42 protein-coding genes (1 of these 42 cut by a window edge) are annotated in these 46,946 nt (G+C 69.0%); 28 read left to right on the plus strand and 14 right to left on the minus strand.

All coding sequences use genetic code 11. The annotated features are described in order from the left end of the window. Both MOM01_RS15530 and MOM01_RS23355 read left to right on the plus strand, forming a co-directional pair. Positions 1–318, plus strand: the final stretch of a protein-coding gene (locus tag MOM01_RS15530) for a sensor histidine kinase (RefSeq protein ID WP_241386312.1). The gene continues 783 nt to the left of window position 1, outside the view; the window shows 318 of its 1,101 coding nt (coding positions 784–1,101); its start codon lies off the left edge, out of view; the stop codon is at positions 316–318. Then, positions 315–953 (plus strand): response regulator, encoded by a 639-nt coding sequence (locus MOM01_RS23355; RefSeq protein WP_241386313.1) that lies wholly within the window; start codon positions 315–317, stop codon positions 951–953. The genes MOM01_RS15530 and MOM01_RS23355 overlap by 4 nt, the downstream gene beginning before the upstream one ends. Positions 954–999: 46 nt before the next feature. Here MOM01_RS23355 and MOM01_RS15540 read toward each other — a convergent pair whose 3' ends face one another. Further along, positions 1,000–1,518, minus strand: coding sequence for a DUF402 domain-containing protein (locus MOM01_RS15540; RefSeq protein ID WP_241386314.1), 519 nt, complete (start codon positions 1,516–1,518; stop codon positions 1,000–1,002). Between the two features lie 45 nt (positions 1,519–1,563). Between MOM01_RS15540 and uvrB the strand changes: the two genes are divergently transcribed. The 3 genes from uvrB (at position 1,564) to MOM01_RS15555 (ending at position 5,236) form a co-directional block, all read left to right on the plus strand. Then, positions 1,564–3,723: an excinuclease ABC subunit UvrB gene (gene uvrB / locus MOM01_RS15545; RefSeq protein ID WP_241386315.1), complete on the plus strand. Its 2,160-nt coding sequence runs from the start codon at positions 1,564–1,566 to the stop codon at positions 3,721–3,723. A 34-nt stretch (positions 3,724–3,757) separates the two neighbouring features. Then, entirely contained in the window at positions 3,758–4,630 is an 873-nt protein-coding gene (locus tag MOM01_RS15550; RefSeq protein ID WP_241386316.1) for an SCO6745 family protein, read from the plus strand. 153 nt (positions 4,631–4,783) lie between these two features. Continuing rightward, the gene (locus MOM01_RS15555) at positions 4,784–5,236 is read left to right on the plus strand and encodes a universal stress protein (protein ID WP_241386317.1); all 453 of its coding nucleotides are present in this window, start codon (positions 4,784–4,786) and stop codon (positions 5,234–5,236) included. 3 nt (positions 5,237–5,239) lie between these two features. Here MOM01_RS15555 and MOM01_RS23360 read toward each other — a convergent pair whose 3' ends face one another. The 4 genes from MOM01_RS23360 to MOM01_RS15575 all read right to left on the minus strand — a co-directional run bounded on the left by MOM01_RS23360 (position 5,240) and on the right by MOM01_RS15575 (position 11,133). Then, positions 5,240–5,662, minus strand: a complete 423-nt coding sequence (locus MOM01_RS23360; RefSeq protein ID WP_241386318.1) for a DUF732 domain-containing protein — start codon at positions 5,660–5,662, stop codon at positions 5,240–5,242. A gap of 80 nt (positions 5,663–5,742) precedes the next feature. After that, the gene (locus MOM01_RS15565; RefSeq protein WP_241386373.1) at positions 5,743–8,007 is read right to left on the minus strand and encodes a HelD family protein; all 2,265 of its coding nucleotides are present in this window, start codon (positions 8,005–8,007) and stop codon (positions 5,743–5,745) included. 239 nt (positions 8,008–8,246) lie between these two features. Then, complete coding sequence (locus tag MOM01_RS15570) at positions 8,247–9,272, minus strand: DoxX family protein (RefSeq protein ID WP_241386319.1); 1,026 nt, start codon at positions 9,270–9,272, stop codon at positions 8,247–8,249. Between the two features lie 163 nt (positions 9,273–9,435). Then, positions 9,436–11,133, minus strand: coding sequence for an alkaline phosphatase D family protein (locus MOM01_RS15575; RefSeq protein ID WP_241386320.1), 1,698 nt, complete (start codon positions 11,131–11,133; stop codon positions 9,436–9,438). Positions 11,134–11,332: 199 nt separating this feature from the next. On the opposite strand from MOM01_RS15575, the gene MOM01_RS15580 reads away from it, so the two are divergent. Then, a complete protein-coding gene (locus MOM01_RS15580) occupies positions 11,333–11,581 on the plus strand; it encodes a hypothetical protein (protein ID WP_241386321.1) in 249 nt (82 codons plus the stop codon). A gap of 64 nt (positions 11,582–11,645) precedes the next feature. On the opposite strand, the gene MOM01_RS15585 is transcribed toward MOM01_RS15580, so the two are convergent. The 6 genes from MOM01_RS15585 to MOM01_RS15610 form a co-directional block, all read right to left on the minus strand. Further along, positions 11,646–13,010 (minus strand): cytochrome P450, encoded by a 1,365-nt coding sequence (locus MOM01_RS15585; RefSeq protein WP_241386322.1) that lies wholly within the window; start codon positions 13,008–13,010, stop codon positions 11,646–11,648. Positions 13,011–13,046: 36 nt separating this feature from the next. Continuing rightward, positions 13,047–13,238 (minus strand): ferredoxin, encoded by a 192-nt coding sequence (locus tag MOM01_RS15590; RefSeq protein ID WP_241386323.1) that lies wholly within the window; start codon positions 13,236–13,238, stop codon positions 13,047–13,049. Continuing rightward, entirely contained in the window at positions 13,235–13,816 is a 582-nt protein-coding gene (locus MOM01_RS15595; RefSeq protein WP_374112312.1) for a (2Fe-2S)-binding protein, read from the minus strand. Before MOM01_RS15595 ends, MOM01_RS15590 begins: the two co-directional genes overlap by 4 nt. Further along, positions 13,786–14,655, minus strand: coding sequence for an FAD binding domain-containing protein (locus MOM01_RS15600; protein WP_241386325.1), 870 nt, complete (start codon positions 14,653–14,655; stop codon positions 13,786–13,788). The genes MOM01_RS15595 and MOM01_RS15600 overlap by 31 nt, the downstream gene beginning before the upstream one ends. After that, the gene (locus MOM01_RS15605; protein ID WP_241386326.1) at positions 14,652–17,003 is read right to left on the minus strand and encodes a xanthine dehydrogenase family protein molybdopterin-binding subunit; all 2,352 of its coding nucleotides are present in this window, start codon (positions 17,001–17,003) and stop codon (positions 14,652–14,654) included. Before MOM01_RS15605 ends, MOM01_RS15600 begins: the two co-directional genes overlap by 4 nt. 220 nt (positions 17,004–17,223) lie before the next feature. After that, positions 17,224–17,913: an MBL fold metallo-hydrolase gene (locus tag MOM01_RS15610; RefSeq protein WP_241386327.1), complete on the minus strand. Its 690-nt coding sequence runs from the start codon at positions 17,911–17,913 to the stop codon at positions 17,224–17,226. Between the two features lie 143 nt (positions 17,914–18,056). Here MOM01_RS15610 and uvrA point away from each other — a divergent pair, with 143 nt between their 5' ends. Together uvrA and MOM01_RS15620 are read left to right on the plus strand one after the other, a co-directional pair. Continuing rightward, positions 18,057–21,059: an excinuclease ABC subunit UvrA gene (uvrA, locus tag MOM01_RS15615; RefSeq protein WP_241386328.1), complete on the plus strand. Its 3,003-nt coding sequence runs from the start codon at positions 18,057–18,059 to the stop codon at positions 21,057–21,059. A gap of 98 nt (positions 21,060–21,157) precedes the next feature. Next, positions 21,158–22,963, plus strand: coding sequence for a pyruvate kinase (locus tag MOM01_RS15620; protein ID WP_241386329.1), 1,806 nt, complete (start codon positions 21,158–21,160; stop codon positions 22,961–22,963). A 33-nt stretch (positions 22,964–22,996) separates the two neighbouring features. Here the strand turns inward: MOM01_RS15620 and MOM01_RS15625 are convergent, their stop codons facing one another. Beyond that, positions 22,997–23,383: a DUF1844 domain-containing protein gene (locus MOM01_RS15625; protein ID WP_241386330.1), complete on the minus strand. Its 387-nt coding sequence runs from the start codon at positions 23,381–23,383 to the stop codon at positions 22,997–22,999. A 320-nt stretch (positions 23,384–23,703) separates the two neighbouring features. Between MOM01_RS15625 and infC the strand changes: the two genes are divergently transcribed. The 6 genes from infC (at position 23,704) to pheT (ending at position 29,686) form a co-directional block, all read left to right on the plus strand. Further along, positions 23,704–24,417 (plus strand): translation initiation factor IF-3, encoded by a 714-nt coding sequence (gene infC / locus MOM01_RS15630; RefSeq protein ID WP_241386331.1) that lies wholly within the window; start codon positions 23,704–23,706, stop codon positions 24,415–24,417. Positions 24,418–24,488: 71 nt separating this feature from the next. Beyond that, positions 24,489–24,683: a 50S ribosomal protein L35 gene (gene rpmI / locus MOM01_RS15635; RefSeq protein WP_016935462.1), complete on the plus strand. Its 195-nt coding sequence runs from the start codon at positions 24,489–24,491 to the stop codon at positions 24,681–24,683. Positions 24,684–24,749: 66 nt separating this feature from the next. Then, positions 24,750–25,130 carry a 50S ribosomal protein L20 gene (gene rplT / locus MOM01_RS15640; protein ID WP_006553977.1) on the plus strand — a complete coding sequence of 127 codons (381 nt, stop codon included), beginning with the start codon at positions 24,750–24,752 and terminating at the stop codon, positions 25,128–25,130. A 38-nt stretch (positions 25,131–25,168) separates the two neighbouring features. Further along, a complete protein-coding gene (locus tag MOM01_RS15645) occupies positions 25,169–25,981 on the plus strand; it encodes a TrmH family RNA methyltransferase (protein ID WP_241386332.1) in 813 nt (270 codons plus the stop codon). Positions 25,982–26,066: 85 nt separating this feature from the next. After that, complete coding sequence (pheS, locus tag MOM01_RS15650; protein ID WP_241386333.1) at positions 26,067–27,137, plus strand: phenylalanine--tRNA ligase subunit alpha; 1,071 nt, start codon at positions 26,067–26,069, stop codon at positions 27,135–27,137. Positions 27,138–27,199: 62 nt separating this feature from the next. After that, complete coding sequence (pheT, locus tag MOM01_RS15655) at positions 27,200–29,686, plus strand: phenylalanine--tRNA ligase subunit beta (RefSeq protein WP_241386334.1); 2,487 nt, start codon at positions 27,200–27,202, stop codon at positions 29,684–29,686. A gap of 10 nt (positions 29,687–29,696) precedes the next feature. On the opposite strand, the gene MOM01_RS15660 is transcribed toward pheT, so the two are convergent. Together MOM01_RS15660 and MOM01_RS23365 are read right to left on the minus strand one after the other, a co-directional pair. After that, positions 29,697–30,377: a response regulator transcription factor gene (locus tag MOM01_RS15660; RefSeq protein ID WP_308196996.1), complete on the minus strand. Its 681-nt coding sequence runs from the start codon at positions 30,375–30,377 to the stop codon at positions 29,697–29,699. Beyond that, positions 30,374–31,537 carry a sensor histidine kinase gene (locus MOM01_RS23365; RefSeq protein WP_241386335.1) on the minus strand — a complete coding sequence of 388 codons (1,164 nt, stop codon included), beginning with the start codon at positions 31,535–31,537 and terminating at the stop codon, positions 30,374–30,376. The genes MOM01_RS15660 and MOM01_RS23365 overlap by 4 nt, the downstream gene beginning before the upstream one ends. A gap of 273 nt (positions 31,538–31,810) precedes the next feature. Here MOM01_RS23365 and MOM01_RS15670 point away from each other — a divergent pair, with 273 nt between their 5' ends. The 14 genes from MOM01_RS15670 (at position 31,811) to tyrS (ending at position 46,656) form a co-directional block, all read left to right on the plus strand. After that, positions 31,811–32,173 (plus strand): DUF6223 family protein, encoded by a 363-nt coding sequence (locus MOM01_RS15670; protein ID WP_241386336.1) that lies wholly within the window; start codon positions 31,811–31,813, stop codon positions 32,171–32,173. A gap of 85 nt (positions 32,174–32,258) precedes the next feature. Then, on the plus strand, positions 32,259–32,681 hold the full coding sequence (locus MOM01_RS15675) for a PspA/IM30 family protein (RefSeq protein ID WP_241386337.1): 423 nt from the start codon (positions 32,259–32,261) through the stop codon (positions 32,679–32,681). A gap of 58 nt (positions 32,682–32,739) precedes the next feature. Further along, entirely contained in the window at positions 32,740–33,813 is a 1,074-nt protein-coding gene (gene argC / locus MOM01_RS15680; RefSeq protein ID WP_241386338.1) for an N-acetyl-gamma-glutamyl-phosphate reductase, read from the plus strand. After that, positions 33,810–35,060 carry a bifunctional glutamate N-acetyltransferase/amino-acid acetyltransferase ArgJ gene (gene argJ, locus MOM01_RS15685; protein ID WP_241386339.1) on the plus strand — a complete coding sequence of 417 codons (1,251 nt, stop codon included), beginning with the start codon at positions 33,810–33,812 and terminating at the stop codon, positions 35,058–35,060. The genes argC and argJ overlap by 4 nt, the downstream gene beginning before the upstream one ends. A 41-nt stretch (positions 35,061–35,101) precedes the next feature. Continuing rightward, positions 35,102–36,013 carry an acetylglutamate kinase gene (argB, locus tag MOM01_RS15690; protein ID WP_241386340.1) on the plus strand — a complete coding sequence of 304 codons (912 nt, stop codon included), beginning with the start codon at positions 35,102–35,104 and terminating at the stop codon, positions 36,011–36,013. After that, positions 36,010–37,197: an acetylornithine transaminase gene (locus MOM01_RS15695; protein ID WP_241386341.1), complete on the plus strand. Its 1,188-nt coding sequence runs from the start codon at positions 36,010–36,012 to the stop codon at positions 37,195–37,197. The genes argB and MOM01_RS15695 overlap by 4 nt, the downstream gene beginning before the upstream one ends. Positions 37,198–37,203: 6 nt before the next feature. Further along, positions 37,204–38,133: an ornithine carbamoyltransferase gene (argF, locus tag MOM01_RS15700; RefSeq protein WP_241386342.1), complete on the plus strand. Its 930-nt coding sequence runs from the start codon at positions 37,204–37,206 to the stop codon at positions 38,131–38,133. A gap of 2 nt (positions 38,134–38,135) precedes the next feature. After that, positions 38,136–38,654, plus strand: coding sequence for an arginine repressor (locus MOM01_RS15705; protein ID WP_241386343.1), 519 nt, complete (start codon positions 38,136–38,138; stop codon positions 38,652–38,654). Positions 38,655–38,701: 47 nt separating this feature from the next. After that, positions 38,702–39,901, plus strand: a complete 1,200-nt coding sequence (locus tag MOM01_RS15710; protein WP_241386344.1) for an argininosuccinate synthase — start codon at positions 38,702–38,704, stop codon at positions 39,899–39,901. A 2-nt stretch (positions 39,902–39,903) separates the two neighbouring features. Continuing rightward, positions 39,904–41,334: an argininosuccinate lyase gene (gene argH, locus MOM01_RS15715; protein WP_241386345.1), complete on the plus strand. Its 1,431-nt coding sequence runs from the start codon at positions 39,904–39,906 to the stop codon at positions 41,332–41,334. A 151-nt stretch (positions 41,335–41,485) separates the two neighbouring features. Further along, positions 41,486–44,473 carry an AMP-binding protein gene (locus MOM01_RS15720; RefSeq protein WP_241386346.1) on the plus strand — a complete coding sequence of 996 codons (2,988 nt, stop codon included), beginning with the start codon at positions 41,486–41,488 and terminating at the stop codon, positions 44,471–44,473. 39 nt (positions 44,474–44,512) lie between these two features. Next, positions 44,513–44,734 carry a Trm112 family protein gene (locus MOM01_RS15725; RefSeq protein ID WP_241386347.1) on the plus strand — a complete coding sequence of 74 codons (222 nt, stop codon included), beginning with the start codon at positions 44,513–44,515 and terminating at the stop codon, positions 44,732–44,734. Continuing rightward, complete coding sequence (locus tag MOM01_RS15730; protein ID WP_241386348.1) at positions 44,719–45,363, plus strand: DNA-3-methyladenine glycosylase; 645 nt, start codon at positions 44,719–44,721, stop codon at positions 45,361–45,363. Before MOM01_RS15725 ends, MOM01_RS15730 begins: the two co-directional genes overlap by 16 nt. 15 nt (positions 45,364–45,378) lie before the next feature. After that, positions 45,379–46,656, plus strand: coding sequence for a tyrosine--tRNA ligase (gene tyrS / locus MOM01_RS15735; protein WP_241386349.1), 1,278 nt, complete (start codon positions 45,379–45,381; stop codon positions 46,654–46,656). Positions 46,657–46,946 lie beyond the last annotated feature (290 nt).

Consider the following 46,946-nt stretch of genomic DNA (forward strand, 5'->3'; position numbering starts at 1 on the left):
CCCGGCCTGGATGTGTCGATCGCCGTCGATCCCGATGTGCGGGTGGGGGACGAGGAAGTCGTCGCCTTCGTGCGGGCGTTGCAGGAGATCGTCACCAACACCCTCCGTCACGCCGGGGCCCGGGAACTCCGGGTCACCGTGACCGGCGACGGCACGGGGACCGTGATGTCGGCCGTCGACGACGGTTCCGGTGCCCGCACACCGGTGATCGGGAACGGCCTGCGGGGACTGTCCGAGCGATTCGAGGAGCTCGGCGGAGGGGTGACCGTCGACGGGAGCCGGGGCTTCCGCGTGACGGCCCGGGTGGCCGCGTCGTGACCCGTCTCGTGGTGGTCGATGATCAGACCCTCGTGCGGCAGGGCATCCGGACCCTGCTGGAGATGGCGGGCTTCGAGGTGGTCGGTGAGGCGGACGACGGGCGGATCGCACTCGAGGTCATCGTCGTGACGTCCCCGGATGTCGTGCTCCTCGACCTGCGCATGCCCGGTGCCGACGGCATCTGGACGCTCGACCGCCTTCGCGAGCAGGGCATCGAGGTTCCCGTGCTCGTGCTCACGACCTTCGACGACGACGCACTCGTGCTCGCGGCGCTGCGGGCCGGAGCTCGCGGATATCTGCTCAAGGACGTGACCTTGGACCAGCTCGCCTGTGCAGTGCGCACCCTCGACGGGGGAGGCACGCTCGTCGCGCCCTCGATCACCGACCGGCTGCTGCGCGCCATCCGGTCCGCTCCGCACACCGACGACACCGTCGGAGTCCAGGATCTGACCCCACGCGAAATCGAAGTGCTGCGATTGATGGCCGAAGGCTTCGGCAACCGCACGATCGCCGAGTCGCTGTTCCTCGCCGAGGGCACGGTGAAGAATCACGTGTCGTCGATCCTGCTCAAACTCGGCGCGCGGGACCGCACGAATGCGGTCCTGCGCGCATTGCGGGAGGGGATCCTGCGATGAGGATCGGATCTTCGGGGTCGCGGTGCCGGCACGGGCGGGCGAGCGCTCAGCGCCAGTGGACGGGCGCGCCCCGCTCGCGAAGCCAGGCGTCGAGGTCGTGACCGTGTGAGGCGATGCCGTCCACGGCCCGCAGCGCCGTGTGCACGGCCGTTTCGGCCGTCGCAGCGCCGATCAGCCCGGTGGTCACGGCGACGATCAGTTCGTCGACGTCCTCGACGGCCGTGCCCCGGCCGGTCCGGACGATCAGATCCAGATAGTGATCGCGGGAATACCAGACGTCGCCGTCGCGCCGGAACTCACCGACGTCGACGTAGCGGTCCTGGTCGCGTTCGTTGCCGGGGGTGAAGTGGAAGATCGACGCCCGCAACCGCAGCTCGGGCAGGAGCCACGATTCGAGATAGTGGAACTGCGGATGATCGGCGGGGCGCGCCATGTACAGGCCCCACTCCTCGACGCGATACTCGTCGACCGGCCGAACGAAGCCCTTCGGGTCGGTGTTGGTCTTCGCGGAGACGTCGAAGGTCTCCGTCTTCACAGGATGCGGGGTCGCGGACACGGGATGCACGCTAGCGGCCCGGGGCTGTCGGGGGGAGCGCCTACTCTGGTGGGCATGGCGTTCGCAAGTGAACATCCCGTCGTCGCCCACTCCGAGTTCCGGCCGGTGGGCGAGATCGAGCGCACCGAGACCCGCTTCGAGGTCGTCAGCGAGTACGAGCCGGCCGGCGACCAGCCCGCCGCGATCGACGAGCTCGAACGCCGGTTGAAGGCCGGCGAGAAGGACGTCGTCCTGCTCGGTGCCACCGGTACGGGCAAGTCCGCGACCACCGCGTGGCTCATCGAGCGTGTCCAGCGTCCCACCCTCGTGATGGCGCCCAACAAGACCCTCGCCGCGCAGCTCGCCAACGAGCTGCGGGACATGCTGCCCAACAACGCGGTCGAGTACTTCGTCTCGTACTACGACTACTACCAGCCGGAAGCGTACATCGCGCAGACCGACACCTACATCGAGAAGGACTCCTCGATCAACGACGACGTCGAGCGGCTGCGGCACTCGGCGACATCCGCCCTGCTGTCCCGCCGCGATGTCGTGGTGGTCGCCTCGGTGTCCTGCATCTACGGCCTCGGCACCCCGCAGTCCTATCTCGACCGATCCATCCAGCTCGAAGTCGGTGTCGAGGTGCCGCGCGACGCGCTGTTGCGACTGCTCGTCGACGTCCAGTACACCCGCAACGACACCGCGTTCACCCGCGGCTCGTTCCGCGTCAAGGGCGACACCGTCGACATCATCCCCGCCTACGAGGAACTCGCCGTGCGGATCGAGTTCTTCGGCGACGAGATCGACGCGCTCTACTACCTGCACCCGCTCACCGGCGATGTCGTACGCAAGGTCGATTCCCTGCGGATCTTCCCCGCCACGCACTACGTGGCCGGCCCCGACCGTATGGAACGCGCCGTCAAGGACATCGAGGCCGAACTCGAGGAGCGACTCGCCGATCTCGAGAACCGAGGCAAGCTGCTCGAGGCCCAGCGGCTGCGCATGCGCACCCAGTACGACATCGAGATGATCCGTCAGGTCGGCTTCTGTTCCGGCATCGAGAACTACTCCCGCCATATCGACGGCCGCCCGGCAGGATCCGCCCCGGCGACGCTCATCGACTACTTCCCGGAGGATTTCCTCCTGGTCATCGACGAGTCGCACGTGACGGTGCCGCAGATCGGCGCGATGTACGAGGGCGACATGTCGCGCAAGCGCAATCTCGTCGACTTCGGGTTCCGGCTTCCGTCGGCGGTCGACAACCGGCCTCTGACCTGGGAGGAGTTCGCCGCGCGCATCGGGCAGACGGTGTATCTGTCCGCCACCCCCGGGCCCTACGAACTCGGCCGTACCGGTGGCGAGTTCGTCGAACAGGTCATCCGCCCCACCGGTCTCGTCGACCCACAGGTCGTCGTCAAGCCCACCAAGGGCCAGATCGACGATCTCGTGCACGAGATCCGCGAACGGGCCGAACGCGACGAGCGCGTACTCGTGACCACCCTCACCAAGAAGATGGCCGAGGACCTCACCGATTATCTGCTCGAACTCGGTATCAGGGTGCGTTATCTCCACTCCGACATCGACACCCTGCGGCGCGTCGAACTGCTGCGGCAGTTGCGGCTCGGCGAATACGACGTGCTCGTCGGCATCAACCTGCTCCGTGAGGGCCTCGATCTTCCCGAAGTGTCGCTCGTCGCGATCCTCGACGCCGACAAGGAAGGCTTCCTGCGGTCGACGACCTCGCTGATCCAGACCATCGGCCGCGCGGCGCGCAACGTCTCGGGCGAGGTGCACATGTACGCCGACAAGATCACCGACTCGATGGCCCGAGCGATCGAGGAAACCGAACGGCGCCGCGAGAAGCAGATCGCCTACAACACCGAACACGGTCTCGATCCGAAGCCGCTGCGCAAGAAGATCGCCGACATCCTCGATCAGGTCTATCAGGAGGCCGACGACACCGAGATCGTCGAAGTGGGCGGTTCCGGACGCAACGCATCGCGCGGTCGCCGCGCTCAGGGGGAGTCCGGGCGCGCGGTCAGCTCCGGTGTAGTCGAAGGTCGCGACACCTCGACGATGCCACGGGCCGAACTGGCCGATCTCGTCCAGCAACTCACCGACCAGATGATGCAGGCGGCACGCGATCTGCAGTTCGAGCTCGCCGCGCGACTGCGCGACGAGATCTCCGACCTGAAGAAGGAACTGCGGGGCATGGACGCGGCAGGTCTGAAGTAGGGGCGCACGGGCGGGCTCGGTAGGGTCGCAACCCATGGAGCCCTCATCGGCCGGGCGTGCTGCCCGTGCACTCGAACTTCTGCACTCGGTCGCCTATTTCGCTCCCGAGATCGGCGGCGAACTCGCAGCGCTCGGCGTCGGTGAACCCGCGCCGCAATATGTGGGTGCGCGGTCCGCGCCGGTCGGCGCTGTCGGCGCCGGTGTGGTGACGGCGATGTTCTACAACTTCGCGCCCCGCCTGATCGAGTCGGCCGTTCCGGGCGTGTGGACGGTCGCTGCGCCGGACGCGGTCATCGGAGCGCGACTGCGCGGGATCGACGCCGTCTATCTGCGGGTACTCGGGCCGGATGTGCTCGGATCGGCGGAGATGGAGGAAGCGGCCGGACTCGTGTCCGCGGCCGCCCGTGCGATTCCCGGGCCGGAGGGGCGCCCGCTGTACGCCGCCTACGCGGATCTGCCCTGGCCCGAGCCCGCCCACCTGCAGTTGTGGCACGCATTGACCTTGTTGCGCGAGTACCGCGGGGACGGACACATCGCCGCTCTGCAGACGGCGGGGCTGTCGGGTCTCGACGCGCTCGTCACCCACACGGCGACCGGTATCGGGTTCGCTCCGGGACCCGCACGCACGTTGCGCGGGTGGACGAAGGGCGAGTGGGCGGACGCCGAAGCGGGCCTGCGTGCGCGGGGCCTGCTCGATCGTCGTGGTGACCTCACCGACGAGGGATTCGAGGTGCGCGAACTCGTCGAGGATCTGACCGACGACCTCGCCGCCGCTCCGTGGCGGGCGCTCGGAGAGGAGGGCGCCGAACGACTGCTCGATCTCGCCTTGCCGTGGCGCGACGCGTTCGTGGACGCGGGAATACTCCCCGGCGGGTTGTTCGGCCCCCGTTACGGTGACGCGCGGTAACGTCAAGCGTGAATGTGGGATGAGACCTAAACGTCCCACACCGACCGTCCGTCCCGCTACTGTCTACGCAGCGTAGGGCGGGGGAGCGTGGGTGTCCTCCGTCGGCAGCATCGACGGCACGCGTCGATGGACCACACACTCGATGGAGGATGAATGAGCGCCTACCGGACCATAGTCGTCGGAACCGATGGTTCCGAGTCGTCGTATCGGGCCGTGGAGAAGGCAGCCGCTCTGGCCGGGGACGCCGGCGCCCAACTGGTGATCGCCTGCGCCTACTATCCGGCCGATCCCAAGGACACCGCGCAGGCCGCCGACGCACTGCGGGACGAGGCCTACCAGGTCACCGGCTCTGCGCCGACCTACGAGATCCTGCGCACCGCACGGGAGAAGGCGACCGTTGCCGGCGCTCGGAAGATCTCCGAACGACCCATCGTGGGTGCCCCCGTCGAGTCGTTGCTCACACTGGTGGACGAGGTCGACGCCGACCTCATCGTCATCGGCAACCGCGGACTGAACACGCTCACCGGCCGGCTGCTCGGCTCCGTTCCCTCGGACGTGGCCCGGAAGGCCCTGTGCGACGTGCTGGTGGTGCACACCGTCCGCTGAGGATCAGCAGTAGGTATCGCGAGCGGTCTCGAGGTAGAGCACGGCGGCGTCGTCCGCCGACAGGCTCGTCCCCGAGGCCGCTGCCGCGTACGCGGCGATCGGCCGGAGCGTGGCGAGGACGTCGTGCTCCGGCACCCCCGCGGCCAGCTGGTCGCACACCCCGCGCACCACCGCCAGGACGGTGTCGTCGTTGACGTCGGCCACGAGGCCGGACGAATCCAGCGCGTCCCTGACGCGCAGGAACCGGGCGTCGGGTGGGTCCGCCGAGGGTGCCGTCGACACGGTGGAGGCCGCAGCACGTGCCTCCTCCTGCGCAGGCGCGATCGATCCGCACGCGGCGGTGACGAACGCCCCGATCACCGCCACGAACGCCGGACCCACCGTTCTGCCGGCCCGCTGGTTCCCGTCCCCTGCCCGACAGGCCACTGCTCGTCCCCTCCACCGATGGTCCGTCCCCGTAACGACCCGGATGGACGGTACCGTTCGGGCACCGTCCACGGGAGATCTCAGTCGTGTGTCGCCGCGGCGAGACCGGAGAGCACGTCCGGCAGTGGCGACGAGTGGACCACGCCGAGACGCTGGGTCGCACGGGTGAGCGCGACGTACAGATCGTTCGGACCGCGGGAGGAATCGGCGAGGATCTCCGTCGGCTCGACGAGCAGCACCGCATCGAATTCGAGACCCTTGACCTCCTTCACGGTCGCGACCGTGACCGAATCGGACGCCAGATGCTGCCAGCTCCCGGCCAGTCGTGCCGGGGCGAGCACAGTGGTCGTTCCCGGCCCGGTCTCGGCGTCGAGTGCTGTTCTCACGGCGTCGAGTAGCGCGTCCGCGTCGACGCGGTGTGCCCACGGCTCGAATCCGGATTCGCGGACCGACTGCGGCGGCATCTGATCGGGATCGATCTCCGCGAGCACCGCGTGCGCGATCCGCATGATCTCCGCCGGCGTCCGGTAGTTCACCGTCAGCTCGGTCTTCTTCCACCGGTTCGCGACATACGGCTCGAGAATCCGCTGCCACGACTCCGTTCCCGCCGGATCACCGGTCTGGGCGGTGTCGCCCACGAGCGTCATCCAGCGGTTCGGTATGCGCCGCATGATCGTTCGCCACGCCATCGCGGACAGCTCCTGCGCCTCGTCGACGATCACGTGACCGTAGGTCCAGGTGCGGTCCCCGGCGGCGCGTTCCGCCGTGGTCTCGTAGCGGCGATAGTTCTGGCGTTCCGCCAACTGACTCGCATCGATGAGGTCGTAGGCCATGAGCAGTTCCGGGTCCAGATCGTCCTCGAGATCCTGCGGCGCCGAACCCGTGAGGATGTCGAGTGCGCCCTGGGCGTCGGCGATCTGCTTGCGCCACCGGCGTTTCGCACGCTCGCGTTCCGCGGCATCGTCGACGCCGAGCAGTTCGGCGAGTTCGTCGAGCAGGGGAGCGTCGGCGGCACTGAAGTGCCCCGCGGTACCGGGTCGGTGCAATGCGTCGATCTGGTCGTCGGACAGTGCAGGAGCCGCCGACGCGATCCGCTCGCGTGACGCCAGCAGATCCGACAGCACTTCCTGCGGAGACAATTCCGGCCACAGAGCGTCGATCGCGGCGACGATATCGGGATCGGAACGCATCTCGGAGCGGATGTCGTGGATGTCCTCCCGGCTCAGCAGATTCGCCCCGCCGAGCGGGTTCGAGCCGATGATCCCTGCGAGCTGGTCGGCGAGGGCGTCGATCACTCCGCTGACGAAGATCGGCCGTGCCAGATTGTGCGGTCGGCGCGACGAGCGGGCACGCCCACGAGCGCGGGTGACGATCTTGCGGTCGAGTGTGAGCGCGTAGGTGTCGAAGCTCAGGCGGACGGGGGAGCGGGGAACCTCCTGCCGGTCGCGGACGGCCTTCTCGAGCACCTTCACCATGTCCAGGGAGCCTTTGAGTTCGCCCGCCTCGGGACCGTCCTCGACGGTCGGCGTGACACCGGGATACAGGTCGCCGACGGTGGACAACAGCACCCCGGTCTCCCCGAGCGAGGGCAGCACCTGGCCGATGTAGTCCAGGAAACGGGTGTTCGGGCCCACGATCAGCACGCCGCTCTTGGCGAGTTGTTTGCGGTAGGTGTAGAGCAGATAGGCCGCCCGATGCAGGGCCACAGCCGTCTTGCCGGTCCCCGGGCCGCCCTGGACGACGAGGACGCTGCGGTGCTCGGATCGGATGACCGCGTCCTGTTCCGCCTGGATGGTCGCGACGATGTCGTGCATCTGCCCGGTGCGTGCGGCGTTGAGGGCTGCGAGCAGCGCAGACTCGCCCGCCACACCACCGGCCGGACGGCTGTCCGCGTGTTCGAGAGCGGCATCGAGGTCGAGATACTCGTCGTGCAGGGCGGTGACCCTGCGGCCACGGCTGCGGATGTGCCGGCGCAGGACGACCCCGTCGGGGGCGGCAGGAGTGGCGAGGTAGAACGGCCGGGCCTGCGGGGCCCGCCAGTCGAGCAACAGCGACTCGTAGTCGTTCTCCTCGTCGAGGATGCCGAGCCTGCCGATGTACCGGGTCTCCTCGCCGGACACCTCCGGGTCGGTGCCGGTGGGCTCGGACTCCTCGGCCCGGACGTCGATACGGCCGAAGCACAGGCCGTGCTCCGCAGCGTCGTACTTCGCGATGTCCTCGGTGTACATCTGCGTGAACGATTCGCGTTCGCTGCGCGCCTGAGGGGTGCCTCCCGTTTCCTTCAGCACGCGGGTCAAGCGGGTGCGGGCATAATCGCGCAACCCGTCGAGATGCGTGTAGAGCATCGCCACATAGGCCTGCTCGCGATCGAGCTCCGGATGGGACGCGCCATCAACCGGCACAGGTACTCCTCGGGGATAGGCAGAACGAGAACGCTCCGTCGTGCGTGGGGCGACGCGTCGACGAAGTGCCCGAGAAGTCTAGTCGGCGGCGAGCGGAAACGAGCAGAAAGCCTGTTCACAGCACTGCGGGCGTGCGACGAGGTCGCACGCCCGCAGCGCCGCCGAAGGCTCGGCTCTGCCTTCTACTTCTCGAGCTTCTTCAGGTTCTTCGCGAGCTTCTTCTCCGCCTTCGCGGCCTGCTTGCGCGCTGCCTCGGCGCGCAGGCGGGCCTTCTCCGTCGCGGCGAGCGCCCGGGCGTTGAGGACGGCGGACTGCTCCTCCGCGAGCTTCGTCCACTCCGCGCTGCGATCGACTGTCGTGTCCCACAGCTTGGAGCCGCGCTTGCGGGCGGCGTCGGCCAGTTCGGGAGTGCGTTCGCGCGCCAGATCCAGCAGCTCGGTGCCGCGTTCGCGGGCGCCCTCGGCGAGTTCGGGGGCGCGGTCACGGGCGACACCGAGAATCTCGGCGCTGCGATCACGTGCCTTCTCGGTCAGCACCGGCGCTCGATCGCGTGCCACCTCGAGCAGGCCGGTTCCTCGTTCGCGCGCTGCTTCCGCCAGCTCGGGCGCGCGCTCCTTGGCGATACCGAGGAGATGACCCCCCTGTTCGCCGGCCTCGTCGGTCAGTGCCTTCACGCGTTCGGCGACCGTGTGCAGCGCTTCGCTGCCGGGGCTGTCCGAGGAATGGCTCGGCAGTGCGGCGGCAACCGACTCCTGCGCGCGCCGGGCAGCACGGCGGCCTCGCCAGCCGAGTGACGGCTTCCCTTCGGTGTCGACCGCCGCGATGAGCAACCCGCCGAACAAGCTCACGTTCTTGATGAGCTGGGTGCGCTGCTGGGCACGGACAGCAGGATCCTGTTCGTTCCAGAAGTCATGGGCCGCAAGCGTGGTCGGCACCAGGGTGCCGGCCAGGGCGAGGGCGGAGAGTCGAGGGGCCTTGCCGAGCGCGAACAGGGCGCCGGCGCCGATCTGGACGGCGGCGTTGATCTGTACGAGTGTCTCGGGATTACTGGGGAGCTTGTCGGTGACAGACCCGGGCAGGGCGTTCACCGCCTGATCGAGCCCGGGCTGCGCGGCGCCCGCCTTCGGCTCGGGCTTCCGTAGGGCATCGATACCCCCGGCAATGAAAACGGACGCGAGCATGGGCCGCGCGATTCTCCGGACGAGCATGTGTTCCTCCCGTGGTCGGGTGTTTCCAAACCCTGACTCAGGTACCCCGGCTGTCCCAGGAATATTCACGACAGTGGAGGACGGTCGAGTGATGCAAGTTTCGGACGAGACGGAAGACGGTGAATTACAGAATTCTACGGTGTCGTCCGCCTGCCCGAGGACCTCACCGAGCATGCCCGAGCGCTGCGCCGGTGGACGACTGTCCGCGGGCCGCGCTGCTGTCCGTCAGCGACAGATCGGTGACGGTCTCGAACCGGCCCGAGTCCGAGCCGACCAGCGTTCTTTCGACGGTGAGATGCGCGGCGCGGCCCGACGTCCGCAGCGTGGCGATCTGATTTCCGAAGGTCGGTCCGCCGATCCTCGACCACGAGAAGGAAGTCGGGGGCACCGTCGTCACGCGGCCCAGCATCAGGCGCACACCACGTTCCGCCGCGCGACTCCACGCGAGGCGGAACGCCGTGCGGATCACCGCGGGCACATGGTTGTGCAACGGGGAGCACGTCAACTGGTAGATCGCGGTCTCGGTCGGTGTGTCGAAACGGACGCGCGCCGTATAGGCATGATGCACGTCGCCCGAGAGCACGCATATCGTCGCCGGCGCGCGACCGGACGCCCCTGCCCGGCGTCCGCAGCCGACGTCGAGCAGCAAGCGGGCGAGCCGTTCGAACGAGTCGCGGAAGGCCGACCAGTGCTCGAGATCCGCGGCGCGGCGGAGTTTTTCGGCCCACCGTGCGAGTCGATCGCCACGCGCGCCGGAGGCGAGTTTCTCGTCCCATGCCTCGACGTCGTGCATCGCGCGCGGCAGAATCCACGGCAGCGACGTCCCGATCAGCAGGTGATCGTAGCCGCCCGCCATCTGCTCCTCGATCCAGTCGAACTCCGGATCCGACACCATGTCCCGCCGGTCGGGTGAGAGCACCCGCCCGCACCGCGAATCGATCACGAGCAATCGCACGGAGCCGAAATCGCGCCGGTAGGACCACCTCGTGCCCACGCTCCCGTCCGCTTCCTCGTCCGCGCCGGAGGCGAAGGCGCGCAGTATGGGTTCGGCGTCACCCGGACAGTTCCGTACCCGGTCGTAGAGCGTGTTCTCGGTCAGCTCGGCGGGGGAGAGGTTCCCGAGATGCTGGTAGATCCAGTACGACGCCAAGGCCCCGACGATGCGTTCCTCCCACCACGAGGATGCCTCCATCTCGCGTCGCCAGGAGTACGACGTGTTCCAGTCGTCGTGGACGTCGTGGTCGTCGAAGATCATCGATGTCGGGACGTTCGACAGCAACCACCGGACATTCCGTTCCGACCAGGACCGCTCGTACAGCCAGGTGTACTCCTCGAAATTCCGGACCTGCGCGCCCGGAGGTTCCGACAGGTCGTGCCGCTCACCGACCCGCCGCTTCATCTCGGGCGACAGTTCGTCGGCGTACACCTGGTCGCCCAGCAACAGCAGGGCGTCGGGCCACTCGTCGCTCGGCCGCTCGCGCATGCGCTGCGCGTAGGCGACGAGGGCGTCCTTGCCGAGGGGGCCGGCCGACTCCTCGTCCTCGGAGGTCGTCGCTACCCGGCAGGAGCCGAACGCGAGCGCGAAGTCGTCGCCGTCGCCGGCCGGGGTGCGGATCGACGGTGGGGCGTCGCCGGCCGCCGGCCACACGGTCCGCCCGTCCACGTCCACTTCGTAGGGCGTGACCGATCCTGGTTCCAGATCTCGGATCGCGATGAGGGCGTAGTGATGGCCTGCGACGGTCCATGTCCGTTCCGAGCTGCCGAGTACCTGCACCGTGCAGGCTTCGGAAGTTTCGACCCAGACTGTCGCGTCGGTGGGACCGATGTGCCGGAGCACCGGTCCCAGTACGAGTTCCGCCACGGTGTCACCGTCCTCGTGCTCGACCGAGCGAGCTCGTCATGGGCATCGAGCGTACCCGCGGCGAGCCCACCGAGGATCGTTCCCGCGAACTTCGGTGTCCGTTCGGGCCCTCCTGCACCCCGATCGGGAGCACCCTGGAACCGTCACACCCGAATCGGCCCGTGCGGGGCCGGTGCCGCGCGGGGGAAGGGGGCGGACCATGAACGACGCCGAAGGTCAGCAGGGCGGGGAACAGCTCGACGAGGAAACGAAACGACAGGCGAAGGAGCGGGCCGAGGAGATCGACCGGATGTACGAGCCGGGCGCCCGGCCAACCGCAGTCGTGCCGGGGACGAACGGGATGGTCTCCGGCACGGCCTTCGCGGACATGGCCGAGCAGCCCTCGAACGACGAGCGCCCCGACACGGCTACCGAGTCGGATCCACGTGAGGAACGCTCACCCGGCTGAGGCGTCGCGGTGGCCGGTGGGTCCGGCTCGCTCCTCTGCGACCGCCGCGCAACCGGCCCGACCGTCAGCTCACCACAGCGGCCTCGGGGCGCACGGTCACCGGGGCCGCGAGGCCGTGCTCGTCGCAGACGCGCTGGAGCCGGTCGAGGGTGGTGTCGAGGCCCGGGCCCAGGCGTGGACCGGGGGTGAATGTGGCCGGAAGCGCGCGCATGCCCTGGATCACCCCGATCGTGTCGTAATGGACGGTTCCTTCCGGGTCGCAACGGAAGTCCGGCATGCGGTCCAGCACTGCTGTGAGCATCGACTTGAAGACGGTGCGCGCCACGTTCGAGCCGATGCATCTGTGGATTCCGAGACCGAAGCTGAAATGCCGGTTGCCTTTGCGGTCGAGGATCAGATCGTCCGGTTGCGGGAAGACCGCGGGGTCCCGATTGGCCATCGCCCACGACAGCCAGAGTCGGTCGCCTTCGCGCAGCCGGGTCTCGGCGACCTCACAGGATTCGGCGACGGTGCGTCCGTCGCCTGCCGCCGGCGTGAAGTACCGGAGGAATTCCTCTGTTGCGGGATCGAGGAGAGTGGCGCGTTCGCGGCTGAGCAGCTCACGCTGATCCGGATGCCGGGACAGCCATTCGAGGGAGCGAGCCGTGAGCGCCGTGGTGGTGTCGAAGCCGCCACCGATGAGCAGGCCGAGCATGCCGAGCAGTTCCATGTCCGGAGCCGGTTCGCCGTCGATACGCAGTTCTGTGAGTCCGTGGACGAGGCCCGGGCGCGGATTCTCCTTGATCTCCACGAGGTTGGTGAGCAGGTCGATGCCCATCTCGCGGTGTAGGGCGGCGACACGCTCCATATCGGGCGAATCCTCGGGTGTGTACACCGCCGCGTGGACGGGTTCGCTGTACATCGACCAGCGAGCGATCGGGATACCGAGCATGGCGAGGGTGAGCACGGCGGGCACGATGTTGGCGAGATCGTCGACGAAGTCGATGTGTCCGTCCTCGATCTTCTCGTCGAGTGCCGCACGGACGATGTCGTCGATGAACGGCTCCCACCGCCGCACCGCGGCAGGTGAGAGGTACGGATTGAGCACCGCCCGGTAGATGCGATGCTCGGGATCGTCCATCTCGAGGATGCCGCCCCGCACCATGGCTGCGCGACGTGCCGTGGGGATCGAGATGCCCTTGTATCCGCGGCGCAGGCCGTGGACGTCGTGGTCGTTGGACACCTGCGGGCTTCGGGCGAGATCGAAGACGACGTCGGCGCCGCTCGCCACCCAGTGCCCGTCGTAGGTGTCGGTCCAAGCGAGTGGACATCCGGCGTGGAGTTCGTGGGTGATCTCTTCGAAGCGGTCGCGGTAGCCGGGGGCGTGCCGATCGAAGTGGTAGTGGTTCTTCTTGCGGTCCCGATCGTCTACGGATTCGTCGATGCTCACAGTGGTTCCTCTGTCGGTCGGACGTGGATGCCGGGGTCAGGACAGGGTGATCGCTCGTTCCGGACAGGAGTGCGCCGCCTCTCGGACCGCATCCTCCTGTCCTGCGGGTACGTCGGTGAACGGTGCCGTGGCGTGCCCGTCCACATCGCTGAGTTCGAATGCTGCGGGAGCACGCATCGCGCACAGCGTGTGTCCTTGGCAGACGATCGGATCGCCTCGGACCTTCATGAACGACCTTTCGTCGAATGCGGTCCCGGCAGGCTGTCGCCGGCGGGTTCGGTTTCGGTTCCTGTCGCAACCAGGCGGCCGTGCCGGGCCGGTGCCGCGGCCCGGACGGCACGAACGATGCCCTGGTAACCCGTGCACCGGCACAGATTTCCGGACAGTCCGTCGCGGATCTCGTCGTCGCCCGGATCGGGGTTGTCCCGCAGGAATGCGGTGACGGACACGATGAAACCCGGCGTGCAGAAGCCGCACTGAAGACCGTACTCGTCGCGGAAGGCCGCCTGGACCGGCGACAGTTCTCCGTCCGGCCCGGCGAGTCCTTCGACGGTCGTGACTTCGGATCCGTCCACCTGCACGGCGAACACGAGGCACGCCCGCACGGCGTCTCCGTCGAGCAGCACGGTGCACGAACCGCAGACCCCGTGCTCGCATCCCAGATGGGTCCCGGTGAGCCCGCAGCGATCACGCAGGTAGTCCGCCAGAGTCAGACGCGGCGGCACGCGATCGGTGCGACTCGCACCGTTGATGCGCACTCGGATGTCGATGTCGGTCACAGGGCTTCCTCCAACGCTCGTGTCCATGCGCGGGCGACCATCACGGCGCCCACTCGCCGTCGGTAGCCGGCGGTGCCGTGGATGTCCGACGGCGCCGCGTCGAACAGTTCGGTCACCGCGACTCCGAGATCGGTGGCCTCGATCTCGGTCGCCGCTCGGCCGATCAGGTCGGACTCCGCGGCGCGGGCACGTATGGGAACAGGGGACAGCCCGAAGACGGTGATCGCGCACCGTCCGATCCGTGCATCGGCGTCGAGCCGCACTGCCACCGCAGCCCCCGCGATCGCGAAATCGCCGCTGCGACGCGTGAACTCCTCGATCGCGAAACCGCGCCGCCCGTGCAGGACGGGGAAGGTGAGATCGGTGACGAGCTCGTCCGGTTCCAGGGCGGTGGTCCACATACCGTGGAAGAAGTCGGCTGCGGCGATGGTGCGCCGGCCCCGGGGGGACAGGGTGCCGATCGTGGCGTCCAGCGTCATCGCGACCGCCGGATATTCGGCGGCAGCATCGGCGTGCGCGAGGGACCCGCCGAGGGTGCCGCGGTTGCGGATCTGGAAATGCCCGATCAGCGGGGTGGCCCTGGCCAGGAGTGGAACCAGCCGCCGGATGCCGGCATCTCGCCCCACCCTCGCGTGAGTGGTCATCGCTCCGATCCGCACCGACTCCCCGTCCGCGTGGACGCCCTGCAACTCGGTGAGGCAGCGCAGGTCGACGAGATGCCCGAACGCCGCGAGTCGCAGGGCCAGCAGCGGCATCAGGCTTTGTCCGCCGGCGATGAACTTTCCCTCGTCACCGAACCGGGCGGCCAGGTCGACTGCCTCGGCAGGGGTGTGCGGGCTGTGGTAGTCGAACGCCGCGGGTTTCACAGGGCCTCCGTGCTGTCGGTGCGGGACCGCTCGATCGTCGAGACGATCCTGGCCGGGGAGAGCGGAAGGTGGGAGATCTCGAATCCGAACGGACTCAACGCGTCCGCTACAGCGTTGAGCACGGCCGGGGTCGCCCCGATCGCGCCGCCCTCACCGACTCCCTTGACGTTGCCCGGCCCAGGACTCGGTGTCTCGATGTGACCTATCTCGATCGTCGGTGCCTCGGTCGCGGTCGGGAGCAGGTAGTCCATGAAGGTCGTCGCGAGGGGATTGCCGTCATCGTCGTAGGCCAGGTGTTCGTAGAGCGCTCCGCCGATGCCCTGGACGGCACCTCCGCAGATCTGGCCCTCGACCACCTTCGGATTGATCATGGCGCCGCAGTCCTCGCTGACGATGTACCGCAGCAGGGTCACCTTCCCGGTGTCGATGTCCACCTCGCACGTGCACAGATGCGTCGCGTTGGCCCAGATCGCCATGTGTGGCGTGCGGTACCGGCCGCTCGCTTCGAGTCCCGGTGGAACACCGGCCGGGAGTCCGTCGCCCTGGAAATACGCGATGTCGGCGATCTCGGCGAGGGTCAGGCGAACTCCCGGATCGTCCCGGAGCGTGGCGACCCCCTCGGCGAACACGATCTCTTCGCGGGGAACATCCAGACGGTGCGCGGCGATCGCCACGATCCGTTCCCGCAGTACCGACGCGGTCTCGGCGATCGCGCCGGCGGTCATCGACCCCGATCGGCTGCCGCCGGTGCCACCGCCGAACGGGGTGATCGAGGTGTCGCCCTGGATCGTGCGCACATCCGCGAGGGAGACCCCGAGTGCGTCCGCGGTCAACTGCACGACGGTGGTCTCGATGCTGTTTCCCGCCGAGCCGCCCGCCACGTACACGTTGACCTTGCCGGACGGTTCGATCCGGATGGTCGCACCCTCGGTGCTGTGGAAGGCGGTGCTGCCCGTCGTCGGCTCCAGATACGTGCACGTGCCTACGCCGAGATAGCGGCCCTGCTCGCGGGCGAGACGTTGTTCGGCGCGGAACTGCCCGTAGCCCAGCATCTCGACCGCCTGTTCGAGGGTTTCCAGCGGAGAGACGTGGTCGTGCGGCATGCCGTTCGGGTTCATCATCGGCAGGTCTTCCTGCCGCACCATGTTGCGCCGGCGAAGTTCGATCGGGTCCATGCCGATCCGGCGGGCCGCGTGATCGAGGAGAAGTTCGCGGGTGACCGATTCGAACTGCCACGGTCCGCGATAGGCCAGTCGCCCGACCGTGTTGGAGTACACGAACTTCGAACCGAACGACGCGTCGGTGATCCGGTACGGCCCAGGAAACAGGAGGCCGACGACCACACCCGCGGTGATCGGCGAGGGTGTCGGATACGCGCCGACATTCTGCACGTGGTGGATGCCGGCGGCGAGGATCCGGCCGTCGGAATCGAAAGCCATTCGCACATCGGCATGTTCGTGGCGTGCCATTCCCGACGCCATCAAGTTTTCCTGCCGGTCCTCGATCCACTTGACGGCGCCGCCGAGTGTGCGGGCCGCGAGTTGCACGCAGATCTCCTCCCGCAGCGGCGCCACCTTGAGACCGAAGCCGCCGCCGGTATCGCGGGCGATCACGCGCACCTGATGCTCGTCGATCCCGAGGAGTCGGGCGCAGAAGCCCCGTACCTCGTGGGGTGACTGCGTCGAGATCCACACGGTCATCTCCGCGGTGGGGGCGGACCATTCCGCGATGATCCCGCGGGTCTCCATCGGCACCGGAATGTAGGCCTGCTGGAATATCGTCTGCTCCACCACGTGTGGGGCGGACGCGAAGATCGGATCCAGGTCGGAGGCCGGACGACCGGCCATCTCGCCGGCGGAATTCCCGGCGAACCCGGCGTGCACCAGGTGCGGGGACGTGTCGGCGGTGGTGTAGTCCACCACTGGCTCGAGTGGTTCGTAGTCGACGTCGACGAGTGCGGCCGCGTCCTCCGCCACGTACCGGTCGCAGGCGACGACCATCGCGACCGGGTCGCCCACGAATCGCACCTCCTCCTCGGCGAGAGGTGGCCGGGGCACGGGAGGAAGACCGGGCATATCCAGCGCGTAGGAGATCTGGTGTGCGACGGGTCCGAGTTCGGCCGCGGTGTACACGGCGACGACCCCGTCGAGTTCCGCAGCGGCCGAGACGTCGATATCCACGATGCGCGCACGGGCGAACGGGCTGCGCACGAAGCACACGTGGACCATCCCGGGGCGGGTGACGTCGTCGACGAACGTTCCGGCACCGGTCACCAACCGCAGGTCCTCGACCCGCGGAACGGACGTGCCCACGCTCCCGCCGACCACGGGTGCTGCGATCTCGGTCATGCGTCTCCTCGCTCCGTCGAATGACCAGAGGGTCGTACTGCAGGATGAGACGAGAGATATGCGCTATCGAGAATGTCGCTCTCGATGGGGAGAGACGATACACACCGGAGCGCTTTCGGTGACCGGAACGCGGGAATCGCTCCACTCGGGCCGATCCGACGAAAAAAGCCTTCCACCCGGGCGGTTTCCGGGCGGAAGGCTTCCAGGGGCGAGGGGAGGCCTACCAGCCCCGCTCTCGCCACTCGCCCAGATGCGGGCGTTCGACGCCGAGGGTGGAGTCCTTGCCGTGCCCGGGATAGAAGACCGTCTCGTCGTCGAACCGATCGAAGATCTTCGACTCCACGTCGCCGAGCAGCGAGCGGAAGGCCTCGTCGTCGGGCGTCTTGCCGACCCCGCCGGGGAACAGCGAGTCGCCGGTGAAGATGTGCTTGCGCCCGGTGCCCTGTTCGGTCAGGACCAGCGCAACCGAGCCCGGGGTGTGACCTGCGAGGTGGATCACCTCGAGATTCAGCTCACCGATCTGCACGGTGTCGCCTTCGGACAGGAGCCGGTCCGGAGACACCGGCAGCGGGCCGGCGTCGAGCGCATGCGCCGCAGTGGGCACCCTGGTCGCCGCGGCCACCCGCTCGAGTCCCTGCCAGTGATCCCAGTGCTGGTGGGTGGTGACGATCAGCTCGAGCTTCGGCGCGCTCTCGCGGAGGAACTGCACGAGACGCTCGGGTTCGTTTGCGGCGTCGATGAACACGGAACCACCGGTCGCGTCGTCGGTGACGAGATAGGTGTTGTTGTTCATCTCGCCGACCGCGAGTTTGACGATGCTCGCTCCGGGAATCCTCCGGCGTTGCGCGGGTCCGCCGGGAGTCACGTCGCCGGTGTAGTTGTCCTCGATGATCACGGGCTGCTGCGTCATGACGCCAAAACTACCGTCGCGCAGCCGTCCGCGAGTACCACCCGTGAGGGCGGCCGCGGATCCGTGCACCCGGAAGGTGTCGGTACCCGCGCCTACCATGGCTGAGGGCCGAACTCCGGCCTTGTCTACAGGAAGGATGTGGCGTGGCAGACCGCCTGATCGTGCGAGGAGCCCGGGAACACAACCTGCGTGGTGTCGACCTGGATCTGCCGCGCGACAGTCTGATCGTCTTCACCGGACTGTCGGGTTCGGGCAAGTCGAGCCTCGCGTTCGACACCATCTTCGCCGAGGGCCAGCGCCGCTACGTCGAGTCGCTGTCGGCCTACGCCCGGCAGTTCCTCGGGCAGATGGACAAACCCGACGTGGACTTCATCGAGGGCCTCTCACCCGCGGTGTCGATCGACCAGAAATCCACCAACCGCAACCCGCGGTCCACGGTGGGCACCATCACCGAGGTCTACGACTACCTCCGCCTGCTGTATGCGCGCGCGGGTACCCCGCACTGCCCCGTGTGCGGTGAGAAGATCTCCCGGCAGACGCCGCAGCAGATCGTCGATCAGGTGCTCGAGATGGAACCCGGCGCCCGCTTCCAGGTCCTCGCGCCCGTGGTGCGGACCCGTAAGGGCGAGTTCGTCGACCTGTTCGAGCAGCTCACCATCCAGGGCTACTCCCGAGTGCGTGTCGACGGCGTCGTGTATCCGCTGTCGGATCCGCCGAAGCTGAAGAAACAGGAGAAACACGACATCGAGGTCGTCGTCGACCGCCTCGCCGTCAAGCCCAGTGCCCAGCAACGTCTCACCGATTCGATCGAGACCGCGCTGCGACTGGCCGAAGGCGTCGTCGTGCTCGACTTCGTCGATCGCGAGGAGGACGCCCCCGACCGCGAACGGCGATTCTCCGAGACGCTCGCGTGCCCCAACTCGCACCCGCTGTCCATCGACGAACTCGAACCACGATCGTTCTCGTTCAACTCGCCGTACGGTGCGTGCCCCGAATGCGCCGGTCTCGGCGTGCGCAAGGAGGTCGACCCCGACCTCGTCGTCCCCGATCCGGATCTGAGCCTCGCCGACGGCGCGATCGCCCCATGGTCGATGGGCCAGAGCGCCGAGTACTTCGGCCGGTTGCTCTCCGGCCTGGCCGACGTCATGGGCTTCGACATCGACACGCCCTGGCGGAAATTGCCCGCCAAGGTGCGCAAGGCCGTGCTCGAAGGCAGCACGGAGCAGGTGCACGTGCGGTACAAGAACCGCTACGGACGCGTGCGTTCCTACTACGCCGAGTTCGAAGGCGTCATGCCGTTCCTGCACCGGCGGCTCGAACAATCCGAGTCCGATCAGGCCAAGGAGCGCTACGAGGGATACATGCGGGAGATCCCGTGTCCCACCTGCGAGGGCGCCCGCCTGCGTCCCGAGATCCTGGCGGTGACGGTCTCGGCAGGCGATTTCGGTCCCAAATCCATCGCCGAGGTGAGCAACCTGTCGATCGCCGAGTGCGCCCGCTTCCTCGACAGCCTCGTCCTCGGTACGAGGGAGGCCGCGATCGCCGGGCAGGTCCTCAAGGAGATCCAAGCGCGGCTCGGCTTCCTCCTCGACGTCGGCCTCGACTACCTGACGCTCTCCCGTGCCGCCGGAACCCTGTCCGGCGGTGAAGCGCAACGCATCCGCCTCGCCACCCAGATCGGTTCGGGTCTCGTCGGCGTGCTGTACGTGCTCGACGAACCGTCCATCGGTCTGCACCAGCGCGACAACCGCCGGCTCATCGATACCCTCACGCGGCTGCGTGATCTGGGCAACACGCTCATCGTCGTCGAGCACGACGAGGACACGGTGCGTGCCTCCGACTGGGTGGTCGACATCGGACCGCGGGCGGGCGAACACGGCGGGAAGGTCGTGCACAGCGGCACCTACAAGGAGCTGCTCGACAATCCGGACTCGCTGACCGGCGCCTATCTGTCCGGGCGCGAGGAGATCGAGATCCCCGACAGCCGCCGGACGGTGGACAAGGGGCGTCAGGTCACCGTGGTCGGCGCCCGCGAGAACAACCTGCGAGAGATCGACGTGTCGTTCCCGCTCGGGGTGCTCACCTGTGTCACCGGTGTCTCCGGATCGGGCAAGTCGACACTCGTCAACGACATCCTCGCCACCGTGATGGCCAACAAGCTCAACGGCGCGCGGCAGGTTCCGGGACGGCACACCCGCATCAACGGACTCGACCAGCTCGACAAGCTCGTCCAGGTCGACCAGTCGCCCATCGGCCGCACGCCGCGGTCCAATCCCGCGACCTACACCGGTGTGTTCGACAAGATCCGGACGCTGTTCGCATCCACCACCGAGGCGAAGGTGCGGGGCTACCAGCCGGGCCGTTTCTCGTTCAACGTCAAGGGTGGCCGCTGCGAGGCGTGCTCCGGAGACGGCACCCTGAAGATCGAGATGAACTTCCTGCCCGATGTGTACGTGCCGTGCGAGGTGTGCCACGGCGCCCGCTACAACCGCGAGACCCTCGAGGTGCACTACAAGGGCAAGACGATCGCCGAGGTCCTCGACATGTCGATCGAGGAGGCCGCCGAGTTCTTCAAGCCGGTCACCTCCATCCACCGCTATCTCAACACCCTGGTGGAGGTCGGTCTCGGATACGTCCGTCTCGGCCAGCCGGCGACCACCCTCTCCGGTGGTGAGGCGCAGCGCGTCAAACTCGCCGCCGAACTGCAGAAGCGGTCCAACGGGCGCACCGCGTACATCCTCGACGAGCCCACCACCGGCCTGCACTTCGAGGACATACGCAAGCTGCTCGGTGTGATCAACGGTCTCGTCGACAAGGGCAACACGGTCATCGTCATCGAGCACAATCTCGATGTGATCAAGACCGCCGACTGGGTCATCGACATGGGACCGGAAGGCGGTTCCGGTGGCGGCACGGTGGTCGCGCAGGGCACGCCGGAAGAGGTCGTCACCGTCGAGGAGAGCTACACCGGTCGTTTCCTCGCCGAGGTCCTCGACGGCCGGGCTGCCGAACCCACACCCGCTCCCGCGCGGAAGCGCGCCGTGAAGTCGGCCGCGACGAAGTCGGGTGCCACGAAAGCAACCGCGGCGAAGTCCACCAATTCCGCGGCGAAGACCTCCCGGAAGAAGGTGGCAGCGGCCGGATGATCGCCGTCCCGGCGCCCGATCCTCGGGGGATCGGGCGCCGGTAGGTTGTTCGATCTGCTGTAACAGTCCCGCGATCCGGCGGGCCTATCGTGGATTTCGTGACCGATCTGCCTGCGATCGCCCGTGCGCTCGACGACCTGCGCGCGCGTCTCGTCGCGGCAGCGGCCGCCGACGACCGATGGACCCGTGCACATCCGGCCCATCGCGGCTCGGCGGAGAATCTCGCCCACTACGTCGCGTTGCGGCATTACGACATCCGTTCGCTGCAGAACGATCTCGCCTCGTGGGGACTGTCGTCGCTCGGTCGGGCCGAAGCGCACGTGCTCGCCTCCGTCGACGCGGTATGCCGTGCGGTGGCGAGCCTCGCCGACCTGCCCGAGAACCCTCCTCCTCCACCTCCGGTGGGGTTCGACGACGGTGAGCGTCTGCTCGAACGCAACGCGGAGGCCCTGCTCGGCGCTGCCGCCGGGGACCGGCGGACCCGGATCATGGTGACGCTCCCGTCCGAGGCGGCCGAGGACGGCGCGGTCGTCGCGGGGGTGGTCGCCGCCGGCGCCGAACTCGTGCGGATCAACTGTGCCCACGACGGTCCGGACGCGTGGGACCGGATGATCGCCCACGTGCGGCGTGCCGAGCGCGCCTGCGGACGGCGGGTGACGGTGACGATGGATCTGGCCGGACCGAAACTGCGTACCGGCGCGGTCGTTCCGGGGCCCGCCGTGGTGAAACTCAAACCGATTCGGGATGCCTTGGGGCGCACGGTTCGTCCCGTGCAGGCGCGACTCGTGCACCCGGCGGCAGACGGTGGTGCGCCGGCTCCGGACGCACCACCCGCGATCCCCGTGACCGACGCGGCGTGGCTGGGCCGGCGACATCGCGGCGACCGGATCGTGTTCGCCGACAGCCGTGGTGCGAAACGGGCGTTCGTCGTGGTCGACATCGGATCGGCGGTCACGGTCGAACTCGCGGACACCGCCTATCTCGTGCCCGGCACGCCGCTGCGGGTGGGGGAGGACGCCACCGAGGTCGGAGGCCTTCCCACCCGCAGCCGTGCCATGACAGTGAGGATCGGCGACGAACTCGTGCTCGACCGCGACACGGCCCCGGCCGATCCCGATGCCGGAACACTCCGGATCGGATGCACTCTGCCGCAGGTCTTCGAGGACACCCGCGTCGGTCATCGGATCTTCTTCGACGACGGCCGCATCGGGGGAGTGATCGAAGGCGCCGGACCCGACGCTCTGCGGGTGCGCATCACCGATGCGGACCTGAAGGGCAGCAAACTCCGGGCGGAGAAGGGCATCAACCTGCCCGATACCGACCTGCAGTTGTCGGCACTCACCGACGACGATCTGCGGGACCTGCCGTTCGTCGTGGGCCACGCCGACGCAGTGAGCCTGTCGTTCGTACGCTCCGCCGACGATGTGGCACTTCTGCAGGACCGGCTCGCCGAACTCGGCGGGGAGCACCTCGGGGTGATCCTGAAGGTGGAGACCGTCTCGGGGTTCGAGAATCTACCCGCCATCCTGTTCGCGGCCATGCAGTCGCCGCGGGTCGGGGTGATGATCGCGCGCGGCGACCTCGCCGTGGAAGCGGGCTACGGCCGCCTCGCCGAGGTTCAGGAGGAGATCCTGTGGGTGTGCGAGGCCGCGCACGTGCCGGTGATCTGGGCGACGCAGGTGCTCGACCGGCTCGCCCGCACCGGCCGGCCGTCCCGCGCCGAGATCACCGATGCCGCGGCGTCGGGTCGCGCCGAATGCGTGATGCTCAACAAGGGGCCGTACGTCGATCTCGCCGTGCGTTTCCTCGACGACGTGCTGCACCGGATGAGCGAACATCAGCGGAAGAAGGGTGCGCTGCTGCGGCGGCTGCGATCGTGGGACGAACCCCCTGCCGCGCGCTGACCACCCCGGTCGGGCGGCCGGCGGGCGCCGAACTCAGTAGACCGGACCGGTGTACTTCTCGCCCGGCCCCTTGCCGGGCTCGTCGGGCACCGCGGATGCCTCGCGGAAGGCCCGCTGCAGCGCCTGCAGGCCTTCGCGCAGCGGGCCCGCGTGCGGGCCGAGATATTCCACCGACGAGGTGATCAGACCGGCGAGGGCGGTGATCACGCGGCGGGCCTCGTCGAGGTCGCGCCGTTCGCTCTCGTCGGGATCGGGATCGGCGAGACCGAGCTTCTCGGCCGCCGAACTCATGAGCATCACCGCGGCGCGGCTGATCACCTCGACGGCCGGGATGTCGGCGAGTTCGCGAACATCCTGGGTCGCAGCGTCCTGATCGGGGGTCTGAGCGTCCTGACCGGGGGTCTCGGGAGCGTCCGTCATGCTGTCGAGCATCCCATCACCGGCAGGGCGGGCGCGGGGCGGGTGGGTTCGGCCCGGCATGATTCGTCGCCGACGTGCATTTTTGTTAGACTGTTCTTCACGACCGCCCGCGGGGATCCACCGTGGGCAGCAAAGTGGAGTCCGACTCCCACCTCTGGCGGCACATCGATGCAGCTCAGAGGTCCGGTCCTCCGAGGCGTGAATGCCCCGGACGTCCGCCTCTCACTCGGGGCGGTGCGGATCGCGTAACGCGAGTTGCGTCCCGTCGACCGGTCGGTATCGGACCCCGCGTGGAGCCTCGGCACCACAGCGGGGTCTTCTTGTCGAGGAGTAGGGCCACGTGCTGCGGTGCGGTCAGACCGACCACACCGCTCTACCTAGGAGGCCCCATCAGCGCTGAGACCCGCATCAACGAACGCATCCGTGTTCCCGAGGTCCGACTCGTCGGACCCGGCGGTGAACAGGTCGGAATCGTGCGTGTTGAAGATGCCCTCCGCCTGGCAATCGAAGCCGACCTCGACCTCGTCGAGGTGGCACCCGACGCCCGGCCGCCGGTCTGCAAGATCATGGACTACGGCAAGTTCAAGTACGAGGCCGCGCAGAAGGCGCGCGAATCGCGCAAGAACCAGCAGCAGACCGTGATCAAGGAGCAGAAGCTCCGCCCGAAGATCGACGACCACGACTACGAGACCAAGAAGCGCAACGTCGTGCGTTTCCTCGAAGCCGGCTCGAAGGTCAAGGTCACCATCATGTTCCGTGGCCGCGAGCAGTCGCGCCCCGAACTCGGATTCCGGTTGCTGCAGCGCCTCGGCGCCGATGTCGCCGAGCTCGGCTTCATCGAGACCAGTCCGAAGCAGGACGGCCGGAACATGACCATGGTGCTGGCCCCGCACAAGGGTGCGAAGACCCGCGCGAAGGCCCAGGAAGCCGCGCAGGCCGCACCCGCGCAGGCCGCTCCGCGCCCGGCAGCCTCCGCCGCCCCGTCCACGGAGGCCGCGCCGGCTCCGGAAACGGGCGACGCCCAGAGCAACTAGCCCGCTCAGGCAGCACATCCGGTGCTGTCCGTGAGCACCGATGTACGCACACGACAAGAACTGAGGACTCCATGCCCAAGTCGAAGACCCACAGCGGCACCGCGAAGCGATTCAAGGTGTCCGGTAGCGGGAAGGTCCTGCGCCAGAAGGCGGGTCGCCGCCACCTGCTCGAGCACAAGTCCTCGCGGGTGACGCGTCGTCTCGACGGCAAGGCCGTCGTCTCCGACGCCGACACCCCGCGTGTCAAGCGCATGCTCGGGCTCTGAGCCTCTCCGACCGATCCACACCGGGGACGGACCGCTCGTCCCCCGAACTCTGACAGGACATAACCAGTGGCACGCGTGAAAAGGGCCGTCAACGCCCAGAAGAAGCGTCGTTCGATTCTCGAGGCCTCGAAGGGCTACCGCGGGCAGCGCTCGCGCCTGTACCGCAAGGCCAAGGAACAGCAGCTTCACTCGCTGACCTACGCCTACCGCGACCGTCGCGCCCGCAAGGGTGATTTCCGCAAGCTGTGGATCAGCCGCATCAACGCCGCTGCTCGCGCCAACGACATCACCTACAACCGCTTCATCCAGGGCCTCAAGGCCGCCGGTGTCGAGGTCGACCGCAAGATCCTCGCCGAGCTCGCCGTCTCCGACGCCGAGGCCTTCGCCGGCCTCGTCGCCGTCGCCAAGGCTGCGCTTCCGGCCGACGTCAACGCTCCGGCTGCCTGAGGGTTGCTCTGAGCCACGACAACACCCAGGAACGACCCGTGGACACGCTCACCGAGCGCACCCCACGGGTCGTTTCTGCTGTGAAACTGCTCCGTACCGCCGAGCGCCGCAAGACCGGACGGTTCCTCGCCGAAGGCGAGAACTCGGTCGCCGAGGCGCTCGCCGCCGCCCGGGTCCACGAGCTGTTCGTCACCGACGCCGCCGCGGCCCGCTACGCCCCGATCGTTGAGGACGCCCGGCGTCGCGGTGTGCGCGTGGGGTTCGTCACCGAACGCGCCGCCGCCCGGCTGTCCGACACCGTGACCCCGCCCGGTCTCGTCGCCGTGTGCGACACCCTCGACGTGCCGCTCGCCGAAGCGGTGACGCCCCGGTCGCGGCTGCTCGCCGTGCCGGTCGCCGTCGCCGAACCCGGCAACGCCGGCACACTCATCCGTGTGTCCGACGCAGTCGGCGCCGACGCCGTGGTGCTCGCCGGCGACAGCGTCGACCCGCACAACGGCAAGTGCGTGCGCTCCTCGGCCGGCAGCATCTTCCACCTGCCGGTCGCCCGCGAACGCGACACCGACCGGGTCCTGGCCGCCCTCACCGACGCCGGCGTGCAGATCCTTGCGACCGCCGCCGACGGCGAGATCGACCTCGACGACGCCGACGACCTGCTCGCCGCACCCACCGCGTGGCTGTTCGGCAACGAGGCCCACGGACTCGACCCCCAGGTCGCCGCCCGAGCCGACCATCGCGTCCGAATCCCCATCCGTGGCCGCGCCGAATCGCTCAACCTCGCCACCGCCGCATCGATCTGCCTGTACGCGAGCGCGCGGGTGCAGCATCGGGCCGCTCGACCCATCACATAGGATTTTCTCCGGTGCACCGCGGGCTCCGGCCCGCACCGCGCCTGGAGAGATCACCCGTTCGTCCGAAGAAGGAGTTGCACCGGTCGTGGCCAAGAAAGAGGGCGGCACCCCGCCGGCAGTCGATCCGAGCGCCCTGACCGAGGACGCGCTCGCCGCCGCCGAGAAGTCCGCGATCGACGCCTTCGCCGCGGCGTCCGATCTCGACGCACTTGCCCAGGCGAAGATCGACCACCTCGGCGACAAGGCCCCCATCTCCCTCGCGAAGCGTGCCCTGGGCTCGCTGCCCGGAAACGAACGCGCCGACGCGGGCAAGCGGGTCAACGCGCACCGAACCGCCGTGCAGGCCGCCTTCGACGAGCGCAAGGCCGCCCTGCAGGCCGAACGAGACGCCGCGGTGCTCGTCGCCGAGGCCGTCGACGTCACCCTGCCCGCCACCCGCCACGGACTCGGCGCCCGCCACCCGATCTCGATCATCTCCGACGAGATCGCGGACGTCTTCGTCGCGATGGGCTGGGAGGTCGCCGAAGGCCCGGAGGTCGAAACCGAGCACTTCAACTTCGACGCCCTGAACTTCCTGCCCGACCATCCGGCGCGCACGATGCAGGACACCTTCCACATCGCCCCGGAGGGCTCGCGGCAGGTCCTGCGCACCCACACCTCACCGGTCCAGGTCCGCACGATGCTGCACCGCGACATCCCGATCTACGTGGTGTGCCCCGGCCGCACCTTCCGCACCGACGAACTCGACGCCACCCACACCCCGGTCTTCTCGCAGGTCGAAGGTCTCGCCGTGGACAAGGGCCTGACCATGGCGCATCTGCGCGGCACCCTCGACGCCTTCGCCCGTGCCCTGTTCGGCCCCGACACCCGCACCCGGATGCGCCCGAACTACTTCCCGTTCACCGAACCGTCCGCCGAGGTGGACGTGTGGTTCCCGAACAAGAAGGGCGGCGCGGGCTGGGTCGAGTGGGGCGGCTGCGGCATGGTCAACCCGAACGTGCTGCGCGCCTCCGGGATCGACCCCGACGTCTACACCGGCTTCGCCTTCGGTATGGGCCTCGAACGCACCCTGCAGTTCCGCAACGGCATCTCCGACATGCGCGACATCGTCGAAGGCGACGTGCGCTTCACCCTGCCGTTCGGCGTGCAGGGCTGACCACCGCCGATCACGAGACCGTTCTCCACCGACCGACGACCGAACGAAAGAGCTGAGCACAAGTGCGAGTAGCGCAGTCCTGGCTGACCGAGATCCTGCAGCGCGCCACCCCGGAGTGGAGCGTCACCGCCGAGGAACTCGACGCGGGATTCGTCCGGGTCGGACTCGAGGTCGAGGACATCGAGACTCTCGGTCGCATCGACAACCTCAAGGTCGGGCGGGTCGTCGAGATCACCGAACTCACCGAGTTCAAGAAGCCCATCCGCTTCTGCAAGGTCGACGTCGGTGAAGCCGAACCCCGCGGCATCGTGTGCGGTGCCCGCAATTTCGCCGAGGGTGACCTGATCGTCGCGGCACTGCCCGGCGCCGTGCTGCCCGGCGACTTCGCCATCGCCTCCCGCAAGACCTACGGGCACATCTCCGACGGCATGATCTGCTCGCTGTCCGAGCTGGGGATCGGCAAGGACCATTCCGGCATCCTGGTGCTCGAACCCGGCAGCGCCGAACCCGGCACCGACGCCAACGACCTGCTCGGGCTCGGCGACACCGTCATCGAACTCAACATCACCCCGGACCGCGGCTACTGCTTCTCGGTCCGCGGTCTGACCCGCGAACTCGCGTGCGGCTTCGACCTCGAGTTCGTCGACCCCGCGAACGTCCTGCCGCTGCCCGCCGACGGTGGCGAGGCCTATCCGATCCGCCTCGACGCGGAGACGAACGCGACCCGCTTCGCCGCCCGCCGCGTCACCGGCATCGACCCGAAGGCGGTGACCCCGTGGTGGATGCAGCGCCGTCTGCTCACCGCGGGGGTGCGGCCCATCTCGCCGGCGGTCGACGTGACCAACTACGTCATGCTCGAACTCGGGCAGCCGCTGCACGCCTTCGACGCCGCGACGCTGCAGGGCGAGATCGTGGTGCGCCGCGCCCGCGCGGGGGAGAAGCTCACCACCCTCGACGGTGTCGAGCGCGAGCTCGATCCCGAGGACGTCGTCATCACCGACGAGTCCGGCGTCATCTCGCTCGCGGGCATCATGGGCGGCGCCACCACCGAGGTGAGCGATACGACCACCGACGTGCTCCTCGAAGCGGCCACCTGGGATCCGCTGGCCGTCTTCCGCGGTAACCGCCGCCACAAGCTCAGCAGCGAGGCCGGTAAGCGCTTCGAGCGCACCGTCGACCCGGCGATCGCTCGGGTCGCGCTCGACCGCGCCGCGGCCCTGCTCGTCGAGATCGCCGGCGGTCGCGTCGAGCCGACGCTCACCGACATCGTCGTGCCCACCGAGACCGCGCAGATCCGCATGGACATCGATCTGCCGGACCGCATGGCGGGGGTGGCCTATCCGAACGGCACCGCCGCGCGGCGGCTGACCCAGATCGGGTGCGCCGTCGAGGTCGGTGTCGGAGCGGACGGCCACGGCCAGCTCGTCGTCACGCCGCCGTCGTGGCGGCCCGACCTGCGCCAGCCCGCGGATCTCGTCGAAGAGGTCCTCCGCCTCGAAGGGCTCGAGCAGATCCCCTCCGTGCTGCCCACCGCCCCTGCCGGTCGCGGGCTCACGTCCACGCAGAAGCGGCGCCGGTCGGTCTCCCGTGCGCTGGCCTACGACGGCTACGTCGAGGTCCTCGCCCCCGTCTTCCTGCCCGCCGGTGTGTTCGACATCTGGGGACTGGACGCCGACGATCCGCGGCGCGTGACCACGAAGGTCCTCAACCCGCTCGAGGCCGACCGCCCCGAACTGGCGACCACCCTGCTGCCGGGGCTGCTCGAGATCCTCGGGCGCAACGTCTCCCGCGGGCAGCGGGATCTGTCCCTGTACGCGATCGCCCAGGTCGTCCGGCCCACCCCGGAGACCACCCCGGTGCAGGCCCTGCCGGTGGACCGTCGTCCCAGCGACGACGAGATCGCCCTGCTCGAAGGGTCGTTGCCGGCGCAACCTGTCCACGTCGGTGGTGTGCTCGCCGGCCTGCGCGAGCCGGCCGGACCGTGGGGGCCGGGCCGGGCCGCCGATGCGTTCGACGCTTTCGCCGCCGCGGAGACGGTGGCGCGCGCCGCCGGGGTCGAGCTCGAGCGCCGCGCCGCGCAGTACCTGCCGTGGCATCCCGGCCGCTGCGCCGAACTGCTCGTCGACGGAGTGGTCGTCGGTCACGCCGGAGAATTGCATCCGGCCGTGATCGAGCGTGCTGGGCTGCCTGCCCGCACCTGCGCTTTCGAGCTCGATCTCGATGCTCTGCCGATCGTGGAATCTCTTCCGGCTCCGGTGGTCTCGCCGTTCCCGGCGGTCCTCCAGGATGTCGCAGTCGTGGTCGACGCGGCGGTGCCGGCGGCGGACGTCGAGCGCGCCCTGCGTTCGGGTGGCGGCGACCTGCTCGAGGACATCCGCCTGTTCGACGTCTTCGAAGGCGCCCAGGTGGGGGAGAACCGCAAGTCTCTGGCCTTCGCCCTGCGTTTCCGGGCCGCGGACCGCACCCTCACCGAGGACGAGGCCAGCGCGGCGCGCGATGCGGCCGTGGCCGCGGCCACCTCGGCCGTCGGGGCGCAGCTGCGCGCCTGAGGCGACACAGCTAGGGGCGCACGAGTCCGGTCGAATAGGCGACCACGACGAGTTGGGCGCGGTCGCGCGCGCCGAGTTTGCCCATGGCACGACTGACATGGGTGCGGGCGGTGGCGGGGCTCAGGCACAGTGCGGCGCCGATCTCCGCGTTGCTCATTCCCCGCCCCACCAGCGCCAGCACCTCGCGCTCGCGGCCGGTGAGAACCGCCAGTCGTTCCTCCGCCCGCCGATCCGCCGTGCGTCGCGCGATGAACCCGGCGATGAGGCGGCGGGTGATCCGAGGGGCGAGCAACGCTTCGCCCGCGGCGAGAACACGGATCCCGTGCAGGAGCTCGGTCGGGCCCGCGTCCTTGAGCAGAAAGCCCCCGGCGCCCGCAGCGAGAGCTTCGGCCACGTACTCGTCGGTGTCGTAGGTCGTGAGGATCAGGATGCGTACCCGGTCCAGTCCGTTCGTGGCGGCGATGTGCCGGGTGGCCTCGATGCCGTCCATCGTGGGCATGCGGATGTCCATGAGCACGACATCCGGACGCAGCGCCCGTGCCCGCTCCACGGCTTCCGAACCGGTCGTGGCTTCCCCCACCACCTCGATGTCGTCCTCGACCTCGAGCAACATCCGGAAGCCGGAGCGCACCAGGTGCTCGTCGTCTGCGAGGAGCACCGTGATCGGACGGCGACCGCCGGCCGCGTTCACAGGGATGCCGTTCGGTTCGGCGCCACCGGGATCCGGGCGAGGACGGCGAAGCCACCCTCGGAGAGGGGCCCGGCGCGCAGGTCGCCGCCGAGCAGCCGGCACCGTTCGCGCATTCCGGCGATGCCGCGCCCACCTTCGTCCGGCGCACCGACCGCCCCCGAATCCACCCGCCGGCCGTCGTCCTCCACCCGGACCTCGACGCAATCGGCGCCGTAGGTCAGCGCGATCGTGACCCGTGTCCGTCCCGCATGGCGGATCACGTTGGTGAGCGACTCCTGCAGGATCCGGTAGACGGCGCTGTCGACGGTGCCGGGGAAGTGCGGCGGCGGCGCGTTCGTCTCGACCTCGACGACGAGTCCGGCCTCGCGCGCCTGCGCGACGAGTTCGTCGAGTTGCCCGAGTCCGGGACGCGGGACGCGACCGTCACCGTCGTCGTGAAGAACGCCGAGAATCATCCGCATCTCCTGCAGGGCACGGGAACTGGTGTGTTCGATCGTCTCGAGTGCCTCCCGCGCCCGCTCCGGCCGTTTGTCGAGGACATGCGCGGTGACGCCGGCCTGGACGTTGATGACGGCGATGGCGTGAGCGACGGTGTCGTGCACGTCGCGGGCGATCCGGAGGCGCTCGCTGTCGACGAGCGCCCGGGCTCGGTCCTCGCGGGTGCGCTCGGCCCGTTCGGCGCGCTCGAGAGCATCAGCGGCAACGACCCTCCGCGACCGCACACTCTCTCCGAGGGCCGCGCTCATGATCGACGCGCCGATACGGAAGAACACCCAGCCGATCGCAGCCGGGGGCTCGACATCGGCGGCGGCGACCAGCCATATCGCGGTCAGCGCCGCGATCCCGACCGCGACCACCGTCAACGACCGGCGCCCGTCGCCCCGGGAGGTCACGGTGTAGACGGCCACGAACAGGCCCAGCCAGCCGGGACCGTCCGGGAAATCGAGGGCGTAGTAGACGCCGCTGCACACGGCCGTCACGACGAACACCGGTACGGGCCATGTGCGGCGTACGGCCAGGATCGCACCGCTGGCGATCAGGAGAAGATAACCGAGACCGCCGGGCTCGGACAGGGGTCGCAGCACCACCTCGGATCCGTCGCTGTTGCGAACGATCGTTCCCTGGACCTGCATCACCGTCACGAAGATCGCGACCACCACGTCCTGCGCCTACACGGGCGGCCGGACCGACGTGACGCGAGCACGCATGCAGCGATCATAGATTTCCGGAACCGGAGACGATGCCCTTCGGCAGCGACGGCGTCTACGACGAGAAGCGCGGATCGGCGCGCTCGATCCACGCCCGTTCGCGTATGTACCGACGCTCGGCGGCCCACGACACGCTCCGGTCCGAGGCGTGACCATCGAGATGTCTCTACTCCTTCGGAAGGGCCGGCCGGTGCGATGCCGCCGTGCCGGGTGAAAGGAATCGACATGTCCGCACTCGGGATGTTCACCCAATCGGCGGCAGCGAACGTCGATGCGCTCGCTGCCGGGTACCGCCTCGGCGTCGGCCGGGCCGTGCCCACTGCGGCGGCCGTGCTGACCGCGATCGGAGTCGTCGCCGGAAGCGTGGCGCTGGCTCGTGCCCGCCGGACCGGTCCGGCTCTCGTTGTGTCCGCGCTGGTTCTCGGTCTCCTCGGTGTGGTGGCAGGGGTACTGCACGGCGCCAATGCGGCCGGTGGACCCGGCACCGGAAACGGTGTGGTCGGTGCGGTCGTCGCGGTGGCGCTGGGAGTCGTGAGCATCGCGCTCGGCGGGCTGGCTGCGGCGCGTTCCGGCCTCGCCCGGAGGTGAACCCGGCCGGCGCCGAGGTGGTGCGCCGATCACCGTCCTCACGTCGGGGGAGCGGGCGGGGTGTCCTGCGACGTAGCCTGGATACATGAGCACGGACGAGTCCACCCCTGAGCCCACGCCGGACCGGCCGGACACCCCGGAGCAGCCCGTACCGGATGTGACTCCGGCCGGCCCGGACACGCCGTCGGTGCCCGATGTACCGGCGGGTCCGGACATCCCGGACGTGCCGCCGATCGAACCCGAGCCGATGCCGGATCCCGACGGCGGACCGGCCGGCGAGTTCCATGCCCCCACGGTCGAGGAGATCACCGGCTACACCGCCGACGGGGTGCCGACCTTCGACTCGGTGCGTGAGAAGATCGAACAGCGGTCGGCGACCGCGCTCGGGGCCGAGGAACTGGCACACGCGAGCGGTCCGGGTCGCAGCCTCGACGAGCAGTACGAAGATCGCCGGGCGGCGGCCGCGGAGCGGCTCGCGGAGATCCGGCGGTCGCTGCGGTCGGAGTGAACCGTCCGGCAGGGACCCGGATATGAAACGATTTGCATAAGAGTGCATAATCATTCGTATGGGTATTTCACCGGCATTCACCGCGACCCCCGAGTCGCCACTGCGGGTCGCCGTTGCAGGCGCCAGCGGCTACGCGGGCGGCGAGATCCTGCGCCTGCTCCTCGGCCACCCGGCCTACCAGGACGGCTCCCTCGTCATCGGAGAGCTCACCGCCGGCGGCAACGCCGGTGCCACGCTGCGTGAATTCCACCCCCACCTGCTGCCGCTGGCCGACCGCGTCCTCGGCGCCACCGACCTCGACACCCTCCTCGGACACGACGTCGTCTTCCTCGCCCTTCCACACGGCCACTCCGCCGTGCTCGCCGAGCAGCTGCCCGACACCACCGTGGTGATCGACTGCGGCGCCGATTTCCGTCTCGAGAACGCCGCCGACTGGCAGCGCTGGTACGGCAGCGATCACGCCGGCACCTGGCCGTACGGCATGCCCGAACTGCCCGGCAAGCGCGACACGCTCGTCGGCGCGACCCGCATCGCGGTCCCCGGCTGCTATCCGACCTCCGCCTCCCTCGCGCTCGCCCCGGCCGTCGCCGCGGGCATCGTCGAACCCGTCGTGCAGGTCGTCGCGGTCTCCGGTACCTCCGGGGCGGGCAAGTCCCCGAGGGTCGATCTTCTCGGTTCCGAAGTGATGGGCTCGGTGCGCGCCTACGGTGTCGGCGGCGCCCACCGGCACACCCCCGAGATCAAGCAGAACCTGTCCGCCCTCGCGGGCACCGACGTGCGGGTGTCCTTCACCCCCGTCCTCGCCCCCATGCCACGCGGCATCCTCGCCACCTGCACCGCGCCCACCCGGGTGACGGCCGCCGAAGCACGCGCGGTCTACGAGAAGGCGTACGCCGACGAGCCGTTCGTTCAGATCCTGCCGGAGGGTGCGCTGCCCACCACCGGAGCGGTCGTCGGTTCCAACGCCGTCCAGATCGCCGTCACGGTCGACGCCGACGCCGGTCTGCTCGTCGTGATCGCCGCCCTCGACAACCTCACCAAGGGCACCGCCGGTGCCGCCGTGCAATCGATGAACCTCGCGCTCGGCCTGCCCGAGACCGCAGGCCTGACCACCGTGGGAGTCGCACCGTGACCGCCGACGAGTACGCCGACGACATCTACACCGACGCCGCCCGCGTCGCCGGTGGCCGGCTGATCCGCACCCAGGGTGTGACCAGCCCCGCCGGCTTCCGTGCCGCCGGGATCCCCGCCGGCATCAAGGCCTCCGGCAAGCAGGATCTCGCCCTCGTGGTCAACGAGGGCCCCGAACTCGCCGCGGCCGGGGTGTTCACCACCAACAAGGTCAAGGCCGCGCCGGTCCTGTGGTCGGCGCAGGTCCTCACCGCCGGCAGACTGCGCGCCGTGATCCTCAACTCCGGTGGCGCGAACGCCTGCACGGGCCCCGGCGGATTCCAGGACACCCACGCCACCGCCGAGGCCGTCGCCGAGGCGCTCAGCAACTGGGGCACCGACACCGGCGCCGGTGAGGTCGCGGTGTGCTCGACCGGGCTGATCGGCGACCGCCTGCCGATGGACAAGGTCCTCTCGGGTGTGCAGGAAGTCGTCCACGAACTCGCCGGCGGCATCTCCGGCGGAACCGACGCCGCCTACGCCATCATGACCACCGACACCGTCCCCAAGCAGGCCGCCCTGCACCACGCCGGCAAGTGGAACGTCGGTGGCATGGCGAAGGGAGCGGGGATGCTCGCTCCCGCCCTGGCCACCATGTTGTGTGTCGTCACCACCGACGCCGTCGCGACCGCGGAGCAACTCGACACCGCGCTGCGTCACGCGACCCGGCTCACCTTCGACCGGCTCGACGTCGACGGCGCGACCTCCACCAACGACACCGTGCTGCTCCTCGCCTCCGGAGCCAGTGGCGTCGCGCCGAGCCAGGACGAGCTGAACGCCGCCGTCCTCGCCGTCTGCGACGACCTCGCCGAGCAGATGATGGCCGACGCCGAGGGCGTCACCAAGCGGGTCACCGTCACCGTCCGCGGCGCCGTCAGCGAAGCCGACGCCCTCATCGGTGCCCGCACCGTCGCCCGCGACAGCCTGGTCAAGACCGCCCTGTTCGGCTCCGACCCGAACTGGGGACGCGTCCTCGCCGCCATCGGCATCGCCCCGATCGAACTCGATCCCGACCGGATCTCGGTGTCGTTCAACGGCAATCCCGTGTGCATCGACGGAATCGGCGCACCGGGCGCCCGCGAGGTCGACCTCTCGGCCGGCGACATCGCCCTCGACATCGACCTCGGCCTCGGCGACGCGCAGGTGTCCATCCGGACCACCGACCTCTCGCACGCCTACGTCGAAGAGAACTCGGCGTACTCGTCGTGACCGGACCCGGCGTCGTCACCGGAGACAGCACAGGAGAGAGTGTGACCGACCAGCTCATCGCGGACCTGACCTCGCACCAGAAGGCGTTCGTCCTCGCCGAGGCCCTGCCGTGGCTGCAGAAGTTCCGCGACAAGATCGTCGTCGTCAAGTACGGCGGCAACGCCATGGTCGACGACACCCTCAAGGCCGCCTTCGCCGCCGACATGGCGTTCCTGCGCACGGTCGGCATCCATCCCGTGGTCGTGCACGGCGGCGGACCGCAGATCAACGCCATGCTGAAACGACTCGGCATGGAAGGTGAATTCCGCGGTGGTTTCCGCGTCACCACTCCCGAGGTCATGGACGTCGTCCGGATGGTCCTCTTCGGTCAGGTCGGACGCGAACTCGTCGGACTGATCAACAGCCACGGTCCCTACGCCGTGGGCACCTCCGGTGAGGACGCCGGACTGTTCACCGCCAGCCGGCGCACCGTCGTCGTCGACGGCGAGGAGACCGACATCGGCCTCGTCGGCGATGTCACCACCGTCGATCCCACCGCTGTGCTCGACCTCATCGCAGCCGGTCGTATCCCCGTCGTCTCCACCATCGCACCCGATGCCGACGGCGTCGTGCACAACATCAACGCCGACACCGCCGCCGCGGCCCTCGCCGAAGCGCTCGGCGCGGAGAAGCTGGTCGTGCTCACCGACGTCGAGGGGCTCTACACGAACTGGCCCGACCGCAGTTCGCTCACCTCGCGGATCGACGTCGACTCCCTCGCCGCGCTGCTGCCCTCACTCGACGCCGGCATGGTTCCCAAGATGGAGGCCTGCCTGCGGGCCGTGACCGGCGGAGTGCCCACCGCCCACGTGATCGACGGCCGTCAGCCGCACTCCGTGCTCCTCGAACTGTTCACCGAAGAAGGCATCGGCACCATGGTGGTGCCGGGCTCCGACCAGGAAGGTCCCGCATGACCGGCACGTCCGACCTGCAGCAGCGCTGGGCGGGTTCCCTGATGCACAACTACGGCGTGCCCAAGATCGCGCTCGTCGCCGGCGACGGCGCGGTCCTCACCGACGCCGACGGCAAGCAGTACCTCGACCTGCTCGGCGGCATCGCCGTCAACAGCCTCGGCCATCGCCACCCGGCGATCATCGAGGCCGTGACCGCGCAGCTGAACCAGCTCGGCCACGTCTCGAATCTGTACGCCTCGCCGCCGGTGCTCGAACTCGCCGAGAAACTCCTCGACCGCTTCGGACACGAGGGCCGGGCCTTCTTCTGCAATTCCGGCACCGAGGCGAACGAAGCGGCGTTCAAGATCGCACGGCTCACCGGACGGCCGAAGATCATCGCGTGCGAGAAGGCCTTCCACGGGCGCACCATGGGCGCGCTCGCACTCACCGGCCAGCCCGACAAGCGCGCGCCCTTCGAACCGATGCCCGCCGGCGTCGAGTTCGTGCCCTACGGCGACCTCGACGCCCTCGAGGCCGCGGTCGACGAGAACACCGCCGCCGTCTTCCTCGAACCGATCATGGGTGAGTCCGGCGTCGTGGTTCCCCCCGAGGGCTATCTCGCCGGCGCGCGCCGCATCACCACCGAGCGTGGCGCCCTACTCGTGCTCGACGAGGTCCAGACCGGCATCGCCCGCACCGGCACCTTCTTCGCCCACCAGGCGACGGGCATCGTCCCCGACGTGATGACTCTCGCCAAGGGGCTCGGCGGTGGGCTGCCCATCGGTGCCGTCCTCGCGACCGGGCCCGCGGCCGAGCTGTTCCAGCCCGGTAAGCACGGCACCACCTTCGGCGGCAACCCCGTGTGCGCGGCAGCGGCTCTCGCGGTGCTGCGCACCATCGACGAGCAGGGCCTGCTCGACCACGTGAACGCCGTCGGCAAGACCCTCGCGGCCGGCATCGAAGAACTGGGGCATCCGCTCGTCTCCCACGTGCGTGGCTCCGGGCTGCTCCTCGGCGTCGTGCTCGCCGCCCCGAAGGCGCCGGCCGTGGAGACCGCCGCCCGCGACGCCGGTTTCCTCGTCAACGCCGCCGCATCCGACGTGATCCGGCTCGCGCCGCCGCTGATCCTGACCGAACAGCAGGCCGAGAACTTCGTGACCGCGTTGCCCGCGATCCTCGACACCGCCGACCGCGAAGGGAACTGACCACCCGTGCTCCGTCACCTCCTGCGCGACGACGACCTCACCCCGGCCGAACAGGCCGAAGTGCTCGAACTCGCCGCCGAACTCAAGAAGGCCCCGTTGTCCCGGCGGCCCCTCGAAGGTCCGCTCAGCGTCGCCGTGCTGTTCGACAAGACCTCCACCCGCACCCGCTTCTCGTTCGACGCGGGCATCGCTCAGCTCGGCGGACATGCGATCGTCGTCGACACCGGTTCCACCCAGATCGGGAAAGGTGAAACTCTCGAGGACACCGCGCGGATGTTCTCCCGCTTCACCGAAGCGGTCGTGTGGCGCACCTACGGCCAGGACCGGATCGAGACGCTCGCCGCGCACTCGACCGTGCCCGTCGTCAACGCCCTCACCGACTCGTTCCATCCGTGCCAGGTCCTCGCCGACCTGCAGACCGTCCGCGAACACAAGGGCGGCACGGCCGGCCTGCGAATGACCTACTTCGGTGACGGTGCGAACAACATGGCGCACTCGCTCATGCTCGGCGGCGCCACCGCCGGCATGCACGTCACCATCGCCTCGCCGAGCGGATTCACCCCCGACCCGCAGATCGTCGCCGCGAGCCGTGCGCGCGCCGAGGATACCGGCGGCAGCGTCACCGTCACCGACGACCCGCGAACCGGCGCCACCGGGGCCGACGTGCTCGTCACCGACACCTGGGTCTCGATGGGGCAGGAGGACGACGGCAAGGACCGCGAGGCCCCCTTCCGGCCCTTCCAGCTGAACGACGAACTCGTCTCGCTCTCCGATTCCGAGTCGATCGTGCTCCATTGCCTGCCCGCTTATCGCGGCAAGGAGATCACCGCCGAGATCATCGACGGGCCCCGATCCGTGGTCTGGGACGAAGCCGAGAACCGTCTGCACGCCCAGAAGGCCCTGCTCGTGTGGTTGCTCGAGCAGAGCCGGAGCTGACCGTGAGTACCGCGGCGCACCGGTCCCCGGCGGAGGGGGCCAGTGCTGCCGCGCCGACCCGGGCGGCGCGGCAGGCCCGCATCGTCGCGCTGCTCGCCGACCACGCGGTGGGCAGTCACACCGAACTGGCCGCTCTGCTCGCGGCCGAGGGTATCGAGGTGTCCACCGCGACCCTCTCGCGCGATCTCGAGGAGCTCGGAGCCGTCAAACTCCGCGCGGCCGACGGGGGAGCCGGGGTATACGTGGTTCCGGAGGACGGAAGTCCCGTCCGTGGCGTGACCGGAGGCACGGATCGCCTGTCCCGTCTGCTCGGCGAACTGCTGGTCTCCACGGACGCGAGCGGCAATATCGCCGTCCTGCGGACCCCTCCGGGGGCGGCGCACTATCTGGCCAGTGCACTCGATCGGGCATCATTACCCGAGGTGGTCGGAACGATCGCCGGCGACGACACCATCGCGGTCATCGCCCGCGAACCGACGACGGGGGCGGAACTGGCCGCGAAAATCGAATCACTCGCCTGACCTACCACTCATAGACTCACGTCGAAATACGAAGGAGCACAAAGACAATGGCCGAACGCGTCGTACTCGCCTATTCGGGCGGGCTGGACACCTCCGTCGCCATCAGCTGGATCGGCAAGGAGACCGGCAAGGAGGTCGTCGCCGTCGCCATCGACCTCGGCCAGGGCGGCGAGGACATGGAGGTCGTGCGTCAGCGCGCCCTCGACTGCGGAGCCGTCGAGTCGATCGTCGTCGATGCCAAGGACGAGTTCGCCAACGAGTACTGCCTGCCCACCGTCCAGGCCAACGCGCTCTACATGGACCGCTACCCCCTGGTGTCGGCCATCAGCCGGCCCCTGATCGTCAAGCACATCGTGCAGGCTGCCCGCGAGCACGGCGGCACCGTGGTCTCGCACGGCTGCACCGGCAAGGGCAACGACCAGGTCCGTTTCGAGGTCGGCTTCGGCGCCCTCGCACCCGACCTCCAGGTCATCGCACCGGTCCGCGACTACGCCTGGACCCGCGAGAAGGCCATCGCCTTCGCCGAGGAGCACGGCCTGCCGATCAACGTCACCAAGCGCTCCCCGTTCTCCATCGACCAGAACGTCTGGGGCCGTGCAGTGGAGACCGGCTTCCTCGAGGACCTGTGGAACGCCCCCACCAAGGACGTCTACGACTACACCGAGGACCCCACCACCCACTGGCAGGCACCCGACGAGTTGATCATCAGCTTCGAGGCCGGTCGCCCCGTCGCGATCGACGGCAAGCACGTCACCGTCCTCGAAGCCATCCAGGAGCTCAACAAGCGCGCCGGAGCCCAGGGCGTGGGCCGCCTCGACATGGTCGAGGACCGCCTCGTCGGCATCAAGAGCCGCGAGATCTACGAGGCACCCGGCGCCATCGCGCTGATCACCGCGCACCAGGAACTCGAGCACGTCACCCTCGAGCGCGAACTCGGCCGCTACAAGCGGCGTGTGGAGGAGCGCTGGAGCGAGCTGGTCTACGACGGCCTGTGGTTCTCGCCGCTCAAGACCGCCCTCGACGCCTTCATCAAGAACACCCAGGAGCGCGTCACCGGCGACATCCGCATGGTGCTGCACGGCGGCCACATCACCGTCAACGGCCGGCGCAGCCCCGAATCGCTGTACGACTTCAACCTCGCCACCTACGACGAGGGCGACAGCTTCGACCAGTCCAACGCCAAGGGCTTCGTCCAGATCCACGGGCTGTCCTCCAAGGTCGCCGCGAAGCGCGATCTGGGCCTGTAGTGATGGCCGGTCAGGACGCCCACGGCACCAACGAAGGCGCCCTGTGGGGCGGCCGGTTCGCATCCGGACCGGCCGCCGCCATGGCGGCGCTGAGCAAGTCCACCCACTTCGACTGGGCACTGGCCCCGTACGACGTGCGCGCCTCGCAAGCCCACGCCAAGGTGCTGCACCGCGCCGGACTGCTCACCGACGACGATCTCGCCACGATGCTCGACGGCCTCGAACGCCTCGCGGCCGACGTGGCCTCGGGCGCGTTCACCCCCGCCGAGTCCGACGAGGACGTGCACGGAGCACTCGAACGAGGTCTCATCGAACGGGTCGGCCCCGAGGTCGGCGGCCGGCTCCGCGCGGGTCGCTCCCGCAACGACCAGGTCGCCACGCTGTTCCGCATGTGGCTGCGCGACAGCGTGCGGCGTGTCGCCGACGGCGTGCTCGACGTCGTCGACGCGATCGCCGATCAAGCGGCGGCACATCCCGATGCCGTGATGCCGGGCAAGACCCACCTGCAGGCTGCGCAACCCGTCCTGCTCGCGCACCATCTGCTCGCCCACGCACACCCGTTGCTGCGCGACGTCGATCGCCTGCGCGACTTCGACAAGCGGGCGGCGATCTCGCCCTACGGCTCCGGCGCCCTGGCCGGATCCTCGCTCGGCCTCGATCCCGACGCGATCGCCGCGGATCTCGGTTTCGACTCCGCGGCCGACAACTCGATCGACGCCACGAGCTCCCGTGACTTCGCCGCGGAAGCGGCGTTCGTCCTCGCACAGATCGCCGTCGACCTCTCCCGCATGGCGGAGGAGGTGATCCTGTGGAGCACCCCGGAGTTCGGATATGTCACCCTCGCGGACGCATGGTCGACCGGGTCGTCGATCATGCCGCAGAAGAAGAACCCCGACGTCTCGGAGCTCACCCGCGGCAAGGCCGGTCGCCTCATCGGCAACCTCACCGGGTTGCTCGCCACACTCAAGGCGCAGCCGCTGGCGTACAACCGGGATCTGCAGGAGGACAAGGAGCCGGTCTTCGACTCCGTCGCTCAGCTCGAACTGCTGCTCCCGGCCGTGGCAGGTCTCGTCTCGACGCTGACCTTCCACACCGAGCGCATGGCCGAACTCGCCCCCGCCGGTTTCACCCTCGCGACCGACATCGCCGAATGGATGGTCCGGCAGGGAGTTCCGTTCCGGATCGCCCACGAGGCCGCCGGTGCGTGCGTGCGGGTCGCGGAAGGTCGTGGTGTCGGCCTCGAGGACCTCACGGACGACGAGCTGGCCCGTGTAGACGCCGCGCTGACCCCGCAGGTGCGGGAAGTGCTCACCGTCGAAGGATCGATCGCCTCGCGCAATGCCCGCGGCGGCACCGCGGGCGTGCGGGTCGCCGAACAGCTCGGCAGAGTCCGCGACACGGCGACGCAGTTGCGCGGCTGGGTCCGCGACTGACCTCGACTCCCGTCCCGGGCAGACTCCGAGTTGCCCGGGACGGGACCGGTCGTGTGGCAGGCTTGCGCATACGCTCGGCACGCGGCGGGTATCGGTGTAGAACGGCAGGTGCCGGGTGCCGGTGCGGACACGTCGAGAAGGAGTGCGGGTCGTGGGACTGGACACCGATGTAGTGACCGAATCGGTACGGCGGCTCGTCGCCACCGCACAGAACGGTCTCGAAGTTCTCCGTTTCGGTGGTCTCGAACCCGGATCGTCGTCCTCGCCGTATCAGGTCGTCGAGCGCACCGCCATGTACCGGCTGCGCCGCTACTTCCCCGAGTCGGACACCGCCACCACCGGTGTGCCGGTGGTCCTCGTGCCTCCGATGATGGTCTCGGCCGAGGTGTACGACGTCACCCGCGACGCCGGCGCTGTCGCCGTCCTCCACGAGGCCGGGCTCGACCCCTGGGTGGTCGACTTCGGGTCTCCCGAGCAGGAAGAGGGCGGCTGGAAGCGAACCCTGACCGACCACATCCTCGCCCTCGACGAGATCGTCGACTGCGTGCGGGCCTACACCGATCGTGACGTCCACCTCGGCGGCTACTCCCAGGGCGGCATGTTCTGCTACCAGGTGGCGGCCTATCGGCGCAGTCGCGGCCTCGCGAGCCTGATCACCTTCGGCAGTCCCGTCGACACCCTGGCCGCGCTGCCCTTCGGCATCCCGGACATCGTGGCCACCCGCTCCGCGGACTTCCTCGCCGACCACGTCTTCAACCGGCTCGCGATCACGGGCTGGATGGCCCGCACGGGCTTCCAGCTGCTCGATCCGGTCAAGACGCTGCGCTCGCGCATCGACTTCCTGCTCCAGCTCCACGACCGCGAAGCACTGCTGCCCCGGGAGCCGCAGCGCCGGTTCCTCGACACGGAAGGATGGGTGGGCTGGTCCGGCCCCGCGGTCGCCGAGGTGCTGCGGCAGTTCATCGCCCACAATCGCATGGTCAGTGGGGGTTTCGTCATCAACGACCGGCCCGTGAGCCTCGCCGAGATCACCTGCCCCGTGCTCGCCTTCGTCGGCGAGGTCGACGACATCGGGCAACCCCTCGCCGTACGCGGGATCCGCAAGGCGGCACCCCGAGCCGACATATTCGAATGCACCTTGCGCGCAGGTCATTTCGGTCTCGTCGTGGGCAGCGTGGCAGGTCAGCAGACATGGCCGACCGTCGGCGAATGGGTGCAGTGGCGCGAAGGAGCCGAGGATCGTCCCGTCGGCATCGCGCCGATGGCCGTGCCCGACCCGCAGGGCGACGGCGGCACCGGAGTCTCGGTCGCATCGCGCATCACCCATACCGCAGCCACCCTCGCCGACGTGGGTACGGACGTCGGCAAGGGACTCGCAGGCATCGCCGTGGGTGCGGTCCGCGGTGCACGAGACCTCACCGGCGAAGCGGCACGGGCATTGCCTCGCCTCGCACGCCTCGGGCAGATCCAGTCGCGCACCCGCATCTCCGTCGGCGCCCTGCTCGCCGAGATCGGCCGCAACTCGCCGAAACGCGAGTGCTTCATCTTCGAGGACCGCGTCTACACCTTCGACGCGGTCAACCGGCGGATCGACAACATCGTTCTCGGCCTCGTCGACAACGGCATCCGACCCGCCACCCACGTCGGCGTCCTCATGGGCGTACGGCCGAGCGCGATGGCGGCGGTCGCCGCGATCTCCCGCCTCGGTGCCGTCTCGGTCCTCATCCCGCCCGGACCCGACATCGCGGAGGCCGTGCGCCTCGGAGGCGTGGAGAAGATCGTCGCCGATCCCGAGAACCTCGACGCCGCCGTCGCGACCGGACTGCCCGTCCTGGTCCTCGGTGGCGGCGACGTGCGCGACCTCGACATCGAAGCCGGGACCGACGTCGTCGACCTCGAACGACTCGACATCTCCGGCGTCCAACTGCCGGGCTGGTACGTGCCCGATCCCGGACTCGCCCGGGAACTCGCCTTCGTGCTCTTCACCGGAAGCGGCGAGAGTCTCGCGATGCGGCGGGTCACCAACTACCGATGGGCGCTGTCCGCCTTCGGTACGGCTACCGCCGCCTCGCTCGGTCGCAGCGACACGATGTACTGCCTCGCGCCACTGCATCACTCGTCGGGACTGCTCGTGAGTTTCGGCGGTGCCCTGGCCGGGGGAGCGCGCATCGCCCTGTCGCGCGGACTGGACCCCTCGCTCTTCAGCGACGAGGTGCATCGTTACGGCGTCACCGTCGTCACCTACACATGGTCGATGATGCGCGAGGTCCTGGACAGCCCGTCGCTGCACATCGACGCCATCCATCCGATCCGATTGTTCATCGGCTCCGGCATGCCGCCCGGTCTGTGGCGACGCACACTCGAGCGATTCGCACCCGCCCGCGTCCTCGAGTTCTACGCCTCCACCGAAGGCAATGTGGTGCTGGCGAACGTCTCCGGGTCGAAGATCGGCTCGAAGGGGCGGCCACTGCCGGGAAGCGCCGACGTGCGTCTCGCCGCCTACGACGCAGGCACCGGCCGGCTGGTCGAGGACGAGCGCGGCTTCGTGCGCGAGGCGCAGGTCGGCGAGGTCGGTCTGTTGCTGGGGCGACCGGGCCCGGCCGCCTCGGCGCTCAGCGGCGTCATGCGCGGTGTCTTCGAACCGGGCGACGTGTGGATGCCCACCGACAACCTGTTCCGTCGCGACGCCGACGGCGACTACTGGCTGATCGACAGTCGGCGGACCGTGATCCCCACTTTCCACGGCCCCGTGTTCACACAATGCGTGGCCGACGTCCTCGACGGCATCCCCCGGGTGGATCTCGCCGTCGCCTACGGCATCACGGTCGGCAGCCGCGACATCGCGGTGGCCGCCTGCACGCTGCGGGGGAACAAGGCCCCCACGGCGGCGGAGATCACCGCGGCATTCGACGACGTACTGCCGGCCGAACGGCCGGACCTCGTGCACGTCGTGCCCGAGATCCCCGTCGGACCGTCCTACCGCCCCTCCGCCGACGCTCTCCGAGACCGGGGACTGCCCACGCCCACAGTCCGGAGCTGGTATCTCGACCCTGCGAGCGGGGTGTACAAGCGGTTCACCAAATCCGTCGCGGCGGCGTGGCAGACGGGTACGGCCGGAACCCCTGCCGGGGCGCGGTAGCCTGGACGCGGTTCGGTTCCGCCCCACGAAAGGACATCCGTGGCTGTCGATCCCACGCTCCTGAGCATTCTGGCCTGTCCCGAGGACAAGGGGCCGTTGCTTCTCGTCGACGACACGGTCCTGTACAACCCGCGACTGCGGCGGGCGTATCCGATCGAGAACGGCATCCCCGTCCTGCTGGTCGACGAGGCCCGCGAGGTGACCGACGCCGAACACGACGACTTCGTAGCGCGCGGCGTCGCGGGATGGAGCCGGGACTGAGCCGCGCCCGTCCGTCCGTCGATCTCGAGGAGCTCACCCCGGTCGAGGCCGCCGAAGTGCTGCTCGGCGCCACGGTGCAGGTGGGCGAGACCGCCGTGCGCCTCACCGAGGTGGAGGCCTACGGCGGACCCGAGGACGGACCGTGGCCTGACCCGGCCGCGCATTCGTATCGCGGACCCACCCCCCGCAATTCCGTCATGTTCGGCCCTGCGGGTCACCTCTACGTCTACCGCAGTTACGGCCTGCATTTCTGCGCCAACATCTCCCTCGGACCCGACGGCGTCGCCGGCGCTGTGCTCCTGCGAGGCGGAGAGATCGTCGACGGGGAGTCGCATGCCCGTTCCCGCCGCACACCCGGAACGGCATTCGCCAACCTTGCCCGGGGGCCGGGCAATCTGGCCTCGGCGCTCGGCCTGAGCCTGGCCGACAACGGGATCGACGTGGAATCGCGCGACGCGCGGGTACGGCTGGTGCACTCGGCCGAACCGCTGGTCGGCGAGGTCGCGCGAGGTCCACGCGTGGGCATAAGCGTCGCCGCCGACAGGCCGTGGCGATTGTGGATTCCCGGTGCCGTCGGCGTCTCCGCATACCGGCGCAGCCCACGCGCGCCCGCCCCCTCCCACGACTGATGGGATGATCGAGCGGTGACTGAGCACATTCTCGACGAACTGGCCTGGCGCGGTCTGATCGCGCAATCGACCGATCTCGACGCCCTCCGACGCGATCTCGACACGGGTCCGATCACCCTCTATGCCGGCTTCGACCCGACCGGGCCGAGCCTGCACGCCGGTCACCTCGTTCCTCTCCTCGCCCTCAAACGGTTCCAGCGCGCCGGTCACCGGCCGATCGTCCTCGCAGGTGGCGCGACCGGGATGATCGGTGACCCGCGCGAGGTGGGGGAGCGCACGATGAACTCCGCCGACACCGTCGCCGAGTGGGCCGGGCGGATCCGGGGCCAGCTCGAACGATTCGTCGACTTCGAGGATTCCCCGACGGGCGCCGTGGTCGTGAACAACCTGGACTGGACCGGGGGTCTGTCCACGATCGACTTCCTGCGGGACGTCGGTAAGCACTTCTCCGTGAACGTCATGCTCGCCCGCGACACCGTGAAGCGCCGTCTCGAAGGCGACGGCATCTCGTACACCGAGTTCAGCTACATGCTTCTGCAGGCCAACGACTACGTGCAGCTCCGCCGCGAATACGGGTGTGCTCTGCAGGTCGGTGGTTCGGACCAGTGGGGCAACATCATCGCCGGCGTCGAGCTCAACCGCCGGACCGACGGTGCGAGCGTTCACGCCCTGACCGTCCCGCTCGTGACCTCCTCCGACGGGAAGAAGTTCGGCAAGTCCACCGGTGGCGGCAGCCTGTGGCTGGATCCGGAGATGACCAGCCCGTACGCCTGGTACCAGTACTTCGTGAACGCGGCGGACGCGGACGTGATGAAGTACCTGCGCTGGTTCACCTTCCTCGACCGCGAGGAACTCGCGGAACTCGAGACCGCGACCGTCGAGCGTCCGCATGCCCGGGAGGCGCAGAAGCGACTCGCCGCGGAGATGACGACCCTCGTGCACGGCGCGCACAACACCGCCTCCGTCGAGCTGGCGAGCCGCGCGCTGTTCGGCAGGGGGGAACTGGGTGATCTCGACGAGCCCACCCTCGCGGCCGCACTGACCGAAGCCTCGGTGACCGAACTGCGAGCCGGCGAGCCGGACACCATCGTCGACCTGCTCGTCGCATCGGGACTGTGCGAGAGCAAGGGGGCTGCGCGCCGCACCGTGAAGGAAGGTGGAGCCTCCGTCAACAACGTTCGGGTCTCCTCGGAGGAGTGGACTCCCCGGGACGGGCAGCTCCTGCACGGCGAATGGCTCGTGCTCCGACGGGGCAAGCGGAACTTCGCGGGCGTCCGCGTCGTCCGAGACTGACCGTGCGCCGACGCTGATGGGCCTCTGACCAGCGGATTTGACGGCTCATCGGCGTCGGCGTAACTTAGTCGTCGTTCGAGCGACACGGAACAGCCCGCCCGACCGGGAGGTTGGGAATCCAGGCATGTCCGGTGTAGTATCGAATTGCTCTCGCAGAAGAGTTTCGGAACGCATCAGCTTGCGCCCCCGGAACCGGATGTGATAGCTTGGAACGGTTGCCCCGGAGCGGGTCGGATCTAGTCCGAAGCGCGATGGTGTGTGCGTGTTCTTTGAGAACTCAACAGTGTGCC

The organism is Rhodococcus sp. CH91 (assembly GCF_022554085.1).
Lineage (GTDB): Bacteria > Actinomycetota > Actinomycetes > Mycobacteriales > Mycobacteriaceae > Rhodococcus.

What these genes read in the sequence shown, in the direction of transcription:
- MOM01_RS15555 (WP_241386317.1), top strand. Translation starts at nt 4,784, where the DNA reads ATGAGCGCCTACCGGACCATAGTCGTCGGAACCGATGGTTCCGAGTCG.
- MOM01_RS15605 (WP_241386326.1), bottom strand. Translation starts at nt 17,003, where the DNA reads ATGACCGAGATCGCAGCACCCGTGGTCGGCGGGAGCGTGGGCACGTCC.
- MOM01_RS15670 (WP_241386336.1), top strand. Translation starts at nt 31,811, where the DNA reads ATGTCCGCACTCGGGATGTTCACCCAATCGGCGGCAGCGAACGTCGAT.
- argC (WP_241386338.1), top strand. Translation starts at nt 32,740, where the DNA reads ATGGGTATTTCACCGGCATTCACCGCGACCCCCGAGTCGCCACTGCGG.
- uvrB (WP_241386315.1), top strand. Translation starts at nt 1,564, where the DNA reads ATGGCGTTCGCAAGTGAACATCCCGTCGTCGCCCACTCCGAGTTCCGG.
- MOM01_RS15550 (WP_241386316.1), top strand. Translation starts at nt 3,758, where the DNA reads ATGGAGCCCTCATCGGCCGGGCGTGCTGCCCGTGCACTCGAACTTCTG.
- MOM01_RS15710 (WP_241386344.1), top strand. Translation starts at nt 38,702, where the DNA reads ATGGCCGAACGCGTCGTACTCGCCTATTCGGGCGGGCTGGACACCTCC.
- MOM01_RS15590 (WP_241386323.1), bottom strand. Translation starts at nt 13,238, where the DNA reads ATGAAGGTCCGAGGCGATCCGATCGTCTGCCAAGGACACACGCTGTGC.
- rpmI (WP_016935462.1), top strand. Translation starts at nt 24,489, where the DNA reads ATGCCCAAGTCGAAGACCCACAGCGGCACCGCGAAGCGATTCAAGGTG.
- MOM01_RS15625 (WP_241386330.1), bottom strand. Translation starts at nt 23,383, where the DNA reads ATGACGGACGCTCCCGAGACCCCCGGTCAGGACGCTCAGACCCCCGAT.
- MOM01_RS15580 (WP_241386321.1), top strand. Translation starts at nt 11,333, where the DNA reads ATGAACGACGCCGAAGGTCAGCAGGGCGGGGAACAGCTCGACGAGGAA.
- MOM01_RS15595 (WP_374112312.1), bottom strand. Translation starts at nt 13,816, where the DNA reads ATGGACACGAGCGTTGGAGGAAGCCCTGTGACCGACATCGACATCCGA.
- argH (WP_241386345.1), top strand. Translation starts at nt 39,904, where the DNA reads ATGGCCGGTCAGGACGCCCACGGCACCAACGAAGGCGCCCTGTGGGGC.
- MOM01_RS15570 (WP_241386319.1), bottom strand. Translation starts at nt 9,272, where the DNA reads ATGCTCGTCCGGAGAATCGCGCGGCCCATGCTCGCGTCCGTTTTCATT.
- MOM01_RS15610 (WP_241386327.1), bottom strand. Translation starts at nt 17,913, where the DNA reads ATGACGCAGCAGCCCGTGATCATCGAGGACAACTACACCGGCGACGTG.
- MOM01_RS15565 (WP_241386373.1), bottom strand. Translation starts at nt 8,007, where the DNA reads ATGCTCTACACGCATCTCGACGGGTTGCGCGATTATGCCCGCACCCGC.
- MOM01_RS15675 (WP_241386337.1), top strand. Translation starts at nt 32,259, where the DNA reads ATGAGCACGGACGAGTCCACCCCTGAGCCCACGCCGGACCGGCCGGAC.
- MOM01_RS15730 (WP_241386348.1), top strand. Translation starts at nt 44,719, where the DNA reads ATGGAGCCGGGACTGAGCCGCGCCCGTCCGTCCGTCGATCTCGAGGAG.
- MOM01_RS15695 (WP_241386341.1), top strand. Translation starts at nt 36,010, where the DNA reads ATGACCGGCACGTCCGACCTGCAGCAGCGCTGGGCGGGTTCCCTGATG.